The following is a 57,146-nucleotide window of genomic DNA, read 5'->3' as shown; positions in this document are numbered from 1 at the left end:
ACGACGCTCGCGCCGGTGAAACCCCCGGCCGCGGGCACCAAGCCGATCGCCGACGACTTCGATCAGCACGCTGCGGGATACCATGGCGTTTCGGCCGGGTTGTTCGACTCCGGTATCGCCGGGATCGATCCCGTGGTCGCGGTGTTTCCCGTCGATCACCATGGGTATGACTTCGTCATCTGAAATGACGGCGTCTCGCCTTTGCGATACGGCCGGGCACGTGCAACGAGAGTGAGGGACAGTTGTCTGCCGCAGCCGGACTGCAGGCCGCGACGGTGAAGCATCCGGATGTGATGGCTCCGGTCGTGTCGCTGGTCGACGAACTGCGGGAACTGGTCCGCTCGGGCGGCCGTGACGACCTCGACGCCCGCCTCGGCATGGTGCGGGCCCGCCTCAGCGACACCCGGGTACGCCTGGTGGTCGTGGGGGAACCCCAGGCCGGGATGAGCACCCTGGTCAACAGCCTGGTCGGCAGCCCGGTCGCCGCGACCGACGGCAAGCCCAGCGTGCCGGTGATCGTCGAATACGGTCCGACGCCCAGTGCGACGCTGGTCAAGTCGGCCCCGCGCGGCCGGGTCGAACGGGTGCCGGTCGACCCGCAGAACCCGGGTCCCGCGCTGACCACCCTCGGAGTGCTGCGCGCGGAGTTCGCCGAGCCGAGCCGGCTGCTCGCCGACGGCCTGGTGGTGATGGACGCACCCGGTCCGGTCGCCCGCGAAGGGGCGGCCTGGTCGATGATCGCCGCCGCCGACGTGGTGCTCTACGCCGCCGACGCCGCCGCCGAACTCACCGAGTCCCAGCTGGACTACCTGCGCCGGGTCGAACAGGTGTGTCCGTCGGTGGTCTGCGTGCTCACCAAGATCGACCGCAATCCGCACTGGTCGCTGACCCAGCGCCGCAATCGCGCGCTGCTCGACGGTGCCGGGCTGAACTTCGCGGTCGCCCCGGTCTCTGCGCTGCTGCACCAGCGCGCGAGCGACACCGGCAACCAGCAGCTCGACGCCGAGTCCGGCGTGCCCCAGCTCATCGACCACCTGCAGGATCACGTGGTGGCACAGGCGGATTCGGTCGCCGTCGCGGCCGCGGTCCGCGATATCGCACTGGTCACCGAGCAGCTCTCGGTGACCTTGCGCGCCGAAGCCGACGCCCTGCGCGATCCGCGCCGCCGCGCCGAGATCACCCAGCGCCTGACCGCGGCGCGGGCCGAGGCCGACCAGCTGCGCCAGCGCACCGCGACGTGGCAGGTGACCCTCGTCGACGGCAGCTCCGAACTGGCCGTCGACATCGAACACGACCTGCGGCACCGGCTGCGCACCCTGGTCCGCGAGGCCGAGGCCGAGATCTCGCGCACCGACCCGTCCCGCAAATGGGACGAGTTCGGCACCGAGCTCGACGCCCGGATCTGTGAGGCGGTCGAGGAGAACTTCGTGATGGCGCACTACCGCGCCGTCGAACTCGGCGAGCAGGTCGCCGCGAAGTTCCCGCCGGACAACCGCACCCCGCCCATGCCCGAACTGCGCCTGACCGACCCCGGCGAGGTGCTCGATCCGGTGCAGCCGCTGGAATCGCTGGAGAGCGCGAAATCCAGTGTGGGACAGCAGGCGATCACCGCGCTGCGCGGTTCCTACGGCGGCATCCTGATGGTCGGCCTGGCCACCAGCCTGCTCGACATGGGCCTGGTCAACTGGTACTCGGCGGGCGCGGGCCTGCTGCTGGGCGTGCACGCGCTGTGGGACGACCGCGGAAACCGCAAGCAGCGCAGGCAGGCCGAGGCCAAGGTCGCCGTCGCCCGGCTCGCCGACGACGTGATCTTCCAGGTGGGCAAGGAATCCCGCACCCGGCTGCGCACCCTGCAGCGGGTGCTGCGCGACCACTACACCGAGATCGCCGCCGAGGTGGCGCGCACCGCCGACGAAGCCCTGCGCGCGGCCGAGGAAGCCGGCCAGCGCTACGGCAACCAGCGCGAACTGCGCATCACCGAGATCGACGCGGGCCTGCGCACGCTGGCCGGTCTGCGCGAGCGCGCGCAGCGGCTCACCTACTGAGGGTCACGACCGCATCGGCGGGGTGTGCGCGGGCTGGAACTGGCCGGCGTTGCGCGAATCCTCGGCCCGGATCACATGGGTCACCGCGTTGATCAGGGCCAGGTGGGTGAACGCCTGCGGGAAGTTGCCCAGGTGCCTGCCGGTGCGGGAATCGATCTCCTCGGCGTAGAGCCGCAGCGGGCTGGACAGCCCGAGCAGCCGCTCGCACAGATGCGTGGCGCGCTCGAGCTCGCCGATCTCCACCAGCGCCGACACCAGCCAGAACGAGCAGATGGTGAAGGTGCCCTCCTCGCCGGTCAGCCCGTCGTCGGTGGTGTCGGTGCGGTAGCGAAGCACCAGCCCGTTGACGGTGAGCCGGGTCGCGATGGCCAGCACGGTGGCGCGGATGCGGTGGTCCTCCGGCGGCAGGAAGCGGGTGAGCACCGCCAGCAGCAGCGAGGCGTCGAGGGTGTCGCCGCCGTAGGTCTGGGTGAACACGCCCTCGTCGTTCACGCCGTGGGCGAGCACGTCCTCGCGGATCTGCTCGGCGATGTCGAACCATTCCGCGGCCCGCGCGTGCTGCCCGTGCAGCAGGGCCAGCCGGGCGCCGCGGTCCAGCGCCACCCAGCACATGATCTTCGAGGAGGTGAAGTGCTGCGGTTCGCCACGCACCTCCCAGATGCCGCGATCGGGTTCGCGCCAGTTGGCGATCGCGGCGTGCACGGTGCGTTCCAGCAGCGGCCACAGGTTCTCCGGCACCTGGCCGCGTGATTTCACGTGCAGGTACACCGCGTCGAGCATGGTGCCCCAGATGTCGTGCTGGTCCTGGTCGTAGGCGGCGTTGCCGACACGCACCGGCACCGCGCCGTCGTAGCCGGACATGCTGGGCACCTCGTACTCGGTGATGCGGCGCTCACCGCCGATGCCGTAGAGCACCTGCAGCGGGAGCGCGTCACCGTTCTCGCCGGTCGTCACGTCGTCGAGGAAGGCGAAGAAATCGTTGGCCTCGCGGTCCAGACCCAGGGTGTACAGGCCCCACAGCGCGAAGCTCGCGTCGCGCACCCAGGTGTAGCGGTAGTCCCAGTTGCGCGCGCCGCCAGGGGTTTCCGGCAGCGAGGTGGTGGCGGCGGCCAGCAGCGCGCCGGTGGGCGCGTAGGTCAGGCCCTTGAGGGTGAGCGCGCTGCGCTGTAGATAGTTGCGCCACGGATGATCGGGGAAATCACCCTGGGTGATCCAGCGGCGCCAGCTCTCGGTGGTGGCCCACATCTTGTTCGCGGCCTCCTCGAAGGTGGCCGGGGCGGGCAGTTCCGACCAGGTGAGCGCGACGAACACCTGATCGCCGTCGGCCATCCGGGTGCGCGCCCGCGCCTCCCTGCCCTCCAGGCCCAGCCGCAGATCGGTCGTGAGCACCAGTGTGGGGCTCGACTCCGGCGTCCCGGTCGCCCGCGCGGTGGCCTGCTCGTAGACCTTGCCGGTGTACTCCCACTCGGTGCCGCCCTGGTGGTAGTCGAAGGAGGGCTGGCAGCTCATCTCCAGCTCGACCGTCCCGCTGACGCACTTCACCGTGCGCAACAGGATGTGTTCGGCGTCCCAGTCCATCGGTGTCCGGCGATAGGTGCGTGAGCGCTGGTCGTTGTTGTGCCACGGCCCGAGCACCAGCGCGTCGCGCACGATCAGCCAGCCCGTCTCGGTCTGCCAGGTGGTCTCCAGGATCATCCCGCCCGGCAGATACCGGCGCGCGGCGGGCACGTTCTTGCCGTACGGGCCGATCCGGAAGTGCCCGGCGCTGCGGTCCAGGATCGCGCCGAACACGCTGGGGGAGTCCGGGCGCGGGACACACATCCACTCCACCGAGCCGCTGCTGGCGATCAGGCAGTTGGTCTCGCAGTCGGACAGGAAGGCGTAGTCGTCGATCGGGGGGAACGCGCCACGGCGGCCACTGCTGGACACCGGGCTCAGGATGGGCAGCAGATCGGCCGGGGCCGGATCGTCGGTGGACGCCATCACCCCATCATCACGGCAGGCGCACGCCCCGTCCACCGGGACAACCGGCCGGTTGTCGTTCCGTGACCAGCACGATCAGGGTCCACGCGGGCGCGGCGGCTAGGCTGGCGGCGTGCACAGCATCGCAGGTTGGTGGGACGGTTTCGAGCTCTGGGTGGCCGGACTGCCGTTCATTCCGCAGTTCCTGGTCGTCCTGGTGGGCATGGTCCCGATCAGCTTCGCCATCGCCTTCCTGCTCGACCGGACCCTGCGCGCGATCTTCCGCGTGCTGCGCCGCGACGACAGCGTCGAGCCGCCCGCGGTCGGCCCGATGCCCGCGCCCGCCCGCCCGACCGTCGGAAGCGGGGCCCGCTGATGCCCCGCTCCCGCGTTCAGCTCGCGCTCGTCGGCCTCCTGGTCCTGGTGATCATCGCCTGGTTCTTCACGCGGTGACGCCGGCGCGCCTGCGCTAGTTCTTGCGCCAGTCGTCGAAGCGTTTGCCCAGGTCGGCGACTGTGCGGCCGACTTCCTGGCCGACGGTGTTCACCGCCGAGCCGACATCGCGGCCCAGGTCGCGCACGGTGCGCACCAGCAGGTCCTCGGACTGGTCGAAGCTCTCCCGGTAGCTGCGCGCGGCGTTCTTCACCTCGTCGCTGATGCGGGCGTTCTTGTCGTGCTCGCGGCGCGGGTAGGCACCGCCGATGACCCGGTCGTATTCGCCGGACTGGATCCAGCGGCGCAGTTCGGCGGCGCGCAGCACCGAGAACGGATGCGACTGCAGTTCCAGGTTGAGCAGCTTGAGCACGCCGTCGCGCAGGTCACCCGAACGCAGGTAGTCGTCGGCCTGGTCGAGGAAGGCGCCGTGGTTCATCTCGTGCAGCCACGCGCCACCGGCGGTCTTCATGTGCACCCGCACCGACGCCTCCACGTCCTGGCAGCACAGCAGCCCCGCCCGGTCGCCCGACAGTTCGGACTTGCGGCTCCACTCCATCAGCGCCGCCACGATCGCCCGCAGCGCCCAGCCGCCGACGGGCATCCAGCCCACCGAGGCCGACAGTCGCATCAGGTGCATGAGCATCGTGCGGTACACCGCGTGCCCGGACAGCGCGTGGCCCAGCTCGTGGCCGATGACGAAGCGCAGTTCCTCGGTGTCCATCAGCTCGAGCAGGCCGGTGGTGACGACGATGAACGGCTTGTCCATCCCGATGGTGAAGGCGTTCACCGACGGGTCCTGCAGCACGAACATCTCCGGCGTGCTCGCCGCGTCGAGGACATCGACGCAGTCCGCGCGCAGCTCGTGCAGCGTGCGGAACTGCCGCTCGTCCACGCGCACCGCCGTCGCCAGGTACAGCAGCCGGTGCTGACGTTCACGCAGCAGCCCCGACAGCGCCCGCAGCACGGTGTCGAAGCCGCTGAGCGAGCGCAGCGCCACCAGTGCGGTGCGGTCGGCCGGGTGTTCCCAAGCCCGCGTGCTGATTTCCGGCAAACGCACGCGTATCCGGTCAGGTGCCATGGTCATGGTTCGAAATCCCCCCTCGGTGTGGAACTCTCGTCGATTCGAATCATCATGTCGCAATCTGCTACAGTCTGCCTGTGTCGTCGAGTGTCGCCCCGCAGATCCGCCATGAACTGGCGTTGATCGCTGTCGGCAACCTCGCGGTCGCGGACATCCTCTGTCGATGATCGGCCACCGGACACGTCTGCGCGTTCCTGCCCAGTAGACTGGCGCGCGCTTTTCCTTTCGCAGTCGTAGTCCGAACTCCGGGGGCCAGCAGGCCCGAGTCGCGCCAACTGCCGCGTATCCACCGCGCGGCAGGTCTACCGATCGACATGTGCAAGTCCTCCCCGCAACGAACGACGTTGCCGGGCAGGTCCTTTCCGAAAGGTTCACCCCGATGTCTCGCAACACCTGGATCGGTTCGCGCCGTCGCGCGGCCGCTGTCGCTCTCACTGCTGTCGCCGCGGTCGCCCTGACCGCCTGCGGCGGCGGCGCCAGCGATTCGGTCGACGGCGAGTCGACCGCCGACGGCAGCGGAGGAACCATCAACCTCTACGCCTACGCCGTGCCCAAGCCGGGCTTCGACAAGGTCGTGCCCGAGTTCAACAAGACCGAGGCGGGCAAGGGCGTGCAGGTGCAGGCCTCCTACGGTGCCTCCGGCGACCAGTCGCGCAAGGTCAAGGACGGCGCCGAGGCCGACGTCGTGAACTTCTCGGTCGAGCCCGACATCACCCGCCTGGTCGACGCGGGCCTGGTCGAGTCGACCTGGAACGCCGACGCGAGCAAGGGCATCCCGTTCGGCTCGGTCGTCACCCTGGTGGTGCGCAAGGGCAACCCCAAGGGCATCAAGGACTGGGACGACCTGATCAAGCCCGGTGTCGAGGTCGTCACCCCGAACCCGTTCAGCTCGGGCTCGGCCAAGTGGAACCTGCTCGCGCCGTACGCGGCCAAGAGCGAGGGCGGCAAGAACCCGCAGGCCGGTCTGGACTACCTGTCGCAGCTGATCTCGCCCGAGCACGTCAAGGTGCAGCCGAAGTCGGGCCGCGAGGCCACCGAGACCTTCCTGCAGGGCACCGGTGACGTGCTGCTGAGCTACGAGAACGAGGCCATCTTCTCCGAGCGCAACGGCGACCCGATCGAGCACATCAACCCGCCGATCACCTTCAAGATCGAGAACCCGGTCGCGGTGCTCAAGAACGCCAAGAACCCGGCCAAGGCCACCGCGTTCCGCGACTTCCTGTTCACCCCCGAGGGCCAGAAGGCCTGGGCCCAGGCCGGCTTCCGCCCGGTCGACCCGAAGGTCGCCGCCGAGTTCGCCGCCGACTTCCCCCAGCCGACCAAGCTGTGGACCATCGACGACCTGGGTGGCTGGAAGTCCGTGGACAAGGAACTGTTCACCCAGGGCACCGGCAAGGTCGCGGTGATCTACGACCAGGCCACCAAGTAGGTCGTGACCCAGCGCACACGCGATACTGGACAACTGTGACTGACAGCAGTGGGCACGCCGGGACCGGGGACACCCCCGATCCCGGCGGTGCCGTCGAACCCGAAAAACCGACGCCCCCCACCCCGGCGGGCCGTCGCTGGGCGTGGCTGCGGGTCAGCGGCTCGGTGGGCCCGATCGGCATCGGCGTCGCCGTGCTGTGGCTCAGCGTCATCGTGCTGCTGCCGCTGGCGGCGCTGACCGTCAGCTCCTTCGAGGACGGCTGGTCCGGCTTCTGGGACGCGGTCACCGCGCCCGCGGCGCTGGACTCGCTGCGCATCACCATCACCGTCTCGGTGGTGGTCGCGATCGTCAACGTGCTGATGGGCACGCTCATCGCATGGGTGCTGGTGCGTGACGAATTCCCCGGCAAGGGCATCGTCAACGCGCTGATCGACCTGCCCTTCGCGCTGCCGACCATCGTCGCCTCGATCGTGCTGCTCTCGCTCTACGGCCCGAACAGCCCGATCGACATCCACCTCAACGCCTCCCAGCCCGGCCTGATCGTCGCGCTGGCCTTCGTCACGCTGCCGTTCGTGGTGCGCTCGGTGCAGCCGGTGCTCATCGAGGTCGACCGGGAAGTGGAGCAGGCGGCGCTGTCGCTGGGCGCGAGCAACTGGGTCACCTTCCGCCGCATCGTGCTGCCCACGCTGACCCCGGCGATCATCTCCGGCGGCGGCCTGGCCTTCGCCCGCGCGATCGGCGAGTACGGCTCGGTGGTGCTCATCGGTGGCAACATCCCGCGCGAGACCCAGATGACCTCGCAGTACATCCAGCAGCAGATCGAGGTCGACCGGCCGATCAACGCCGCGGCGGTCTCGGTGGCGCTGCTGGTGATCTCCTTCGCCAGCCTGCTCGTGCTGCGGCTGCTGGCCGAGCGCACCGCGCGCAAGGAAGAGGCCGCCCGATGAAGCTGTCACTGCTCACCCGGCTCTCGTTGCGCACGGTCGCGCTGGGGTATCTGCTGGTCCTGCTGGTGCTGCCGCTGGTGATCATTCTGGTGCGCACCTTCGAGCGCGGCATCGGCGCGTTCATCGACTCGATCACCACGCCCGCGGCGATCTCGGCGTTCCAGCTGTCGATGATCATCGTGGCCATCGTGGTGCCGTTGAACGTGGTGTTCGGCGTGGTCACCGCGCTGGCGCTGGTGCGGAGCAAGTTCCCCGGGCGCAGCCTGGTGCAGGGCATCGTCGACCTGCCGTTCGCGGTGTCGCCGGTGGTCGTGGGTGTCTCGCTGATCCTGCTGTGGGGCGCCGGTGGCTGGTTCGGTGGGCTGGAGAACCTCGGGTTCAAGGTGATCTTCAGCCTGCCCGGCATGGTCATCGCGACCATCTTCGTCACGCTGCCGTTCGTGGTGCGTGAGGTGGAACCGGTGCTGCACGAGATCGGCGACGACCAGGAACAGGCCGCGGCCACCCTGGGCGCCTCCGGCTGGCAGACCTTCTGGCGCATCACTCTGCCCGCGATCCGCTGGGGCCTGACCTACGGCGTGGTGCTCACCGTGGCCCGCGCGCTCGGCGAGTTCGGCGCGGTGATCATGGTCTCGACCGCCATGCCGGGCAAGTCGCAGACGCTGACGCTGCTGGTGCACGGGCGCTACATCGACGACCACAACACCTTCGGCGCCTACAGCGCGGCCACCCTGCTCATGGGCATGGCCCTGGTCGTACTCCTCCTGATGACTCTCCTCGAACGCAAGCGGGGCACCGAATGATCACCGTGACCAACGCGCGCAAGAACTACGGTTCCTTCGCCGCTCTCGACGATGTCAGCATCGACATCACCTCCGGCGAACTCACCGCCCTACTCGGCCCGTCCGGTTCCGGCAAGTCCACGCTGCTGCGCTCGATCGCGGGCCTGGAGTCGCTGGACTCGGGCATCGTGCGGATCGCGGGCAACGACGTCACCCACGTGGCGCCGCAGAAGCGCGACATCGGCTTCGTGTTCCAGCACTACGCGGCGTTCAAGCACATGACCGTGCGCGACAACGTCGCCTTCGGCCTGACCATCCGCAAGCGGCCGAAGAAGGAGATCGACAAGCGCGTCGACGAACTGCTCGGCATCGTCGGGCTCGACGGCTTCCAGCACCGCTACCCGGCGCAGCTGTCCGGCGGTCAGCGTCAGCGCATGGCGCTGGCCCGCGCGCTGGCGGTGGACCCGCAGGTGCTGCTGCTCGACGAGCCGTTCGGCGCGCTCGACGCCAAGGTGCGCACCGATCTGCGGACCTGGCTGCGCAGGCTGCACGAGGAGGTCCACGTGACCACCGTGCTGGTCACCCACGACCAGGAGGAGGCCCTCGACGTCGCCGACCGGATCGCGGTGATGAACAAGGGCCGCATCGAGCAGGTGGGCACCCCGGAGGACGTCTACGACCGGCCTGCCAACGAGTTCGTGATGTCGTTCCTCGGCGCGGTGGCCCGGCTCAACGGCCACCTGGTGCGTCCGCACGACATCCGCATCGGGCGTGACCCGAGCATGGCGATGGCCGAGCACGAGGGCACCGCGGAATCGGCCGGGGTCACCCGGGCCACCGTGGAGCGCATCGTGCGCCTGGGCTTCGAGGTGCGCCTGGAGCTGCGCAACGCGGCCACCGGTGACCAGTTCGCCGCCCAGGTGACCCGCGGCGATGCTGCGGCGTTGCGGCTGACCGAGGGCGAGACGGTCTACGCCCGCGCCACCCGGATCCCGGATCTGCCGCAGAGCTGATCCACCCGACCGCCGCCCAGAGGCCCCGCCGACATCGCGTCGCGGGGCCTCTGTCGTGTCCGCGACCCGGTCGGCGCGGAATCGGCGCAGGTTAACCGGTACCGGCGGTCCATTTCCCGGTGCGACGCGCTCGGCCGGAAGCAATTTTCGCCGTCTCGCCCCGCATTGCGCACGACTGTGCATGACGCAGTGTCACAGGTAGAAGCATTTTTACTGGTGAGTAGCTTTTTCGGGGGCGGTTTCGACGCGCCGAAGGCGCCGATTCGAGACGTCGGCAGAGTTGACGTGACTCCTCGTAGGTGTAACTATTGGAAACAGTAAACGTCCCTTGAGGAGAGGCAGTGACGACGATGTCTGCGCCCACCACCCCTGACGTCGATCCCGTAGTCGCGGAGGCTCAGGCGTACGCCGAGAAGTTGCTGATGCTGTCCGAGGCATCGGTCGACCGCCACTTCGACCCGTTCGAGGACATCGACTGGGACAACCCCGAGTTCGACCCGGACTACAAGCCCGAGCGCTGGATCCTGGTCACCTCGGCCGATCCCATCGGCCGCCACCCGTGGTACCAGTCGCTGCCGCAGGACGTGAAGATCGAGATCGGCAAGGTCCGCCAGGCCAATGTGGCCAAGGTCGGCCTGCAGTTCGAGGCGATCCTGATCGTCGGCATGATGCAGCACATCTTCAACCTGAAGAACAACGATCCCGAGTTCCGGTACTGCTCGCACGAGATGATCGAAGAGCACAACCACACCCTGATGTTCCAGGAGATGGTCAACCGGGTCGCCGATGTTCCGGGTATGAACACCCTCGTGCGTCAGCTGCGCCACCTGGCCTCCCCGGCCGGTGCCCTGATGCCGAACCTGTTCTTCATGGCCGTGCTCGCCGGCGAGGAGCCGATCGACCACATCCAGAAGGACATCCTGCGCTCGGGCGACGACATCCACCCGATCATGCGCGGCGTGATGGCGATCCACGTGGCCGAGGAAGCTCGCCACATCTCCTTCGCCCACGAGTTCCTGAAGAAGAACGTGCCCGCCCAGCGGCCGTTCAACAAGTTCGTGCTCTCGATCGCCATGCCGACGATCATGTTCATCCTCGGCCGCGCCATCGCGACCCCGCCGAAGTCGTTCTTCAAGCAGTTCGACATGCCCGCCGAAGTCCGCAAGGAGCTGTTCTACGGCTCCAAGGAGGCCAAGCAGGTCTTCGCCGACTACTTCATCGACGTGCGTGCGCTCGCTGACGAGATCGGCCTGATGAACCCGGTCGCCAAGCGGGTCTGGAAGCTGCTCGGTATCGACGGCCCGTCCAGCCGCTACCGCTCGGAGCCCAAGCGCTCCGTGAAGCACGCAGTGGCCTGAGGCTCGGTCACCCATGCCTTATGTCGTCACGCAGTCGTGCTGTAGCGACGCCTCGTGCGTCTACGCCTGCCCGGTCAACTGCATCCACCCGACGCCGGACGAGCCCGACTTCCTGACCGCGGAGATGCTCTACGTCGATCCGTCGGCGTGTGTGGACTGTGGCGCCTGCGCCACGGCCTGCCCCGTCGACGCGATCACCTCGTCGAAGAAGCTGACCCACGAGCAGAAGCCGTTCATCGAGATCAACGCGGATTTCTACCGCGTGCAGCGGGACCGGCCGACGCTGGCCCGCCCGGTGATGCCGCCCGCCATCGACACCCGGCGCGCGGCGCTGCGGGTCGCGGTGGTCGGCTCCGGCCCGTCGGCGATGTACGCCGCCGACGAGCTGCTCACCCAGGCCGGCGTCTCGGTCACCATGTTCGACCGGTTGCCGCAGGCCTACGGCCTGGCCCGGCTCGGGGTCGCGCCGGATCACAAGCGCACCCGCAAGGTCGCCGACCTGTTCGACATCATGTCCGGGCAGGACGATTTCTCGACCTATCTCGACGTGGAGATCGGTAAGCACATCACCCACGCCGAGCTGCTCGAGCACTTCCACGGCGTGATCTACGCGGTGGGCGCGTCCGCGGACCGCAAGCTGGGCATCCCGGGTGAGGGCCTGCCGGGCAATGTGTCGGCCACCGACTTCGTGGCCTGGTACAACGGCCATCCCGACCACGCCGAGGACCAGTTCGATCTGGACCAGAAGCGGGTGGTGATCGTCGGCAACGGCAACGTCGCCCTCGACGTGGCCCGCATCCTCACCGTCGATCCGGCCACCCTGGCCAACACCGACATCGCGCCCTACGCGCTGAAGGCGTTGCGCGAGAGCAAGGTCGAGGAGGTCGTGATCCTGGGCCGTCGTGGCCCGGCCGAGTCGGCGTTCACGGTGCCCGAGTTCGTCGGCCTGCTGGCCGCCGACATCGACATCGCGATCGACGGCGAGCTGCCCGAGGTCACCGCGGATCTGCCGTACAAGGTCGAGCAGAAGCTGCGCCTGCTGCACAGCGTCGCGCAGCGGCCGTTCGGGGAGCGTCGGCGCATCGTGTTCCGTTACCTGTCCTCGCCGGTGGAGATCGTCGGCACCGACGCGGTGACCGGTGTGCGGGTCGAGCGCAACGAGCTGGTCGCCGACGAGTCCGGCCGCACCAGCGCGGTGCCGACCGGCGAGATCGATCTGCTCGAGGCGGGTGTCGTGCTCACCTCGGTCGGTTACCGCGGGGTGCCGACCAAGGATCTGCCCTTCGACGACGCGCGCGGTGTCATCCCGAACGCGCAGGGTCGCGTCCTGTCCGCCCCCGGCGGCGAGGTGGTGCCCGGCACGTACGTGACCGGCTGGATCAAGCGTGGTCCGACCGGTTTCATCGGCACCAACAAGTCCTGCGCGCAGGAGACCGTGCAGCAGCTGGCCGCGGACTTCAACGCGGGCACACTGCGCGAGCCGGTCCGCGACGCGCAGGAGTTCGACCGACTGGTACGCGCCCGCCGACCCCAGGCGCGCGCCGGTGGAGCCGCGGTCCCGCGCACGAGTTCGCTCAAGCGCCTGCTCGCCCGCGGCTGACGTTCACGACCGAGGCCCGCCACGTCCACTGGGACGACGTGGCGGGCCTTCGTCGTACACGAGGTCACCGCGCGGTGAACCCACCGTCCACCGCGACCGCCGCGCCACCGACCTGGTCAGCCGACCACGCCGTGCTCGGCAGCCACATACGGCGCCACCGAGGCCATCCCGACGACGCCGTGGTTCGCGGCCGCTCGGACCTCCGTGCTTCGAGTCAACGGGTGTCGGGGGTGGTGTGCTGGCGGGTATCCGTCGTGGCATTGACGTGTCATGGGAAAGCGGCGTGTACTACTCGCCACGGCTTCGCAATTCGGCGGCGATGAAATCCTGTAGCCATCAAATGAATTGATTACCGGTCGGTAAGTGCATACGAATTCGGTTGAAACAAACCCTGGGATTGTATTTCGGCGACGCGTCAGGTGATTACTCGCGAGTAGCTGAATCTCGGAGTCTGTCAGGCGATTCCATCGCGTCGAGGGGGCTGGACGGTCGTCCGCATGCCTGATCACCTGCATTGATCCGCTAACTAGGGTCTAAAGTCCCGTCTTTCGTATCAATCGCGCAGCAATTCGGTCATGGCGCAGCTAATCTGTGCGAGCTGTTTGGAAGACGACCGCGGCCACATGGTGCGCTCGCGTGCTGGACGTGGTCACGGTGCGTTGACGGGATAGCAAATACATGACCAGAGGTCTGGGCTTGAGTATCGGTGCGGTCAATGCGATCTCGGCGGTGGTCGCCGAGGATGCGGCCAAACCCGCGGTGCGAACACGGCGCACCGCACTCACTTTCGACGACGCGGGCAGGCCCCGCATCGGCGCGATCAACGACTTCGCCTCGGCGATCACCGATTTCGCCGACCTGAGCCGTGATCCGGAGCCGATGGTGATCGGCGGACGCTTCTACTCGGCGACCAACCTGATCGCCGCGGTGGTCACCGGGCTCATCGAGCTGGCCGATCCGGCGGCGGGCATCGTGCTCACCTATCCGGCGGTGTACACCGACAAACAGGTGTCGCTGCTCGGCCAGGCGCTGCACCTGGCGGGGGCGGGCCAGGTGCTGCTCGTGCCCGAGCCGGTGGCCGCGGCCGAATGGCTCGAGGTCGAGAACGGGCCGCTGGAACCGGGATTCGTGCTCGTCTACGATCTCGGCGCCACCAGCCTGGACCTCACGGTGCTGCGCGTCGGGCCGGACTGGCCGCATCATCCGATGGTGGGTGCGCCGGTGCGCTCCACCGACTTCGGCGGAAAGCCGCTGGGGGAGATGATCGCTCGCTACGCGGGGGAACCGCGCGGTGGCAGGCACGCCCAGACGCTCACCTCGATGGTGAACATCGACGCGTTGCGCGGTGAGCACATTCGCGACACCTTCCCACTGGTCAGCAAGACCGTCGCGGGCGCGGGACTGCGCCTGGCCGATCTGTCGCGGATCTTGGTTGTCGGTGGTGCCACCCGGGCTCCCGAAGTCGCGGGCACCCTGGCCGAACTCGGGGTACCGCTGGTCACCGTGGCAGACCCCGCTCAGGTGATCGCCTCCGGAGCCGCCGCCCTGGCCGCCCGGACCTTCGCGCCCGAACAGCCGAACACCGGCGCCGGACCGCACGTGGCCGTGTTCTCCAGCGCCGCCGTGGTTTCCGCGCTGGCCATGTCGGCGATGACGGTGTTCGGCAGCCCCTTCGACCCGGGCCTGACTCCGGTACTCGACCGTTTCCCCGCACTCGGTGCCCCCGCCGAGGCGCTGCTCTACGACATGAGCGCCGACCTCGTCGCCGCCCGCACCTCCGGCTTGCTCGGCGCGATCGACCCGGCCACCGGCCGCGTCGGCGTCGCCGGGGCGACAGTGGCCGCCCGCACCGCCTATGAGATGTTCCTCGGCGCGGGCGAAACGCCCGGCAAGACGGTCGCCGGCGGCGAGCGCGGCAACTCCGGCCACCAGGACGCGAGCAACGAATGCCGCTCACCCCTGCTGGCCCGCACCACCTACGGCGACCCCGCGCGCTTCATCAACCCGCTGCCCTTCGCGGATCGCACGACTCCCAAGCCCTCCACCAAGCCCGGCACTCCATCGGAACCCGGCCCGATCTCCGGCCCCGGCCCGATCACCGGACCGGGCACCCCGTCGATCCCCGGCACGCCGACCGGCCCCGGCTCCTCGACTCCCGGTTCCCCCTCGACCGGCACCCCCTCCGACGGCCCGTCGACCCCCGGCAGCGGCCTGCCCGGCGACATCGGCACCTCGCACCCCGGAACCTCCCCGGGTACAGGGCCTTCCGATCCCGGCCAGACTTCTCCCGGTGGAACCGGGGATGGTTCCACCGGGGGAGGCTCGACCGGTGGTGGTACTTCGACGGGTGGCGCGGGCTCGTCCCCGGGCGGTGCGTCCGGTGGCGTGGGTGACGGCGGTGCGTCCGGAGGCTCGACTCCCGGTGGTGGCGCGTCCGATGGTGGATCAGCCGGCGGCGGAGGCGTATCCGGCGGCGACGGCTCCGGCGGTGCGTCGGGCGGTGCCGGCGGTGCTTCGGGTGGTGGTGGCTCCGGTGGCGGGACATCTGGCGGGAGCGGTGGAGGTGGCGCGGCCGGCGGTGGTGGAGGCGGTGATTCCGCTGGCGGTGGCGGTGCCTCGGGTGGTGGCGGCGGTGCCTCCGCGGGCGGTGGCGGTGCCTCGGGCGGCGGCGGAGGGGGCGATTCCTCCGGTGGTGGCGGTGCTTCCGGTGGCGGCGGTGCCTCGGGTGGCGGTGCGTCCGGTGGCGGCGGCTCAGGTGGCAACGGCGCTTCCGGCGGTGGTGCTTCCGGTGGCGGTGGCGCTTCGGGTGGTGGCAACACGTCGGGCGGTGGCGGCGCGTCCGGTGGTGGCGCTTCGGGCGGTGGCGCGTCCAGCGGCGGCTCGGACAGCTCCTCCTCCGGCGGTTCCTCGAAGGGCGGCCCGTCCGCCGGCGGCGGAGCATCATCCAGCGGTTCAAAGGGCGGCGCGTCCTCCGGTGGCTCGATGGGCGGCGGCGCAGGCGGTGGTGGCGGCGCGGGCGGCGGCGGAGGCGGTGGCGGTGGCGGTGGCGGCGGTTCTCGCCGCTGACCCGCTGCGGCCCCACTACGCGATTCGGCCCCGAACTTGGCCTGCCCGCAATCCAGTTGGACGTGCAGCTGAAGTGCCGGGCACAACCGGGTTGGACTTGCGGTCGAAGTGCGGGGCGCGACCGGGTTGGACTTGCGGTCGAAGTGCGGGGCGCGACCGGGTTGGGCCTGCGGTCGAAGTGCGGGGCGCGACCGGGTTGGGCCTGCGGTCGAAGTGCGGGGCGCGACCGGGTTGGGCCTGCGGCCGACGCGCAGGGCATGCCACGGCTGCTGTCCCCGCGCGGGCTCACCGTCGACTCGGGGATGGGCGGCCACCGAGATCGGTCGACGTGATGCCGATGGGACGTCACTGCGTACCACACCCTGCGGTGCGGTCGAAACCGGTTGGGGTGGGGTGGGAGTGGGCTGGTCGAAGGGCTGAAAGGGAAGGTGTGTGTCGGTGGGGGCGGGCACAATGGGGTGGTGGCTGAACGTGGGGGAGCGCCGAAGCTGATCGCGCTCGATGTGGATGGGACTCTGCTGGATTCGGGGTTCGCGGTGCGCGAGCGCGTGATCGCGGCGGTGCGGGCGGCGGTGGCGGCGGGGGCACACGTGGTGGTGACCACCGGACGGACGGTGCTCACCACCCGTCCGGTCCTGCGTGAACTCGGGCTCACCGAGGGACATGCGTTGTGCTCCAACGGGGCCGTGCACGTCGATGTCGCCAGGGGTCATCCGGTGGCGGTGCAATCGTTCGATCCCGCGCCCGCGGTTCTCGCGCTGCTCGCGTTGTTCCCGGAGATGGTCTTCGCGGCCGAGCGGGTCGGGGTGGGCACCTGGGCGACGGGGCAGGGTCCGGGGGAGTTCTCGATCGGTGAGTTCCAGCTCGTCGACCACCGGATGTTGAGCAGCGAACCGACACCCCGGCTCAACGGCTGGTGGCCCGCCGGTTCGGTGGAGGACATGCTGGGCAGGCTCGCGAGCCTGGAGGTGCCCGACGCGTCCTGGGTGCACGGCGAATACGGTCCGTGGCTCACCGTGTCGCGGCGCGGGGTGTCCAAAGGCTGGGCGCTGGAACGGCTCCGGCGCACCCTCGGCGTGGCCGCGGACGCGACGCTCGCGATCGGGGACGGCTTCAACGATCGCGAGATGCTGCGCTGGGCAGCGCATTCGGTGGCGATGGCCGGCTCACCCGATGCCGTGCTCGCCCTGGCCGACGAGGTGACCGGCGGTGTCGCCGAGGACGGTGTCGCCACCGTCCTCGAACGCTGGTTCGGCTAACCGCGCTCGCCGGTCGCGGCGGCCGCCGTCATCGCCACGAAGTGCGGGTTGGTCATGATCCCGAGGACATTGCCGAACGGGTCGACCACCGCCGCGGTCGCGAATCCCGCGCCGTCACCGCGCTGGGTGATCGGCTCGTATTCGGTCGCGCCGAGCGCGAGCAGCCGGGCGAAGGTGGCCGCCAGATCGTCGACGTGCCAGAACACCACGCCGCCGCCACCGGGTGCGTTGTGCGCGCCCGCCGGAGCGTAGGCGCGGTTGATGATGCCCAGCTCGGCCTGGGTCGGGCCCACCCGGAACTCGTAGTAGCCGCCCGGCACCTCGTAGTACGGGGCGAGGCCGAGGAGCTCGGTGTACCAGTCCTTGGCGGCGGCGAGATCGTCGGCGTAGTAGGTGGTGGTGGCCATTCCGCACAGCATCGGGGCTCCTCGGTAGTCGGTGTGATGCGAACCAGATTGCCAGGCAAAGTGCTCACCGAATGATCACTTTTCCGGGCAGAATCTCCGGGTATGCGAGCGGACAGATTGGTGGCCACCCTGCTGTTGATGCAGGCGCGCGGGCGGGTGACGGCAGCCGAGATCGCCACCGAACTGGAGGTGTCGGTCGCCACCGCCCGCCGCGATCTCGAGGCCCTCTCGGCGGCGGGCATCCCGGTGTATCCGCAGGCGGGCCGCGGTGGTGGCTGGTCGCTGATCGGTGGTGCCCGCACCGACCTGTCCGGGCTGTCCGCGGGCGAGACCCGGGCCCTGTTCCTGCTGGCGGGCCCGGCCGCCGAGGCCGCCCCGGAACTGAAATCGGCGCTGCGCAAACTCGTTCGTGCCCTCCCGCAGACCTTCCGTGCCGACGCCGCGGCCGCCGCCGACGCGGTCGTCGTGGACCCCGCCCGCTGGGGTCGCCCGAACGCCGCCCGGCCACCCACGCTGGCCGATCTCCAGCGCGCGGTGGTGGCCCGGCGCCGGGTCCGCATCGACTACGAACGCGCCGGTACCCGCACCACCCGCACCGTCGATCCGTGGGGCCTGGTGGACAAGGACACGCGCTGGTACCTGATCGCCGGTACCGATCGCGGCAGCCGGACCTTCCGTCTCGACCGTATCGGCACCGCCGAAATCCTGGACGAAACCTTCGACCGCCCGGCCGATTTCGACCTCCGCACGGCCTGGTCGGGCATCGTCACCCGCATGGAGCAGCGGCGGTCAGCCGCCACCGCCACCGTGCTCGTCTCCGCCGCGCTGGCCCCGATCCTGGCCGACCAGCAGGGCCGCCACTGCACCCTGCTCGGCCCTGCCGCCGACGGCCGGGTCCGCGCCCACATCACCGCCGACACCCCGAAGATGGTCGCCCGTCAGCTCGCGGGCTGGGGCGCCGATGTCGAGGTGATCGATCCACCGGAGATCAGGGCCGAGCTCGTCGCCCTCGGCCGGGAGCTGATCGAGGGAAACGGCTGAGCCCTCGTGGCCGGGGCAATTGCCGCGAGACGCCGTGCACCCCGGCCACATCCGCTGTGAGAACCGTGCTCAGCCGCGTTCGAGCCGGGCGGCCAGCGCGCGGACGACCTCGCTCGCCACCACCGCGTGACCACTGGTCGTGAAGTGGATGAGATCGGCGCTCATCAGCTCGGGCCGCAGCCGCACCGGATGGTCCCAGAACTCGGTGAGCACGGCATCGAACTGCGCTGCCACCGCGCGGATGACGGCGTTCATCTCGGCCATGCGCGGGCGCATCGCACGCATCGGCGCCATGCGTTCGGTGGTCCACACATCGGCCACCGTGAAGGTCGACAGCTGGGCACCGGTATCGGCCAGGGCCGCGAAGATCGCGGAGAGGTTGTCCCGCAACCGGTTCGGATCGCCGCCGGCCTCGAACAGATCGTTGCCACCGCAGCTGATGTGCACGAGATCCGGCGTGAACTCCAGGATCTCGGGTAGTTGATGCCGCCGCACCTGCGCGCTGGTGGCACCGACGCGTCCGGTATTGCGGTAGACGAGTGCGGGATTCACCGCCGACAAGGTGGCGGCGACCCGGTCGGCCCAGCCGCCGGGCGCATACCCGGGGCTGGAGTCGCCGGTGCCCGCGGCGATGGAGTCGCCCAGCACGGCGAACCGCTGCCAGGGCGCGTCACGGAGTGCGGCGACCGCGCGGTCCGGGGCGAGCAGCAGTGGGTCGTCGGCTTCAGTGAAGGGGCCCGACAGTGGTGTGGTGGAAGACATTTCAGGACTCCTGGGTTCGGCCGCCGGTCAGCGACGGCAGGGCGAGCAGCAGGGCGACGGCGATGCCGATCGCGGCGCACAGGGCGAAGAGACTGTGGAAGGCGCGCAGGGTGTCGTCGGGGATCGCGGTGTAGACCGCGGCGAGCATGGCGATACCGAGGGCGCCGCCCACCTGCCGCGAGGTCACGTTCATCCCGATCCCGACCGCGAACTGGTGCGGGGGCAGCGCGCTCGCCGCCGCGGTGCCGAGCACGGTGACCACGATGCCGATCCCGCCGCCACCGAGCAGCCCGGCGGGCACCCAGGCCGACCACAGTGCCGGATCGGGACCGAACGCGTCGGTGCTCATCCAGACCAGCGCGGCCGTGTACAGCAGTGCGCCCACCACTCCGGACCAGCGCCGTCCCCGGGCGCTGGTGACCCGGCCGACGAGCACCGAGGTCACCATCGACGCCGCCGCGCCCACGGTGAGCGCCGCCGCCGATTCGAGCACCGAGTAGCCCCAGAGCGCGTCGAGGAACATCGGCCCGGCCAGCAGCCAGGCGAACATCGACGCGGTGAACAGGAACGACCCGGCATTGGCGAGCGCGAATTGCCTGCTGCGCCACAGCCCGACGGCCACCGCGGGCTCGGGATGACGCCGTGAGCGCAGCAGCGCGAACGCCACGAGCGCGGTGCCGCCGAGCAGCGCGGCGAGGGTCCCGGGTGCCGTCCACCCCCAGCTCTGCCCCTCGGTGACCGCCGCGACGACGGCACCGAGACCCAGCGCCACCGCGAGTGTGCCCACCGGGTCGGGCAGCGCGCTCGTGCGACGCTCGTCCTCGCCGGGCAGGCGCAGTCCGGGCACGATCAGCGCCAGCGCCACCGGCACATTCACCAGGAACACCGCCCGCCAGCCCAGACTCTCGACCAGCACGCCGCCGACGGCGGGTCCGACCACCGCGGCGAACCCACCCGCGGCCGTCCACACCGCGATGGCGCTGCCGATCTTGTCCCTCGGCGTCGCCGCGAGTACGAGCGCCAGCGCGGCGGGGACCATGAACGCCGCCGTCATGCCCTGCAGCACGCGCCCGGCGATGAGCCAGCCCGCGCCCGGCGCGAGCCCACACAGCAGCGAGGTGAGGGCGAATCCCGCCAGTGCCAGCGCGAACAACCTGCGCCTGCCGAGCACGTCGGCGAGCCTGCCCGCCGGGGTGAGCAGCGCGGCGAAGGCGACGGCGTAACCACTGACGATCCAGGTCAACGTGCTGGTCGCGGTGCCGGGGTAGGACGTGGCGATGGACGGGAACGCGATGTTGACCACCGACAGGTCGAGAAAGGCGATGAACGCGGCACCCGCGGCGACGGCCAGGGTGCGGCTCGCGGCGGTGTCCGGTGGTGGGAGGGGCCGAGCGGAGACGTCGGTCATGGGGAGGTTCCTTCGCGGGAGAAATAAGAACGTACGATCGTTCGTAAATAAAAGTACGACCGATCGTGCACCTAGGCAAGAGGCGGTGGAACAATGGAGTCCATGACCCAGCTGACCGAGCCCGGCGACCAGCGACTGGCCAAGGGTGCGCGCGCCAGGGCGAGCATCGCCCGCCGCGCCGCCGAGCTCGCCTCCGTCGAGGGCCTCGACGGCATCAGCATCGGGATGCTCGCCACCGACCTCGGCATCAGCAAGAGCGGCATCGCGACCCTGTTCGGCACGAAGGAAGCACTCCAGCTCGCCGCCGTACAGACCGCCCGCGACGTGTTCATCGAGCGGGTGATCGCCCCGAGCCTGCGCGAACCCGCCGGCCGCGGCCGCATCCGCACCCTCATCGAGCGCTGGTTCGCCCACATCGAGAACCCGCCCTTCCCCGGCGGCTGCTTCCGCGTCGCCACCCTGGCCGAGTTCAGCAGCAAACAGGGCGCGGTCCGCGACGCCGTGGTCGCCGACCGCGACGAATGGCTGGCCCTGCTGACCACCGAGATCGGCAAGGCTCAGGACCTCGGCGACTTCCCCGGCGCCGACCCCGGACAGTTGGTCTTCGAACTGGACGCGGTGGTGAGCGCCGCCAATATCGCCCGGCAGGTGGGTGATTCGGCCCGCGTCGACGCGGCGCGCGTGATCGCCGGGCGGCTGCTCGCGGGGTGAGGAGATGACGACGGCGCCGCAACCCGTGGGTTACGGCGCCGGTCGGCGTGTCGGCCGCGGCCCGGGGCGCGAGTTGTTCGCTGTCGGCCGCGAGGATCGCGGGTCAGTGATGGTGGGCGTGCTGGTGTGGGTTCGGGGTTTCGGTGGTGAGGGTGAAGGCGGCGGTGTGGACGGTGTCTTCGTGGCGGAAGTCGAGGAACAGGCGGTAGGTGCCGGGACCGGGGACCGCGGTGTGGAAGGTGATTTCGGGTCCGGGCGGGGTGATGCCGTCGCCGGGTTCGCCGGTGGGGTGGACGTGCACGTAGGCGAGGTCGCCGGCGCGCAGGATCACGAGATGGCCGAAGGCGGCCAGGTAGGGCTGTAGATCGGTGACGGGCGCGCCGTCCTTGTGGACGGTCAGGGTGAGCAGCTCGCCCTCGGCGCGCAGCTCCCCGTCGACGGTGACCTCGTAGCCGTCCACCGTGGCCGTCCGGTCCACCGCCGGGACCGGTTGCGGCGCATAGCGTCCCGCGACGGCGAGGTCGGCGCCGAGGGTGAGGGTGCGCCCGAGTGTGCGCGGCGCGATGTCGGTGAACACGCGGTAGGCGCCCGCCTCGGGCAGGTTCAGCCTGATCGCCCAGGTGCCGTCGGCCTCGCGGCGCGGATGGACATGCCAGAACCCGGTCAGCTCCCGTCGCGCCACGATCAGATGCAGCTCGCGGTCGTGGAGCTGGTCGAACTCGGTCACCGGCGCCCCGTCCGGCCCCAGAATCCGGAACCGGAAGTCGATCTCACCGGGCTCGGCGATCACGGTGTCGAGATCGAGCGTGTACCCGTCCTGGGTGATCTGCAGGCCACCCGGAACCCCGGCACCGTGCCCGGCGTGGGCATCGTGCCCGGCGGTGTGCTCGTGGTGGTGGCCGGTGTGGATGGTCATCGTCTTCGCCTCTCTGTGCCGTTTGCGTTGTCACGAACATATACCCCCTGGGGGTATCTAGTAAAGAGATGAGGGCTTGTGAGGTGGGTCACCGGTGTCGGTGTCGCCGGGGCTCGGGTCAGGTCGGCGAGGAGGGCGGCCAGTTCTTCGGCACGGAGTGCGACGTCGACGTGCCCCGCGGGCAGGGTTTGGACATCGAAGGTGTTGTCAGGGGTGAGTTTGTCGGCGTCAGCGATCATCTTCGTGACCAAGGGGGGAGGACGTTGTCGTGGGTGAGGCGAACGAAGCTGCGGGGAACGCGGCCCCAGGTCGCGACGTCGACGCGAGTGTCGGCGAACTGGATACAAGCGCCGTCCTCGGGCTGCATCGCGTAGTTGATCAGGGTGAGCGCCTGCTCGGCCCGTGCCGCCGCACCTTACGCGCCACGTCGATCACCCGGACCGCATTGCCCGGGAGTGAATCGAGTCGATGCTCCGGGCATTACCCAGGGCGCCCCGCGTCAACACCGCGAGGCCGTGTCGAACGTCGACTGAGGGCAAGTCCTGCTCGGAAGCCGGGGTGAACGGTTGCCGGAATCAGGCCGAGAGTTCGAGGTCCGCGGCGACGGCGGTGTCGAATCGCGCCCAGATCACCTCGGTCAGGCCGGCGTGGGCGCCGATGACCTCCGCGTGGGTGATCCCGGGCGCGGCGGCGAGCAGCCGGTCGGTGAGCAATCCGGGTGCCAGGAACCATGGCGCGACCACGATCCGCGCGGAACCACGGGCACGCAAACGTTCGACGGCGAGGCCGATGCTGGGTTCGACTGTCGCGAAGCAGATCTCGGTGCGCAGACCGGTCAGCGCGGCCAGCCGGCGCGCTACCGCGGCGGTCCGCCGGTTGGCCGCCGCGTCACTCGAGCCCACCGCGGCCACGGCGACGCCGGGCCGCATACCGAGCGCGGGCGCAGCGTGTTCCCGGGGGTATCCGGGATGACCGGCGGCGGCGACACGATCACCCAGCGCCGCCACGAGCAGCGGATCGGGGCCGAGGACATCGGCCTGGGTCAGCCGCAGCCGGGGATGGCGCCGCGTCACCTCGGCCAGCAGCGCGGGCAGATCGACCCGCGCGTGAAAAGCGTTGCCCAGCAACAGCGGAACCACGATCACCTCGCGGTGACCCTGGGCGGCGAGATCGTCGGCGACCTGCTCCACCGAGGGGGCGCTGAGATCGAGGAAGGCCAGCCGGACCGTGAGCTCGGGCCGCGCGGCCGCGACATCGGCGACCACTGCCGCCATCGTCGCCGCCGACCGCGGATCACGGCTGCCGTGCGCGACCGCCAGCAACGCGGGCCCGCCACCGCCGCGCGGCACCCCGACGGGGCCGCGCAGCGGGGCGAGCGTGTGCGTCATCGGACCGCGGTACCGACCTCGACGGAGGTCAGCACATCGCCGACCAGGCCCGCGGCCAGAGTGTTGCCGCCCGCGGGGTCGATCAGCAGGAACGACCCGGTGTGCCGGTTGGTGCGGTAGTCGTCGGCCGGGATCGGCTCGGCCAGGCGCAGCGAGACCCGGCCGATGTCGTTGAGCTCCAGCGACTCCGGGCTCTCCTGCGCGGTCAGGGTCTGCTCGTCGAAGCGCTCCACGAGAGCGCCGACGATCGCCTGGGTGGTCTTGGTGCCGTGCTTGAGCAGCAGACGCGCGCCGGGGCGCAGCGCCTTGTCACCGAGCCAGCAGACCGTCGCGTCGAAGGTGTCGATCGGCTCCGGCGCGTCGGCGGGCGAGGCGATGATGTCGCCGCGCGAGATGTCGACCTCGTCGGCCAGCAGCAGCGTCACGCTGCGGCCCACCTGGGCGACCGCCAGCTCACCGTCGGGAGTGTCGACCCGCTCGACGGTGGTGCGCTTGCCCGAGGGCAGCACCACGATCTCGTCACCGGGGGAGACCGAGCCCGCCGCGATCTGGCCGGCGTACCCGCGATAGTCGGGGTACTCGGCGGTGCGCGGACGGATCACGTACTGCACCGGGAAACGCAGGCCGATCGCGTGCGCGCCGGTCGAATCCGCGTCCACCGGCACCGACTCCAGGTGCTCGATCAGCGAGGGACCGTCGTAGTACGGGGTGTTCGCCGAACGGCTGGCGATATTGTCGCCGTGCAGCGCCGAGACCGGGATCTCGAGCACGTCGGACTCGGCCCAGCCCAGCTTCGCGGTGAGGGTGCCGAACTCGGCCGAGATCTCAGCGAACACCTCGGCCGGATTGTCGACCAGGTCGATCTTGTTCACGGCCAGCACCAGGCGCGGCACGCCCAGCAGCGCCAGCACGGCAGCATGGCGACGGGTCTGCTCGATGACACCCTTGCGCGCGTCCACCAGCAGGATCACCAGCTGCGCGGTGGACGCGCCGGAGACCGTGTTGCGGGTGTACTGCACGTGGCCGGGGGTGTCGGCCAGCACGAACGAACGCTTCGGCGTGGCGAAGTAGCGGTAGGCCACGTCGATGGTGATGCCCTGCTCACGCTCGGCGCGCAGGCCGTCGACGAGCAGCGACAGGTCCGGGGTGGACAGACCCTTGTCGACCGAAGCGCGGGTGACCGCGTCGATCTGATCGGCCAGCACGGACTTCGTGTCGTAGAGCAGGCGTCCGACCAAGGTGGACTTGCCGTCGTCGACAGAACCGGCGGTGGCCAGCCTCAATAGGTCGGACATCAGAAATAACCCTCTCGCTTGCGGTCTTCCATGGCGGCCTCGGACACGCGGTCGTCGCCACGGGTCGCACCACGTTCGGTCAGTCGGGACGCGGCGACCTCGGCCAGGATGGCCTCGTTGTCGGCGGCGTCGGAGATGATGGCGCCGGTGGTGGAACCGTCGCCGACGGTGCGGTAACGCACCGAACGGGTCTCGAGGACCTCGGTCTCGTTCGGGCCGCCCCACACGCCGGGGGTCATCCACATGCCGTCGCGCTGGTACACCGGACGCTCGTGGGCGTAGTAGATGCTGGCCAGGTCGATGTCCTCGCGGGCGATGTAGCGCCAGATGTCGAGCTCGGTCCAGTTGCTCAGCGGGAACACGCGCACGTGCTCACCCGGGGCGTGCTTGCCGTTGTAGAGGTTCCACAGCTCGGGACGCTGACGCTTGGGGTCCCACTGGCCGAAGGCGTTGCGCAGCGAGAAGATCCGCTCCTTGGCGCGCGAACGCTCCTCGTCGCGCCGGCCGCCGCCGAAGACCGCGTCGAAGCGGTGCTCGGTGATGGCGTCGAGCAGCGGGACGGTCTGCAGCGGGTTGCGGATGCCGTCGGGACGCTCGGTGAGACGACCGTCGGCCAGGTACTCCTCCACCGAGGCCACGTGCAGGCGCAGGCCGTACTTCTCGACCACCTTGTCGCGGAACTCGAGCACCTCGTCGAGGTTGTGCCCGGTGTCCACGTGCAGCAGCGCGAACGGCAGCGGCGCGGGCCAGAAGGCCTTGAGCGCCAGGTGCAACAGGACCGTGGAGTCCTTGCCGCCGGAGAACAGGATCACCGGCCGCTCGAACTCGCCGGCGACCTCACGGAAGATGTGGATCGCCTCGGACTCCAGCGCCGCGAGGGTGTCGAACTCGGTCAGGCCGAGCTCGCGTTCGGTGGTGTGGGTACTCACAGGCTCACTCCCAGAGGTGGTGATGGTCATGATTGGTGCAATCCGCACTCGGTCTTGGCGAGGCCGGCCCAGCGGCCACTGCGCGGATCGGACCCCGGCTCGGGCTTGCGCGTGCACGGCGCGCAGCCGATGGACGGGTAACCCTCCTCCACCAGGGGATTGACGAGAATGCCGTTGGCCTCGATGTAGGCCTGCATCTCGTCGTCGGACCACGGTGCGATCGGGTTGATCTTCACCAGTCCGAAAGCTTCGTCGAAGGTGATCAGCGGCGCGTTGGCGCGGGTCGGTGCCTCCACCCGGCGGATACCGGTGATCCAGGCGTTGTAGCCCGCCAGCGACTTCGTCAGCGGCACCACCTTGCGCAACCGGCAGCATTCGCCCGCGTCGCGCGCGAACAGATCCTTGCCCAGCAGCTCGTCCTGCTCGGCGACGCTGTGCTCGGGCCGCACATTGACCACGTTCACCCCGTACACGGCCTCCACCGCGTCCCGGGTGCCCATGGTCTCGGCGAAGTGGTAACCGGTGTCGAGGAACAGCACGTCCACGCCGGGCCGGGCCTGCGCGGCCAGATGCACCAGCACGCCGTCCTGCATGTTCGACGCGACGATGTAGCCGGTGCCGAAGGTGCGGTCGGTCCAGGCGATCAGCTCGGCGGCCGAGGCGTCGGGGCCGAGTTCGGCCGCGCCCTGCTCGGCGAGCGCGCGCAGCTCGTCTTCGGACAGTTTCGTCGCGAGATTCGTTGTCACTGGGGGGATCTCCTCATCGCCTATCGGAGGTCGGCCTCATCGGCACGCACGGCCCACACCGCGAAGCGTTCGCCGGCTTCCCGGTTCTTCACGAAATTGCGCACGACGCGTTCGATGTAGTCGCCGAGCTCCACGCTGGTGACCTTGTGCTGACGCAGCTTGCGGCCGAATCCGGAATCCAGGCCGAGGCTGCCACCCAGGTGAACCTGGAAGCCCTCGACCTGATTCCCGCTGCCGTCGTCGACGAGCTGACCCTTGAAGCCGATGTCGGCGATCTGGGAGCGGCCGCACGAGTTCGGGCAGCCGTTGATGTTGATGGTGATCGGCACGTCGAGCTGGGCGTTGATGTCGGCCAGGCGCTGCTCGAGCTCCGGCGCCAGCACCTGCGAGCGCTTGCGGGTCTCGACGAAGGAGAGCTTGCAGAACTCGATGCCACTGCACGCGAGCAGGTTTCGCCGCCAGATCGACGGACGGGCCTGCAGGCCCAGCGGTTCCAGCTCGTCGATCAGCGCGTCGACCTGGTCGTCGGCGATGTCGAGGATGATCAGCTTCTGGTAGGGGGTGAAGCGGATGCGATCCGAACCGTACTTCTCGGCGGCGTCGGCGACCTTGCTCAGGATGGTGCCCGAGACGCGGCCCGCGATGGGGGAGAAGCCCACGGCGTTGAGGCCGTTGCGCAGCTTCTGCACGCCGACGTGATCGATCGGCTTGTCCGGCTGCTCGGGCGCGGGGCCGTCGATCAGCTTGCGCTTCAGGTACTCGTCCTCGAGCACCTGGCGGAACTTCTCGATGCCCCAGTCCTTGATCAGGAACTTCAGGCGGGCCTTGGTGCGCAGCCGGCGGTAGCCGTAGTCCCGGAACACCGAGACCACGCCCTCCCACACATCGGGCACCTCGTCGAGCGGAATCCACGCGCCGACCCGCTGGGCCAGCATCGGATTGGTGGACAGGCCGCCACCGACCCAGAGGTCGAGGCCCGGCCCGTGCTCGGGGTGGTTCACGCCGATGAAGGCGACGTCGTTGATCTCGTGCACCACGTCCTGCTGGCCCGAGATGGCGGTCTTGAACTTGCGGGGAAGGTTGGAGTACTCCTTCTTCCCGATGTAGCGCTTGACGATCTCGTCCACGGCCGGGGTCGGGTCGATGATCTCGTCGAGCGACTCGCCCGCCAGCGGCGAGCCGAGGATGACACGCGGGCAGTCGCCGCACGCCTCGGTGGTGTGCAGGCCGACCGACTCGAGTCGCCGCCAGATTTCCGGGACGTTCTCGACCTCGATCCAGTGGTACTGGACGTTCTCGCGGTCGGACAGGTCGGCGGTGTCGCGGCCGAACTCGGTGGAGATGCCGCCGACGGTGCGCAGCTGGGCCACATTGAGCGCGCCGCCGTCGCAGCGCACCCGCATCATGAAGTACTTGGCCTCGAGCAGGTCGATGTTGTCGTCGTCGGTCCAGGTGCCGTCGTAGCCCTCTTCGCGCTGGGTGTAGAGACCCCACCAGCGGAAGCGGCCACGCAGGTCGGCCTTGTCGATCGAATCGAAGCCGCCCTTGGCGTAGATGTTCTCGATGCGCGCGCGGACGTTGAGCGGGTTGTCGTCCTTCTTGGACTGCTCGTTCGGGTTGAGCGGCTCGCGGTAGCCGAGGGCCCACTGGCCTTCGGAGCGGCGGCGCACGGGCTTGCCGGTACGGGCGCGCGGCGCCACCGGGGCGTCACCGTTGGACCGGTCGGGGCGGACGCGGCGCTCGCGCTCGGGACGGGCCTGCGTCGGCTGCTCGGTCGCAGCGGCGTCGGTGCTCGACGTCATGTGGGGTCGCTCCTGCGGGGTGGGTGGTACATCCGTGCTGAAGGCGCGAGGGGCTGGCTCGCGTCAGGTGGTCAGCGGGCCGATGAAAGTCGAAGGCACCGGGGGATACCCGGGCGTGGACGCCGCTGCGCTACCGGGGGAAACCGGGCCGACAACAGGCGCTGCAGACGCGCTGGAAGTCGACGTGGCGACGGGCCACGAGTCGTACTCCAGATGCGTGCATGTGCCTATTGTGCCATGTCAGCCGGGTCGTTCCGACCGCAAGGAGATATTTCCCGCACTTTCGAGGGAAATTCCCTGGACGGCCGTCCTGTTCTGTGATGGGGGTCATAGTTCGCCCTTCGGAAGCGACCTCTGATTCGCCCGAGCCCCCTCCTGTGCGCCAGGGCACAGCGCCACGGTGCCCGGGTGCGGCGCGGTGACGACGCTCGCAACGGCCGAGGGCCCGTGCGGGAACGGCCGTCGGGGCCGGGCAGACTGGAGTGGTGACTTCCAGCGCTGCCACCGGGGTATCCGGCGTGACACCGGCCGATACCGATCGGCCGGTGCTGCGCGACTTCGGCGGCGGCGCGTTCGGTGTCTACGTGCACGTGCCGTTCTGCGCGACGCGCTGCGGATACTGCGACTTCAACACCTATACGGCGGGGGAGCTGGGGACCTCGGCCTCGCCGCAGTCCTGGCTCGAGGCCCTGCGCGGTGAGCTCGCGACCGCCGCGACCGAGTTCGCCGGGCTGCCGAGCGCGACGCCGGAGGTGTCGACGATCTTCGTCGGCGGCGGGACGCCCTCGCTGCTCGGCGGCGACGGGCTGGCCGCGGTTCTCGACGCGGTCCGCGCGAACTTCACCCTGGCCGCCGATGCCGAGGTGACCACCGAATCCAATCCGGAGTCCACGTCGCCGGAATTCTTCGCCCGTCTGCGCGAGGCCGGCTACACCCGGATATCGCTGGGCATGCAGTCCGCGGCGCAGCACGTGCTGAAGATCCTGGACCGGACCCACACGCCCGGCCGCGCGGTCGCCGCCGCGAAGGAGGCCAGGGCGGCCGGGTTCGAGCACGTCAACATCGACCTCATCTACGGCACGCCGGGGGAGTCCGACGCCGACCTCGACGCGAGCCTCGATGCCGTGCTCGCCGCCGGTGTCGACCATGTCTCGGCCTACTCGCTGATCGTCGAGGACGGCACCGCCCTGGCGCGCAAGGTCCGTCGCGGCGAGTTGCCCGCGCCGGACGAGGACGTCCTCGCCGCCCGCTACGAGCGCATCGACGCCCGCCTGGCCGCGGCCGGACTGTCCTGGTACGAGGTCTCCAACTGGGCGGCGAACGACGCCGCCCGGTGCCGTCACAACCTCGGCTACTGGGATGGCGGCGACTGGCTCGGTGCGGGGCCCGGTGCCCACAGCCATGTCGGCGGGGTCCGCTGGTGGAACGTCAAGCATCCCGCCCGCTACGCCGACCGGGTCGGCCTCGGTGGACTGCCCGCCGCGGGCTGGGAGGCGCTCACCGACGACGAGCGCTACACCGAACACCTCATGCTCACCGTCCGTCTCCGCACCGGCCTGCCGCTGGCCGGCCTCGCGCCGACGGCCCACCGCGCGCTCGACCGCATCCTCGCCGACGGCCTCGCCGAGATCGCCGACGACCACCTGGTCCTCACCGATCGCGGCCGGCTGCTCGCCGACGGTGTGGTCCGTGACCTGCTGGTCTGATCGGCGACGAACCGGTATTCCGGTCGCGGATGACTCCTGCCCGCCGGCGCCGGGTCGACGATCGTTCATCGGGTTCTCCTTTCGCCGTTGCCGAATCGTTGGAGAAGGTGGCCGGGATCGGTCGTCACGACCGCCGCCGGGGCCCCGGACACAGGACGCTTGACACCGATTCGTGACCGGAATTCCGGGATCTTTCAGTGACGCGGGCGACATCGATGATCGCCCGGTCAGCGCTATGAGCGCAGGTGATGCACACCTCACCGGTGGGATCGCGCACCGGGGTCGCCGAGTGCGCGGATCGATGGGTTCGGGGCCGAAGATAACGATTGGGGGCGTAGGCTTCGGGTCGATCCTAGGGAGCTAAATGTCCACCGAACGGCACATCACCCTCGTCCACGAGCAGAGCGAATTCGCGGAAGCGCGCTCTGCCGAGAAGGCGGAGAACGCTCGTCAATGCGCGGTCGCCGCGCGGACGGTCGCCTCGCATTCGAACGACGCCGAAGACTGCGTGTCACTCTTGGCGATGCTCGGCCTGGATGCCCTCGCGGGCAAGCAGGTGGGCGCTGCCTCGTCGGCCGCCCGCAGCTGACTCCACCGCGGCCACCCGCACCGGGTGGCCGCCGCTCGACCCGTCGACTCACCGGCACGACAGCCGGTCCCGAGTCGCGGCCTGCTGCTGCTCGTCCGGCGCCGCGTCGCCTCCGATCACCCCACCGGCGATCGCGGGCCGCGGCGTCCCCAGCAGCGCCTCGGTATTCCCCCGGGTGACCAGATACTCCGGCACCCGGCGCTCACCGTCGTCCCCCGGCGCCACCGCCGCGCCCGCACCGAGCGGGCAGTGGACATGCCGATCACCCGCCCGCGGCCCCGCGGACCCCGACGGAGTTTCTCCGCCGATCACCGTGCCCGCCACACTCTGCCCGGCCCCGAGCCGAACCGGTGCGGGCTGCCCCGGCGCAGGCTGCCCCGGCAGCTCCACCCGGGGACTCACCCCCGGCCGCCCACCCGCCCCCGATGCCGTGGCCGTCGCCTCGCCGCCGTCCCCACCCTGACGGACGCCGTAGCCCAGGTACGCCGGACGTCCCTCGACAGCCGCGCCCCGCGCAATCGAGGTACCCACGTCACCGGGCGCCGGCGCCGCCGCGGACCAACCGCTCACCGACCCCGCACCCGTCGCCCAGCCGCCGGAACCCGCTGGCAGCCCGCCTGTGAACGGACCGGAAGTCAGAGCGCCCGAGGCGCTGTACCCGGTGGAGGCGACGGCCGGATTCCCGGCCACCCCGCCGGTGGCGGCTGCCGACGCGGGCGCGGCCACCGCGTTCCTGTCCGGCGGCGCTCCGCTGGTGGCCGCTCCGCTGGTGGCCGCGCCGGTGTTGGCCGCTCCGCTGGTGGCGGCGCTGGCGTTGGTCGGGGAGCCGGTGGTCGGGCCGTCGGTGGCCGTGGAGCCGGTCGAACCTTCGGTTGTTGTGGCAGCGGTGGTCGGGTCGTCGGTGGTCGCGCCAGCCGTGACCGTGGCGGCGGATTCCTCCGGTGCGTTTGGCTCCGGAGACGACATCGCCGATATGTCCGGTCTGGAATCGGCATCGGTTGTTCCGGATCGCGCGACATCGGCAACGCCTCCAGCGGAGGAGTCCGTCGAGGCAACATCGCCGGGTTTCGAATCCGCCTTCGTCTTCGACTCGGTGTCTGCGGACGTATCCCGGTAGAGCTCGGCGTCACGCGGTCGTCCGTTCGCGAAAAGGTGGTCGTTCGAACGCGGAACGGCGGGCTCGCCGGGGTTCGGCCGAGTCGGTGTGGGCAGCACGGGAATCCGGCCCGACAGCTCGCCGAAGGGCACCACGTAGCGGTCGTGCATGGCCGTTCGTGCCTCGTCCTGGGCCGCCGACGCCGCACGGTTGGGTTCGGGGCGCCCTGCCGCCCATGCCGGTTCCCCGGCATCGGACACGACCGCCGGAATCGCGTACTTGGTCGACACGACCGCCTCCGCGGCGGCGCGCACGACCGCGGGGAGTTCGTCCAGTGCCGCAACGAGTTCACTGGCCTGCCGTATATACGCCGTGACCGCTTGTGCGGCGGCGGAGGCACCCGCACCGGACCAGGCCGATTCCGCGGCCACGCCGATGGCACGTTCGAAGGCCAGGAGTCCGTCGGCGAAACACAGTGCCAGCAGCGCGAACCTGTCGGCCTGCGCGTGCGCGGCCGTCACGTCCAGTCCGGCGAAGGCCGTGGCGATCTCGTCGTGGCGCCAGGCCTGGGCGTTCTCCCCACCGCCTGGAATACCGGGTGGCTCATGGTTTTTCATCGGACGGACCCGGCAGGAGTTGCCACGGCACGCAGCTGGTCGCCCCATTCGCTGTCCGCCTCGACCAGCCGGTCGTGGGCGGTCCGATGCGACTGGCGGATGCCTTCGACGATCCGGGCATGCTCGGCGAGCACGGCACCGGCGCTGTTGCCCGGACCGGCGGCCTTGGCCCGCAATCGCGCCACCAGGGCGGGGCCGGAGCGGAGCCGGGCCTCGGTCTCGCCCAGGCCCCAGCTCGTCTGTTCGCCGATCTCCGTGGCGAGCGTGGCTGCCTGGGCGAGCACCCGCAGGAATTCCGTACACGCATGGTCGATTCCGGCGAACTCCGCGGGCTGTACCCGCACCGATTCCTGAACCGCACGCGCCTCGATCTGCCTCATCACAGTCCCTCCCCGTCTGTCGCAGAGCATGAAAACCGCTGGTAGAACACCCGATCGAGGTCGAAAGTACGGCTGATCCGGCGCTGTCGGCAAGGCCCTGACCCGCGCCTGTGGACAACTCGGCCCTGTGGAGAACTCGAAGAGTGGAATCGGCCGCCGCGTGGGAGGCGGCCCGTGGTCGGCACGGCCGCGCCCGGCGTGCTCTCTCGATTCGCGCGGAGACAATTAGACTGGACAACGAGACGCTCCGAGCGTCGGCGTGCGAGTCTGTGCGGCGAACACAGCACGCATGTGGACGCATGACGTACCCGGCACGAGCGAGGAGGTGGGGTCGATGGCGTCGAGCACCGAAGATCGGCGTTTCGAGGTCCTGCGAGCGATCGTCGCGGATTACGTCGCCACCAAGGAACCGATCGGCTCCAAGTCGCTCGTGGAACGGCATCACCTGGGCGTATCCAGCGCCACCATCCGCAACGACATGGCGGTCCTCGAGGCCGAGGGCTACATCACCCAGCCGCACACCAGCTCCGGCCGCATCCCCACCGACAAGGGATACCGCGAGTTCGTGGACCGGATCGCCGAGGTCAAGCCGCTCTCGGGCGCCGAACGCCGGGCGATCATGGAGTTCCTGGAATCCGGCGTCGACCTCGACGACGTCCTGCGTCGCGGCGTGCGCCTGCTGGCCCAGCTGACCAGGCAGGTCGCTGTCGTGCAGTACCCCACGGTCTCGGCCTCGACGGTGCGCCACATCGAGGTCGTCGCGCTGAACCCGGCCCGGCTGCTGCTGGTGGTGATCACCGACACGGGCCGCGTCGACCAGCGCATCGTCGATCTCGGCGCCGTCATCTCCGACGACGACCTGGCCGCGGTGCGCGGCCTGCTCGGCGGTGCCATGGACGGCAAGCTGCTCTCGGTGGCCAGCGCCTCGGTGGCCGGGCTGCCCGAACGCGCACCGGCCAAGATCCGCGACGTGCTGGTCCGTGTCTCCACGGTGCTGGTGGAGACCCTGGTGGAGCATCCGGAGGAGCGGCTGGTGCTCGGCGGTACCGCCAACCTCACCCGCAATGTGGCCGATTTCGGTTTCCCCGGCTCGCTGCGCACCGTGCTCGAGGCGCTCGAGGAGCAGGTCATCGTGCTCAAACTGCTCGCCGCCGCACAGCAGCCCGGCCAGGTGATGGTGCAGATCGGCGAGGAGACCAAGGTCGAGGAGATGCGGGGCACCTCGGTGGTCTCCACCGGCTACGGCGCGGCGGGCGCGGTGCTCGGCGGCATGGGCGTGCTGGGCCCGACCAGGATGGACTATCCGGGCACCATGGCCTCGGTGGCGACGGTGGCCCGCTACATCGGCGAGGTGCTCGCCGAAAGGTGACCGCGGGACGGCGAGCGCGTCACCCGCACTGTTAAGGTCGATACTTCGGCCGGTAAAGTTGAGTGGATTCGACTAAAGGAGCGCGCCGCGCTCGGCTGGACCACAGCGACCAAGGACTAGAGAACTCAAGTGGCACGGGATTACTACGGACTGCTCGGCGTCGGCAAGAACGCCACCGACCAGGAGCTCAAGCGCGCCTACCGCAAGCTGGCCCGCGAACTGCACCCCGACGTGAACCCGGACGAGGCCGCCCAGGCCAAGTTCAAGGAAGTCTCCACCGCGTACGAGGTGCTCACCGACCCGGAGAAGCGCCGGATCGTCGATCTGGGCGGTGACCCGCTCGAAAACGGCGGCGGCGGTGCGGGATTCAGCGGCGCCGGGTTCGGCGGCCTCGGTGACGTCTTCGAGGCGTTCTTCGGCGGCATGAGCGGCCAGGGCGGTGGCGCGCGCAAGCCGCGCGGCCGCGTGCAGCCGGGCGCCGACTCGCTCATCCGCACCCGGCTGAGCCTGGCCGAGTGCGCCGTCGGCGTGACCAAGCACCTGACCGTCGACACCGCCATCCTCTGCGACATCTGCCAGGGCGCGGGCACCAACGGCAACTCCAAGCCGGTGCGCTGCGAGACCTGCGACGGCGCCGGTGAGGTGCAGTCGGTGCAGCGCTCGTTCCTGGGCCAGGTGCTCACCTCGCGCCCCTGCCCCACCTGCCGCGGCGCCGGCGAGACCATCCCCGACCCGTGCCACAAGTGCGGTGGCGACGGCCGCGTGCGTGCCCGCCGCGAGATCGCCGCGCCGATCCCGGCCGGTGTGGCCAACGGCATGCGGGTGCGCCTGGCCGCGCAGGGCGAGGTGGGTCCCGGTGGCGGCCACGCCGGTGACCTCTACGTCGAGGTCGTCGAGCAGCCGCACGACACCTTCGTCCGCGACGGCGACGACCTGCACTGCACCGTCCGGGTGCCGATGGTCGACGCCATCCTGGGCACCACCGTGGTGGTCGACACCATCCTCGACGGCCCCACCGAGCTGTCCATCGCCCCGGGTACCCAGCCCGGCGAGGTCATCCAGCTGCGCGCGCACGGCATGCCCCGGCTGCGCTCCGGCGCCCGCGGTGACCTGCTGGCCCACCTCGACATCGTGGTGCCGAGCAAGCTCGACGGCAAGCAGACCGAGCTGCTGCGCAAGTTCAAGGGCCTGCGCGAGAAGGACCGCGCCGAGGTGATGTCCTCGCAGTCCGAGCACAACAGCGGCCTGTTCGCCCGGCTGCGCGCCTCCTTCAGCGGACGCTGAGCCGGTGGCCGCGACGGTCTTCTACCTCGACGAGGTGCCCGAACCGGGGTCCGTCGCGGTCCTGGACGGGCCGGAGGGCAGGCATGCGGCCACTGTGCGCCGCATCGGCGTCGGCGAGCCGATCACCCTGTCCGACGGACGCGGTGTGCTCGCCGAATCCGAGGTCGTCGCGGCCCAGAAGGGCAGGCTCGAGCTGGCGGTGCGCACGCGCCGGATCGCCGAGCCGGTGACGCCGTCGGTGACCGTGGTGCAGGCACTGCCCAAATCCGATCGCTCGGAGCTGGCCGTCGAGCTGATGACCGAGGCGGGCGTGGACCTGATCGTGCCGTGGCAGGCCGCGCGCTGTGTCGCCAACTGGGAAGCCAAGGCCGCCAAGGGCATCGAGAAGTGGCGCGCCGCGGCCAGGTCGGCGGCGCGGCAGTCGCGCCGGGCCTACATTCCCGACGTCGCCGAGCTGCACCGCACCCGCGACCTGGTCGAGCTGGTGCGCAAGGTGAAGGCCGACGGCGCGGTCGTGGCCGCGCTGCACGAATCGGGCGCGGGCAAGTTCACCGAACTGCCCCTGGCCGACGCGCGGGACGTGGTGCTGATCGTCGGTCCCGAGGGCGGCCTCGACGACACCGAACTCACCGCACTGGCCGACGCGGGCGCCGACATCGTGCTGCTCGGTCCCACCGTGCTGCGCACCTCGACCGCCGCCGCGGTCGCTCTCGGCGCACTCGGCGCCCTCACCTCCCGCTGGTAGTCCCCGCTGTGACCTGCGATCACCGGTCGATCGCGGTTGAGCCGATGCCGCCGTTATATCGCTGGGCGGTGTCGGTGGTGCGCGTTAAACTGAGTTCATCGAACACACAGTCGAGACCGGAAGCAGGCTATAGCCACTTTTGAAGAACACAGGCGAGATCGGCGACCCCACCAACCCCGTATCAGGCATCGGCGCAGGCGGAAACAACGCGGGTCCCGCGGCGCGAACAGTGCGTTCCAGCATCGAACTCGCCCCGGAGTCTGTTTTCCCCTTCCTCGGCTCGGCCGACCAGAATCTGCGTCAGCTGGAGAAGCTCCTTCCGGCCGACATCCACGTCCGCGGCAACACCGTCACCATCACCGGTAGAGCCGGTGACGTGGCGCTGGCCGAACGCGTCATCGAGCAGCTCGTGGCGCTGACCGGCCGCAACCGGGTGATCACCCCCGAGGCGGTCCGGCACACCGTGTCCATGCTCACCGAAGGCGTGTCCGAGTCACCCGCCGAGGTGCTGAGCCTGGACATCCTGTCGCGGCGCGGCAAGACCATCCGGCCCAAGACGCTCAACCAGAAGCGCTACGTCGACGCGATCGACGCCAACACCATCGTGTTCGGCATCGGTCCCGCCGGTACCGGCAAGACCTACCTGGCCATGGCCAAGGCGGTGCAGGCCCTGCAGTCCAAGCAGGTCACTCGCATCATCCTGACCAGGCCAGCGGTCGAGGCCGGTGAGCGGCTCGGCTTCCTGCCCGGCACCCTCAACGACAAGATCGACCCGTATCTGCGGCCGCTCTACGACGCCCTGCACGACATGATGGACCCGGAAGCCATCCCCAAGCTGCTGGCCTCCGGTGTCATCGAGGTCGCGCCGCTGGCGTACATGCGCGGGCGCAGCCTCAACGACTCGTTCATCATTCTCGACGAGGCGCAGAACACCACCGCCGAGCAGATGAAGATGTTCCTGACCCGTCTGGGCTTCGGTTCCAAGATGGTCGTCACCGGTGACATCTCGCAGGTCGACCTGCCCCACGGGCAGCGGTCGGGTCTGCGCGCGGCCGCAGAGATCCTCACCGACATCGACGACATCCACTTCTCGGAGCTCACCAGCGCCGACGTGGTGCGTCACCGGCTGGTCTCCGACATCGTCGACGCCTACGACCGGTTCGAATCCGAGACCCGCGCGGTGCCGGGCCCGCACTACCCGGGCAACCGGGCGCAGCGGCGCGCGGCCGGGCGCGCCAACCGGGGCTGACTCGCGGCACGCTGGACCGGATGCCGCTCCCGGCGGCATCCGGTCCAGACCGTACCCTGAACAGGTGAGCATCGAGATCGCCAACGAGTCGGGCATGGAAATCCCCGAAGAAGACCTGGTCAGCGTCGCCCGGTTCGTGATCGGCCGGATGGACGTGCATCCCGCCGCGGAACTGTCGATGGTGCTGGTCGATCTCGACACCATGGCCGACCTGCACGTGCGCTGGATGGACCTGCCCGGTCCCACCGACGTGATGTCGTTCCCGATGGACGAGCTGGAGCCGGGCGGTCGTCCCGACAGCCCCGAACCCGGCCCGTCCATGCTCGGTGACATCGTGCTGTGCCCCGAGTTCGCCATGGGCCAGGCCCAGAAGGCCGGCCATTCGCTCGACCACGAGCTGGCACTGCTCACCGTGCACGGCGTCCTCCACCTGCTCGGCTACGACCACGCCGAGCCGGAGGAGGAGAAGGAGATGTTCGCGCTGCAGGCCCAGCTGCTCGAGGAGTGGTACGTGAGCCTGCGCGAGGAACAGCGCCGCGCCGAACTGGCCGAGCGCGACGCGCGGCTGCTCGGCAAGGCGGGCTTCACCGCGCCGGGTGACGCGCTGGGCCCCGCGTGACCTCGTTGTGGCTGATCGTCCTGGCGATCCTGCTGATCGGGCTCGGGGGCGTCTTCGCCGGGGTCGACTCGGCGCTGAACACGGTGTCGCGGGCCCGGCTCGACGATATGGTCCGCGAGGACCGGCCCGGTGCCGCGCGGCTGCGCAAGATCGTCGACGACCGCCCGCGCTACGTCAATCTCATGGTGCTGCTGCGCATCCTGTGCGAGATCACCGCCACCGTGCTGCTGGTCGCGGCCACCCTGGACATCTGGTCGGAGAGCCTGGCGCTGCTGATCACCGCCGCGGTGATGGTGGTGGTGTCGTATGTGGTGATCGGGGTCGGGCCACGCACACTGGGTCGTCAGCACGCGTATTCGATCGCGCTGGCCGCGGCGGTGCCGGTGCAGCTGATCGGCGCGGTGCTCGGGCCGGTGAGCAGGCTGCTGATCCTGCTCGGCAATGCGATCACGCCCGGTAAGGGCTTCCGCAACGGGCCGTTCGCCTCCGAGATCGAGCTGCGCGAAGTCGTCGACATGGCCCGCGAGCGCGGTGTGGTGGCCGACGACGAACGCCGGATGATCCAGTCGGTCTTCGAACTCGGCGACACCGCCGCGCGCGCGGTGATGGTGCCGCGCACCGAGATGGTGTGGATCGAGGACGACAAGACCGCCGCCCAGGCGATGTCGCTGGCGGTGCGGTCCGGGCACTCCCGTATCCCGGTGATCGGCGAGAACGTCGACGACGTGCTCGGCGTGGTCTACCTCAAGGACCTGGTTCCCTACGCCGACCGCAGCCGCAAGGTGACGGTGCGCGAGGTGATGCGCCCGGCGGTGTTCGTGCCCGATTCCAAGCCGCTCGACGAACTGCTCGACGAGATGCAGCGCCGCCGCAACCACATGGCCGTGCTGGTCGACGAGTACGGCGGCATCGCGGGCCTGGTCACCATCGAGGACGTGCTCGAGGAGATCGTCGGGGAGATCGCCGACGAGTACGACACCGACGAGACCCCGCCCGTGGAGGACCTGGGGGAGGGGCGCTATCGCGTCTCGGCCCGGCTGTCGGTGGAGGATCTCGGCGAGCTCTACGGGCTAGAGATCGAGGACGAGGACGTCGACACCGTCGGCGGGCTGCTCGCCCACGAGCTGGGCCGCGTGCCGCTGCCGGGATCGAAAGTGGCTGTGCACGGGCTGGTGCTGCGCGGCGAGGGCGGCGCCGACGCGCGCGGCCGGATGCGGGTGAACACGGTGCTGGTGCGCCGCGCGTCCGATCCGGCCAAGAAGAACGACAAGTCCCGCAAGGGCACCACCGACGAGGCGAGCGCCGACACCGATCCGGTGCGCGTGGCCGCGTCCGACGACAACGGAGAAAACCATGAGTGAACTCGACGCCGAGGACAACAAACTGCTGGTACTGGCGCGGGGCGCGCTGGGCCGCACCGGCGGCGCGAGCGGTGCCGCGGTGCGCGACACCGACGGCCGCACCTACGCCGCGGGCGAGGTCGCGCTGTCCGCGCTGACGCTGACCGCCCTGCAGGCCGCCGTGGCCGCCGCGATCTCGAGCGGCGCGGAAGGCTTCGAGGCGGCCGTGGTGGTCGGCGGCGCCGCCGACGACGCGGGCATCGAGGCAGTACGCGAGGTCTCGCCCGCGGCCTCGGTCATCCGGACCGATCGCACCGGTGCGGTGCTGAGCGAGGTGCACGGTGGCTGACAAGGAATTCCGTTCCGGCTTCGTCTGTTTCGTCGGCCGCCCGAACACCGGCAAGTCGACGCTGACCAACGCCCTGGTCGGCACCAAGATCGCGATCACCTCCTCGCGCCCGCAGACCACCCGCCACACCATCCGTGGCATCGTGCACCGCGAGCACGCCCAGTTGATCCTGGTCGACACCCCCGGCCTGCACCGCCCGCGCACGCTGCTCGGCCAGCGCCTCAACGACCTGGTGCGCGACACCTACTCCGAGGTCGACGTGATCGCGCTGTGCATCCCGGCCGACGAGAAGATCGGCCCCGGCGACCGCTGGATCGTCGAGCAGATCAAGATGATGGCGCCCAAGACCACCGTGCTCGGCGTGGTCACCAAGATCGACAAGGTGGGCCGCGACCAGGTGGCCCATCAGCTGATGGCGGTCTCGCAGCTGCTCGGTCCCGAGGCCGAGGTGGTGCCGGTGTCGGCGGTCAAGGGTGAGCAGGTCGAGGTGCTCGTCGACGTGATCGCCGCGCAGATGCCCGAGGGCCCGGCGTTCTACCCGGACGGCGAGATCACCGACGAGCCCGAGGAAACCCTCATGGCCGAGCTGATCCGCGAGGCCGCGCTGGAAGGTGTGCGCGACGAGCTGCCGCACTCGCTGGCCGTGGTCATCGAGGAGATCCAGCCGTATGAGGCCAACGAGGACATGCTCGAGGTGCATGCCCTGCTGTATGTCGAACGGCCCAGCCAGAAGGCGATCATCATCGGCAAGAACGGTGCGCGCCTGAAAGAGGTGGGCACCAACGCCCGCAAGCAGATCGAGCACATTCTCGGCACGCGGATCTACCTGAACCTGCACGTGAAGGTGGCCAAGGACTGGCAGCGCGACCCGAAACAGCTGGGGAAGCTGGGCTTTTGACCGTTTGACGGCCGGTCGTTCGGGGTATCGTTCGGCGAACACGCCGGTTCGCTGGGCGTGCTCGCTGATCGTCCGGGGAGGCCGTCGAAGTGCCCGAAGCCAATGATGTCGGCAAGCTGCTGGAGTTGCTGCGGGCGCTCGAGATCCCCGACACCCGGCCGCGGGTGCTGCGGACCCTGTGGCGCGGGCGGCGCACGGTGCCGCGTCCGATCGTCGAACTGGTCGGCGTGCACGGTCATCCGGCGCTCGTCGCCGAGCTCTACACCTGGCTCAGCGAATCCGGCGGCCGACGGGCCACCCCGCGCGCCAAGGTCGATCTGCGCGCCCCCGATCTGGCACCGACCGCGCTCACCCCGGACCCGCAGGCCCTGGCCAACGGGCCACAGGCCGAGCAGGAGATCCCCGGCCACTGCCTGCCGATCATCCAGCAGCTGGTCGCGGGTTTCGCCGCCGACGACACCGCCATGGGCGCGATCAAGTTCCCGCGCTACCGCACCGCCGACTGGCTGACCCGCCAGCGCGTCACCAGCGACGAGGCCGAGGCACCCGACGAGCTGCGTCGCAGGCTGCCCAAGCTGCTGCGCAGTGGCTCACCGACCAGCCGCTCCGACACCGCCGAAGGCGTTGCCGGGGACACGATCTCGCGGGTCGTGTTCGGTGTGCTCGCGCTGTGGCCGGTGCTGCGGTTGTGGCTGTGGGTCTCCGGGCGGATACCGGGGATGTCGAAGGTGACGCGCTGGTTCCTGCACCAGCGTTACCTGGCACCCGAATTGTCCGGCAGCTTCCTGGGTTTCGCGTCCCGGCTCACCGCCTCGCACCGCGTCGACGAGAACGAGGAGCAGGTCGCCAAGCTGCTCATCCACGCCTTCCTCGAGGATCTGCGCGATGCCTATCGCCGCCGGATCTGGCGGCCCTCTAGCTGGCGGCGCACGGCCTATCCGGTGGCGTTGCTCGGCGGGCTGTCCGAGGGCGGTGACGGGGCGCGCATCCTCACCTGGATCAACGAGATCCGCAACGAGACCGGCATCTTCGATCCGCTGGTGGTGCTCGCGCTGCGCGAGGAGGGACCGCCGCGCGAGGTCGCCGAGCTGTCCGACATCTCCGATCTGCGCCCGCTGCGGACCCTGGAGAGCCTGGCCGAGCAGCCCACACCGCAGCCGCCGGACCCACTGCAGACCTGGCTGCGCGAGATCGACAACCGGCGCACCCATCGTCAGGCCGACGCCTGGTTCCTGCCGTTGCGTGCGCTGCTGCCTGCCGACACCCCACCGCGGGTGAGTGATTCGCGGTTCCGCGGCATGGCCCTGCCGCCCGCGCCGCCACTGGCCGCACGCAGCTGGTTCGTCGGATTGTGCGTGCTCATCCCGGTCGTGCTCGCCGTGGCCGCCGCCCTGACCTACTTTCCGCCGCTGCGCGGTGCGCCGTGTTCGCACTGGCCGTGGACCGACGGTGTCTCGGTGAGCCTGCGTGACGGCGAGTGCGTCGGTTACAGCGACAATGCCGCTCAGACCTTCGCCGACGACCCGGAGCTCTCGGCCATGCAGCGGGAAGTGTTCCGGCTCAATGCCGCCGCCGAGGACGCGCGCCGCAGCAACCCGAACCGGCCGCTGATCTCGCTGGTGTACTTCGCCGGACTCAGCTATGTCGACACGAATGTGAAGTATCCGCACGCGCAGGTCGAGGAACTGGCGGGGCTGGCCGTGCAGCAGCGGCGCGCGCTGCTGGCCGCCGACGAGTCGGAGCCCCTGCTACGCATCGTGATCGCCAACGGCGGCTCGGATATGCGCCACGCGCGCTGGGTCGTCGACAATCCGCTGCGCGCGCTGATCGCCGACGACCCCAGTGTCCTCGGCGTCGTAGGCATCGATCGCAGCACCGACGAGACCCGCACGGCCATCACCCGGCTCGGCGAACTCGGGGTGCCCGCCGTGGCGACGACGCTGTCGGCCGACGGTCTCGACCAGGCCTCGCCGCTGTATTTCCAGGCGGCGCCGAGCAATACCGTGCAGGCGAAGCTGGTGGCCGACTACGCGCAGGGCGCCCGCGACACCACCGGCGGGCCCGCCTACGACAAGGTCGCCATCTATCACCCCGAAGGTGACGAGGACCTGTATGTGACGACGCTGGTCGAGGACGTGCGCGCCGAGCTGGCCGAGCGCGGGGTGGCCCAGGAGAGCCTGAGCTGGCGGGAACAGCAGCAGCTCTACCGTTTTCCCGCGCCGTGCGAGTCGGCCGGGTTCGACCGGCGCACGCTGCTGTTCTTCGCCGGGCGCAACGACGATTTCGCGACCTTCGCCAAGTCGGTGAGCCGGGGCTGTCTCAGCGGCGGCGGCCCGGCGATCCTCGGCAACGACGCGGTGACCCGGCTGATCACCGACCAGAAGGCCACCGCCGCACTGCCGTCGAACCTGACGGTGCGCTACGTCGCCAAGGCGTCACCGGTGATGCTCGGTGGCGCCGACTGTGTGCGCGGGGTCGGCAAACTCGGCAACCAGCCGGTGCCCTTCGAACACGAACAGCTCTGCGCCGAACTGGCCGGGCTGATCGAGGACCTGCGCGTCTACCCCGGGCTGGCGAACTACCAGCCCACCTGGGCGGGCGACCGGACCGGCCTGGCCTTCGACGTGAGCGGGCTGTTCGTGCAGGCCGTGCGCAGCAGCCGCGGCGTCCTCGGCGACCAGCCGCCGAACCGCACCGCCATCGCGGTCCAGTTGCGCGAGAGCGACTATCGCGGCGTCACCGGCACGCTCGCCTTCGCCACCAAACGCGTGGCCGACACCTCCTCGATCGCGGTGCTGGTCACCACGGCGGTCGGCGCGGGCGGGCCGCAGCGCTGCCTGCTGATGATGCCGCGCAAGCCCGGACAGGACGGTTGCCCGGCCGGAACCAAGAGCGATCTCGAAGGCTGGACAGAGCCGGGGCGATAGTGCGCCCCGGCCCGACTCACCACCACGGGGTGGGTCGCGTGCGCTCCCAGTGCAGTTCGGATTCCAGTTGCGCCGCGAGCGCGATGAGCCTCGGTTCGGTGTTCGCCGTGCCCATCAGCTGGGCGCCGATCGGCAGGCCCGTGTCGGTGAATCCGGCGGGCACGTTCACACTCGGCCAGCCCAGTACGTTCCACGGCCAGGTGTAGGGGCAGGCGGCGGTGATCAGGCTGTTGGTCGCGCCGACGCCGATACCGTCGATCTCCTCGGCGACCGGGGCAGGGGTGGCGGTGGTGGGCGCGAGCACCACGTCGAAGTCGTCGAAGAACCCGCCGATGCGCTTGCGGAGCAGCGGTTCGGCGAACCGCGCGGCGGCCAGGACCGGACCGCCGAGGACCCGGCCGAGCCGGGCGTTGGCGGTGGTGCGCGGGTCGACCACCGCCTCGGGCATGGCGCGGCGCACCGCGCTGATGCCCGCCATCGAGCGCGGCAGGAACGAGGCGCCGATCATCAGGCCGTAGTGCAGGTCGGCCACGGTGACCGTGTGGCCGAGCCCGCGCAAGGTCGTCGCCAGCGCGTGTACCGCGGCCGCGATCTGCGGGTCCAGCGCGGTCCTGGTGGCGGTGAACGGAATACGCAGCGACAGCGCGATTCTGAGCCTGCCGGGATCACGGCCGACGGCGGCACTCGCGTCGATCGGTGCCGGGGTGTGCAGGTCGCCGTCGTGCGCACCGGCGGCGACGTCGAGCAGCAGCGCCGCGTCGCGCACGGTCCGGGCCAGCGGGCCGTTGACGGTGAGACCGTAGAACGCCTCGGGATGCGGCCAGGTGGAGATGCGCCCGCGCTGCGGTTTGATCCCGACCAGGTTGTTCCACGCCGCCGGGATACGCACCGAGCCCGCGCCGTCGGAACCCAGTGCCGCCGGTACCAATCCGGCCGCGACCGCCGCCGCCGAACCGCCCGAGGAACCGCCGGGTGTGCGGGTGCGGTCCCAGGGATTGCGGGAGTGACCGAAGGCGTCACCGCTGGTGAACGGTAGCTGGCCCAGCTCACAGGTGTTGGCCTTGCCCACGATCACCGCACCCGCGGCGCGCAGCCTGCGTACCGATTCGGCGTCCTCGGTCTTCGGGCGGAACTCCCCGCCGCAACCGAACGCGGTGATCTCACCGGCGACATCGGTGTCGTCCTTGACCGCGATCGGCACGCCGAGCAGGGGCAGTCGCGCGCCGGCGGCGAGCCGGGCGTCGGCCTCGGCGGCCTCGCGCAGGGCGGCCTCGCGGCGCAGGACACGGAAGGCGTTGAGCGTCGGCTGGGACGCTTCGATGCGGTCGAGCGCGTCGGTGACGGCCGCGACCGAGCAGAGGTGCCCGTCGGCCAGGGCTGCGGACAGTTCGGTGAGGCCGAGGTCGGCCTGGGGCGCGGTGCGGTCGGGCGCGGACATGTGAGCTCCGTCTCGTGTGGTGCGTGGCTCGACCGTAGCGCGAGAACTGGTCACCCGTCCACAACCCCTGGGGTGGGTATTCGTTCTAGACATACATACGGAATGTATGTAACAGTGGACGGGTACCGACTTCGACCAGGGGAGGACCCCATGGGAATCAGTCCAGCACTCGGCCCGGCCCGCGAAATCGCCCTGTCCACGGGCCGGATCCGCTATCACGACATCGGCACCGGGGCACCGGTGGTCTTCGTGCACGGCCTGCTCGTCAACGCTGATCTCTGGCGGAAGGTGGTGCCCGGCCTGGTCGCCGCGGGCCACCGCTGCCTGGCCCCCGACTGGCCGCTGGGCTCGCACTCGATCCCGGTGCCCGAGGCCGACCTCACGCCCACCGGCCTCGCGGATCTGATCGCCGAGTTCCTCGACGCGCTCGACCTCACCGATGTCACCGTCGTCGCCAACGACACCGGCGGCGCGCTCACCCAGCTGCTGATGACCCGCAGGCCGGAGCGGATCGGCCGGGTCGTGCTGGCGGCCGTCGACTGCTACGAGACCTTCCCGCCGTTCCCCTTCGGTGCCCTGCTGAAGGTCGCGAAACTGCCGGGCACGATCGCGCCGCTGCTGGCGCCGATGCGCTGGAAGCCCGTGCAGCGTCTGCCGCTGGGGTTCGGCTGGGTCACCAAGCACGCACTGCCCGGCGAGATCGCGCAGTCCTACCTCGGGCCCGCCCGCCGCGACGCCGCCATCCGGGCCGACCTGCGCCGCTTCGCCGCCGGGGTGAGCAACCGGCACACCCTCGCCGCGGCCGAACGCTTCGCCGAGGTGGATCTGCCGGTCCAGGTCATCTGGTCCACCGAGGACAAGCTGTTCCCGATGGCCCTGGCCGAACGCCTGGTCACCGATCTGCCCCGGGCGAGCCTGCGCACCGTCGCCGACTCCTACACCTTCCTGCCCGAGGACCAGCCGGAGTTGCTCACCGAACTGATCGTGGAGTTCACTCGGCTGCATGCAGCGCCGTAGTCAGGAGGATCGCTCCCGCACCACCCGGGCCGCGCTCGAGCGGGCAGGTCGTGACCTGTTCGCCGAGCGCGGCTTCGCGGGCACCTCCGCCGAGCAATTGGTGGCCGCCGCGGGGGTCACCCGTGGCGCCCTGCACCACCACTACGGCGACAAGCGCGGCCTGTTCCTGGCCGTACTCGAAGAACTCGAAGGCGAGATCACCGCCGAGGTCCGCCGCGCGGTCGACGCCGCCGACCCCGCCGACACCCTGGCCGGGATGACCGCGGGCCTGGCCTGCTTCCTGGAGATCTGCGCCCGCCCCGACGTGCTGCGCATCGCCCTGACCGACGCTCCCACCGTGCTGGGCTGGCGGGCCTGGCGCGAGCTCGAGGCGCGGCACGGACTGGGCCTGATCACCGAGCAGCTCGACCGCGCCACCAGCGCGGGCCTGGTCACCGCCGCACCGGTGCCCGTGCTGGCGCAACTGCTGCTCAGCGCCATCGCCGAAGCCTCGCTCATCGTCGCCCACGCCGAGGACCCCGACCGCGCGCGCACCGAGACCCAGCAGTCGCTGCTGGTACTGATCGCCGGGTTGTTGCGCCGGGACTGACCGCCGGGGTGTGGCGTGTGCGCGGTGTCGGGCACCCGTGGAAGACTGGGCCCGTGCGGTTGTATCGGGACGAGGCGGTGGTGCTGCGCCAGCACAAGCTGGGCGAGGCCGATCGCATCGTCACGCTGCTGACCAGGCAGCACGGGCTGGTGCGCGCGGTGGCCAAGGGCGTGCGGCGCACCAAGTCGAAATTCGGGGCACGGCTCGAGCCGTTCGCCTACATCGATGTGCAACTGCATCCCGGCCGCACCCTTGACGTCGTCACCCAGGTGAGCACGCTCGAGGCGTTCGCCACCGACATCATCGACGACTACGGCCGCTACACCACCGCCTGCGCCGTCCTAGAGACCGCCGAACGGCTGGCCGGTGAGGAACGCGCGCCCGCGCCGAAACTGCACTCGCTCACCGCGAGCGCCCTGCGCGCCATCGCCGCCCAGCAGCGGCCCCACGAACTGATCCTCGACGCGTACCTGTTGCGCGCCATGGGTTTCGCGGGCTGGGCACCGGCACTGGACGAATGCGCCCGCTGCGCCACCCCCGGCCCGCACCGCGCCTTCCATGTCGCCGCGGGCGGCGCGGTCTGCGTGCACTGCAGGCCGCCGGGGGCCAGCACGCCGGTCGCGGGGGTGCTGGATCTGCTCGTCGCCCTGCTGAAGGGGGAGTGGGACTACATCGCCGGGGTCCCCGACAATGTCCGCCGCCAGGCCAGCGGCCTGGTCGCCGCGCATCTGCAATGGCACCTGGAACGTCAGCTGCGCACCCTGCCGCTGATCGAACGCTCGCCCGCCGGAACCGCCACCGCGGGCTGACCAGCGGTTCGCGGTGCCGGCGGGCCGCGAACCGGGCCCATGCGGGGCGCGCCCGGCGATCAGGCAGGATGGATGCCGTGATCCTGCGTCGTGACACCGCCACCGCGAGCAAGCCGGGCCGCACCGTGCGCCCGCCGTCCCCGCACCCCTCCGGCGCGCGTCCGCCCGCGATCCCGGCCGAGCTGGTGCCCGAGCACGTCGCGCTGGTGATGGACGGCAACGGCCGCTGGGCCCAGGAGCGCGGGCTGCCCCGCACCGCCGGGCACGAGCGCGGCGAGGCCGTGCTCATGGACGCGGTCGAAGGGTGTATCGAGATCGGCGTGAAGTGGCTGTCGGCCTACGCCTTCTCCACCGAGAACTGGCGGCGCAGCCCCGACGAGGTGCGCTTCCTGATGGGCTTCAACCGCGATGTCATCCGCCGCCGCCGCGACGAGATGCACGAGATGGGCGTGCGGGTGCGCTGGGCGGGCCGCCGCCCGCGCCTGTGGCGCAGCGTGATCAAGGAGCTCGAGGTCGCCGAGGAGCTCACCAAGGACAACGACGTGATGACGCTGACCATGTGCGTCAACTACGGCGGCCGCGCCGAGATCGCCGACGCCGCCCGCGAGATCGCGCGCCGGGTCGCGGCGGGCGAGATCGACCCGGAGAAGGTCGACGAGGCCACCGTCGCGCGCTACCTCGACGAACCCGATATGCCCGACGTCGACCTGTTCCTGCGCCCCTCCGGCGAGTTCCGCAGCTCGAACTTCCTCATCTGGCAGGCCGCCTACGCCGAATTCGTCTACCAGGACACCCTTTTCCCCGACTTCGACCGGCGTAACCTGTGGGACGCGTGCCTGGAATACGCCAAGCGCGATCGTCGCTTCGGCGGCACCAAATGAGCGACGGAGCCGACATGGACGCGGTGGTCACCCCCGAACTGGACCTGCAGGCGCGCACCGGCGCCTGCCTGCAGATGCAGGACATCGACATCCGCGTCGACGCCGACGGCTCGCTCGGTTTCGAATACGACGGCGCGCTGTGCTCGATCCGCGCGGTCACCCTCGCGCCCGGTCTCACGGTGCTCTCGCTGACCAGCGTGCTGGCCTGGGATCGCGCGCTCAAGCCGCAGCTGCACAAGCGGGTCGCCGAGCGCAACAACGAGATCCAGTTCGGCTCGGTCACCCTGATCGCGCGCGGCAAGCTCGGCGATGTGATCCTGCGCTACACCTTCCCGGCCGAGGGCCTCGACGACCAGGCGCTGACCACCATGCTGCTGCTGGCGCTCACCGGCGCGAGCAGGGCCCGCCAGGGACTGCTCGCGCCGTAGCCGTCAGCTCTCGGGCTTCCAGGTGAGCTTGCCGCCCTGGAAGTCCTGGGCCTTGCCGCCCTGGTAGTCGTACTCGTCGCTGGTCGGGTAGCCGTAGCGGCCGGTCTCGGCGCCCGCGCGGATCCAGTCGGCCTGGATGCTGCCCCACACCGCGTGCGCGCCGGTGGTCGCGGTCCAGTAGATGGCACCGGTCGGGAACATCGAGAACTGACCGCCCTTGCCCGCCGCGGACACGTCGCTGAGCGGGAAGCCCAGCGGGCTCGACTCCCAGCCCAGCGCCGCCCACTTGTCCCGGATCGGGCCGCTGATCTGATGCGCGCCGGTGCCGACGGACCAGTAGATCGAGCCCTGCTGGAAGTGGTTGTAGCGACCGGCGCCGCCGGGCGTGGACTCCTCGCGGGTGACCGGGTAGCCCAGCTTGCCCCCCTCGTTGCCCAGCTCGGCGTACTTGTCGCGGATCTGGCCCGCGACGGTGCGGGCGTCGGTGTCGGGGTGCCAGTAGATGGCGGCGTTGTTCGCGAAGGTCTGGTACTTGCCACCGGCGGCCGCGTCGGCCTCGGGGGAGGTGGGGTCACCGAGCAGGCCGCCGCCCACCAGGTCGTATTCGGCCTCGATCGCCCCGCCGACCTCGAATTCGCCGATCTTCCTGGCCTGCGCGCTGCCGGCGACGGCCGCGGGGATCAGGACCGCCACGGTCGCGGCGGCGAGGGCGGCCAGGCCGCGTGCGCGAAGGGTTCGTCGGTGTAGTGCCACAGGAAACTCCCTGGTCGGATCGATGTGTCGATGGCTTGGTGGCCCACGACCCCACCGATGCCGCACCCGAACCTACCCGTTCGCCGCCCGCCGTAACAGTGAGCTGTCTTACCTCCCGCCGGACCGGGTGGGCGATTGTGTGGTGTGTCAGGTCCGGGGGAGCGGCAGCATCAGCTCGAGCCCGCGGCCGACGTCGTCGGGGGTGATGTCCTCGAGCAGCAGGTGCTGGAGGATGAAGCCGGGCAGCACGCCAATGATCGTCTTGGCGAAGGCGTCGAGGTCGGCGTCGGCGGGCAGCAGGTCCCGCTCGCGCAGCCGCAGCCCGTATTCGACCCATAGCTCCCGCATCGCCGCGATCGTCTCGCGCACCGGTACGCCCGAATCGGGCTGCACCATCGCCAGCGCCCACGCCTGCGGGGCCAGCCGCAGGGGGCCGTCGGGGCCACTGCGTTTCACGATCTCGGCGGTCAGCAGCCGGATGACCTCCCCGGGCATCGGCAGCTCGTCGCCGCGGATGATCTCGGCGAGCCGGGCACGCAGCGGGCCCATCGTGTTCGACACCAGCGCGCGGATGATCTCGTTCTTGCTGGTGAAGTACCGGTAGACCGCCCCGGCCGAGAGCCCCGACTCGGTGAACACGTCCTGCATCGAGGTCTCGTGGAAGCCCTTGCGGGTGAAGCACACCTGGGCGGCGTCGAGGATCTGCTGCCTGCGGCGTTCGAGATGTTCTTCGCTGACTCGGGGCATGCCCAAAAATAAAACGAATATCCGTTCTTGACAAGCGCTCGGCCGCGGTGTCACCGTGGAACCACCAAAAAGAACGAACATTCGCTTTAAGGGAGAATGTCATGACGATCACCCGCCGAGCAGTGGCTCTCGGTCTGGCGGCGACGATGCTGCAGGCCCTGCTCCTGATCGCCTTCGCCTGGCCCGCGGTCAACCTCGCCCCGCGCGACCTGCCCATCGCCGTCACCGGCCCACAGTCCGCACAGGTCGCCCAGCGGCTGCAACAGCAGAGCCCCGACGCCTTCGCCATCACGACGCTGGCCGACGCGGGCGCCGCGCGGAACGCGCTGGCCGACAACGAGATCTACGGCGCGATCGTCACCGGCGAGGGCGCGCCCCAGCTCCTGGTCGCCTCGGCCGCCTCACCCGCGGTCGCCCAGCAGCTCACCGCCCTCGCCCAGCAACTCGGTGGCGCCGCCCCCGCACCGGTCCAGGACGTGGTCGCCACCGATCCCGACGACCCGCGCGGCGCCGGCTTCGGCTCGATGGTGCTGCCGCTGGTCATGTCCGGCATCGCCGCGGGCGTCCTGCTGACCCTGCTGGTGCCCGCCTTCGGCGCCCGCCTCGCGGGCCTGGCCACCTTCGGCCTGGCCGGCGGGCTGCTCAGCACGCTGATCTTCCACACCTGGCTCTCGATCGTCCCCGGTGCCTACCTCGAACTGGCCGCGATCGCCGGGCTGGCCATGTTCGCCGTGGCCGTGACCGTCGTCGGTCTCGCCGCCGCCCTCGGCCGCCCCGGCATCGGCCTCGGCGCGCTGACCATGCTGCTCATCGGCAACCCGTTCTCCGCCGCCACCTCGGCACCGGAACTGCTGCCCCAGCCGTGGGGCACCCTCGGCCAGCTCTTCCCACCCGGCGCCGCCGCCTCCCTCCTGCGCTCGATCGCCTACTTCGGCGGCGCGGGCGCGGCCGGTCCGCTCGCGGTGCTGCTGGGCTGGTCGGCGGCGGGTCTGGCGCTGCTCGGGTTCGGGGCGTTGCGCGCACGCACGACGGTGGAGCCCGTCGCCGGCGAACCGGTCCCGGTCGCCGCGTAGTCCTGTCCTGGAGCTCGAAGGCTCCGGGCTAGGTCCGCGCCCCGGCACCACCGAGTCGACCCCGATGCGCCGCACAGATCGTGCGGCGCATCGGGTCGTTATTCGGCGGCGCAGGGGGAGGACGACCGCAGCACGAAACGTGTCGGTGCCGAGCCGTAGCGCAGGGTGGCGACCGAGAATCCCCGGGAGTCGCGGTAGACGCGGTTGACGGGATCGTCGCCGGGGACCGGGTTCTCCGCGAGGACGAACCCGTGCGCGGTCATCGCCGCCAGCTTCGCCAGCGCGCGGTCGACGAATTCCGCTGGGGGATCGGCGATTTCCCGCTCGTAGGACGGCGCCCACGGCGGCCCGGTGCTCCGCAGGGAACCCCGATCGGTTCGGCAGCCGTTCCCCAGTTGGACCGCGCTGTCCTCGACGGTGACCGGCTCCGGCCAGACGCGCTCGAAATTATCGGCCACGAGTGGAACCGCCTCGGCCACGGTCAGTCCGGTGGTGTCGGCGATGTCCTGATTCGACGGTCCCTCCGGGACGAGCCCGCCGCAGGCCGTGGTCGCCAGCCCGGCCGCCACCACGACCCATCCCGCGCGCCTCACGCGACGTCGAGTTTCGGTCCGAGACCGGGGTTGTCGGTGATGCGTGGATCCGCGTACGGATCCACGCCGAAGAGCTGTCCGGCGGTCGCCGCCTTGCCCGCGTCGAAGCCTTCCTTGACGCCGTCGCCGTTGTCGCCCAGCCCGATATCGATCCACTCGGTCTCGATCCCGCGCTCGACATACCCGGTGACCTCGCCGCCCCTGATCACCCCGACGATGTTCTGGAAGGCCGTCGAAGACGGGTCGTCCCAGTACTTTCCGTGCCCGTCGGGCCCGAAGACGACCTCGCCGCGCTCGTGCCCGTCGAAATCCCGGCCGTAGAAGCCGGTGTCGAGGCGGGTGACACCGGGCACCTCGTCGGGATCGCCGCCGACATCGGCGGCGTGCGGGTTCCCCGGCAGCCCACCGATGCCCGGCAGCCGCAAGCCCTCGTCCGGATAGGACTGGACCACGCCGATCAGATCGCCCGGCGCCGTCATCGAATAGCGCTGGACCTGCGGATTCGGGTTGTTCCATCCGCCGTCGAACACCCCGGTGCCCGCCGAGGACGCGTGCAGCACCCGGTCGGCGCGCAGGCCGAGCTGTTCGGCGGAACCGACGATCGACCCGCCGTAGGAATGGCCCACATACGACACCGGCGTCCCGGGCGCGTGCGCGCTCACCTCGCGGTCGACCTCGCGACCGAAATCGACCAGCCGGGGCGCCATGTCGGCCGCGAAACGCGGACTCGGCGCCCCGTCGGACAGGCTGGTCAGGCTCTGCGGGAAATCGCCCTCCATGTACAGGAACACCGGGCCGCCGGTCTGGTCGGCGAGGTTCCACGCGGCCACATGATTGGATCCGGACCCGTTCAGGTTGGTGCTGGTGCCCGGCACATACACCCCGACCCCGGGTACTCCGGACCGCATCGTGCCGACCATCTCGATCATCCGCCCGTTGCCCTCGGTGCTGAACATGACGAACTGGCGGTCGACCAGGTCGAGGCGCGGTGTCGCGCCCGCACCGGTCGCCGCGGGGGTGGTGCCGAGGGTGCCCGCGCCGTCGGGGTTCGGGATCGGGGAGAGCATCGCCTCGAGCTGCCGGACCCGTGCCTCGTCGCGCTCGGGTTTGCGCTTCTCGGCGGTGAGGGCATTGCGGATATTGATCTCGTTGGCCTCGATCCGCAGGGCGAAGGGCACCCCGTTCAGATTTCCCAGCTTCTCCGGCGCGGCGATCAGCAGTTGACGCAGCGCCTCCGGGCTCAGGCCCGCGAGCAGGCTCGCCCGCTCGTCGGCCGACATCGCCGCCAGGCGCACCGCCACGGCATCGGGGTCGGCCAGGGTCCCGTCGGCCAGGGCGATATCGGGCTGGCCGACGCGCAGGGCGCCGAGATCGGCCAGCGATTCCCGCAGCCGGGTGCCGAACTGCCCGTCGATGCGCTCGATCTCGTCGAGCCCGCCGAACAGGTTCAGCTGGAAGACCCCGGCGTCACCCTCCCTGGCCGGGTCCGGATGACTCACCCGCCCGTCCGGCTCCACCAGGAACCCCTGCGTGAGCGCGACCCCGCGCTGATCGAGGACATAGGCGCGGGCGTGCTGCAAACCCTGCCAGGCGTCCGCCGCGTCGTCGGCGATGCGCAGCAGCACCGTGCGCACCTCGTAGCCGTGGTCGACTTCGGCGTCGATGCGGCGGGTGGCCGCGTCCTTGGTGCGCCCGTGCCAGCCGCCCGCCGCCGACGCGGCCCGCGAACAGTCCTCGACCGAGGCGGACAGCAGGTCGGCATTGGCGCGCGCGGCGGTCGCGGCCCGCTGCAAGCCGTCTAGGTTCCAGCCGTCGAGCTGGGGGAGGGTCGGGCGCATCAGCGGTCCGGGAGGGTGTCGATCGCCGCGGCGATCTCGGCGTCCTTGGCCTGGATATCGGCGGAGAAGAGGTCCACCAGATCCGCCAGGGCCGCATAGCGATCCGCGATCGAGGTCATGGCCTGCCGGGCGGGGTCGACCAGGCCGCGCACCGTGGCCAGCACCTCGCTGCCGTCTCCGGTGGCCTCGTTCAGGGCCGTCCAGGCGAGCCCGCCGACCTCACCGCCCTCGCCGCGCCACGTCGTGGCCATGGTCTTCAGCTGATCGGGCTCCACGCCCAGGGTGCCGCTCACGAGTTCCCCTCCTTCGACGCCGAACGGGCCTGCGGCCGTCGGTACCCACCGTGCGGATCGGTCTGTTCGTGAAGGTTGGACGGGGCGCGCGAATCGAGGGTTCCATCATGTGACGTGTGTCACACGGAAGCGGCTTCTTCCGTCGTGCTCCTGGCGCGCACGCAGTCGCGGCAGGTGCCGAAGATCTCGAGGGTGTGGCTCACCTCGGTGAAGCCGTGATCGGCGGCGATGGCCTCGGCCCAGGCCTCGACGGTGGGGCCCTCGACCTCGACGGTGCGCCCGCAGTGGCGGCAGACCAGGTGGTGGTGATGCCCGCTCGAGCACTGCCGGTAGACCGACTCGCCGGAGTCGGTGCGCAGCACGTCGACCATGCCCGCGTCGGCCAGCGACTGCAGCGTGCGGTAGACGGTGGTCAGGCCGATGCCCTCACCGCGTTTGCGCAGCTCGTCGTGCAGTTCCTGGGCGGAACGGAACTCGTCGATATCGCCGAGCAGGGCCGAGATCGCGCTGCGCTGACGCGTGCTGCGCACCCCGACCTGCTTTCCCGGATTGTTGTCCGCCAACGGTGTCATCCTTCCTCGGCATGGGCGACGGCATCGACGACGATATGCGCCAGATGATCGTCGACGAGTTCGTAGAGCACCTCGCGGCCCGAGCGTTCCCCGTGGACGACGCCCGCCGACTTGAGAATGCGCAGATGCTGGCTGACCAGCGGCTGGGTGACCCCGAGCGCGTCCACCAGCTCGTGTACGCAGCGCGGCGACTCGCGTAGCTGCAATACGATGGCGATCCGTACCGGCGCGGCGAGGGCTCGCAGCAGTTCGCCCGCGTCCTCGAGGATCGCCCGAGCGGGCACCGCCGCGGGGGCGGCGGAGTGATACGGGGTGTGCGAGTGCGCGGCGGCGGCATCGGTGGTCATCAACCAACTCCTTAATGGAAACCGATGCCATTTTGACATGCAGACGTGCGCATGTCGAATGGGGCACGCCGGTCGGTGCAAAACCGCTTGGCAGGTGCCGATACGCTGGACGGCATCACTTGTCCGATTCCCTAAGGGATGGAGAAATCTCGCGTGGCACCCAAGTCGAAGGTGGACACCGTTGCCAACCTCGCCAAGCGCCGGGGTCTGGTCTACCCGTGCGGTGAGATCTACGGAGGCACCAAGTCGGCGTGGGACTACGGTCCGCTGGGCGTCGAGCTGAAGGACAACATCAAGCGGCAGTGGTGGCGCACCATGGTGACCAGCCGCGACGACGTCGTCGGCCTCGACTCCTCGGTGATCCTGCCGCGCCAGGTCTGGGAGGCCTCCGGCCACGTCGAGACCTTCTCCGATCCGCTGGTCGAGTCGCTGCACACACACAAGCGCTACCGCGCCGACCACCTCCTGGAAGCCTACGAGGAGAAGCACGGCCACCCGCCCGCCAACGGCCTGGCCGACATCAACGACCCCGAGACCGGCCAGCCCGGCAAGTGGACCGAGCCCAAGAACTTCTCCGGTCTGCTCAAGACCTTCCTCGGCCCGGTCGACGACGAAGAGGGCCTGCACTACCTGCGTCCCGAGACCGCGCAGGGCATCTTCGTCAACTACAAGAACGTCGAGACCACCGCGCGCAAGAAGCCGCCGTTCGGCATCGCCCAGATCGGCAAGAGCTTCCGCAACGAGATCACGCCGGGCAACTTCATCTTCCGCACCCGCGAGTTCGAGCAGATGGAGATGGAGTTCTTCGTCAAGCCCGGCGAAGACGCCGAGTGGCACAAGTACTGGATCGACACCCGCCTGGCCTGGTACACCGACCTGGGCATCGATCCGGAGAACCTGCGCCTCTACGAGCACCCCAAGGAAAAGCTGTCGCACTACTCGGCGGGCACCACCGACATCGAGTACCGCTTCCGCTTCCAGGGCAGCGAGTGGGGCGAGCTCGAGGGCATCGCCAACCGCACCGACTACGACCTCAAGACGCACTCGGAGCACTCCGGCACCGACCTGAGCTTCTTCGATCAGGCTTCCGGTGAGCGCTACATCCCGTACGTCATCGAGCCCGCCGCCGGCCTGACCCGTTCGCTGATGGCCTTCCTGGTCGACGCCTACGCCGAGGACGAGGCCCCCAACGCCAAGGGCGGCGTCGACGTGCGCACGGTGCTGCGCCTGGACCGCCGTCTGTCGCCGGTCAAGGCCGCGGTGCTGCCGCTCTCGCGCAACGCCGACCTGACCCCGAAGGCCAAGGACCTCGCCGCCCAGCTGCGCCGCAACTGGAACGTCGACTTCGACGACGCGGGCGCCATCGGCCGCCGCTACCGCCGCCAAGACGAGATCGGCACCCCGTTCTGCATCACGGTCGACTTCGACACCCTCGACGACCAGGCCGTGACGATCCGCGAACGCGACTCGATGGCCCAGGAACGCATCGCCCTGGACAAGGTCGAGTCCTACCTGGCAGCCCACCTGATCGGCGCTTGAGTTTTCGGAGCGCTGGCGCGCTCGAGTTCGCGGCCCCTTGGGTCCCGTCGATCAGGCACCGTTGCTTGCTCCTTCGTCGCCTACGCAACGGCACCTGATCGACGGGACGGCCGCGAACCGCCGCTGCGCGGCGATCCCTCCTCGAGGTCGGGATGTGCGGGGCTGAGAGTGTGGGGAGGCGCCGGGATCTCGGGGTGCGTCAGCGGGTGAGCGTGCTTGGTCACAGACCGGGCGACCGGTTTGCGTTCGCCGGGGTGTTGCCTCACTCTTTCCGTTGTGCTGTGGGAACCGGAAGATGTGGTGCGGGTGCTCGACCCGTCGGAGCAGCGATTCGTGCGGCACGCGACGTTCACCGGGCGGTCGGTGACGGTGCGTGGCGAACTCGATCCGGTGGCGTTGGGCGCGGCGTTCGCGGCCTTGCAGCGCGCGTTCCCGATTCTGGTGTGCCGCATCGTCGAGGACGCCGAGGAGAACGGAATCCTGCTGCGCCCCGGGCACATCGAGCCGGTCGGCGCGTGGGTGAGTTTCGGTGATCCGGACGAGGTGCGGATTCCGGCCGAATCGCTGAGCCCGCGCGCGCAGCTCGGGTACCTGGATGTGGTGCTGGCCGAGGAGGATCGGGCCAGGGTCACCCTGTTCGTGCACCACAGTGTCGCCGACGCCGGGCACTGCGTCGAGC

Annotated in this window: 54 protein-coding genes (2 of these 54 running past the window's edge); 33 read left to right on the top strand and 21 right to left on the bottom strand. The window is 70.2% G+C overall.

What is annotated here, in order from left to right:
* Window positions 1–183, top strand: partial view of a hypothetical protein gene (locus tag ACFC06_RS24895; protein ID WP_375936360.1) — the final stretch only. 1,836 nt of this gene lie to the left of the window's left edge; the window shows 183 of its 2,019 coding nt (coding positions 1,837–2,019); its start codon lies off the left edge, out of view; it ends in the stop codon at window positions 181–183.
* Between the two features lie 59 nt (window positions 184–242).
* Window positions 243–2,045, top strand: coding sequence for a hypothetical protein (locus tag ACFC06_RS24890; RefSeq protein WP_375936357.1), 1,803 nt, complete (start codon window positions 243–245; stop codon window positions 2,043–2,045).
* 3 nt (window positions 2,046–2,048) lie between these two features.
* On the opposite strand, the gene ACFC06_RS24885 is transcribed toward ACFC06_RS24890, so the two are convergent.
* Window positions 2,049–4,028, bottom strand: a complete 1,980-nt coding sequence (locus ACFC06_RS24885) for a glycoside hydrolase family 15 protein (RefSeq protein WP_375936354.1) — start codon at window positions 4,026–4,028, stop codon at window positions 2,049–2,051.
* 112 nt (window positions 4,029–4,140) lie between these two features.
* Here ACFC06_RS24885 and ACFC06_RS24880 point away from each other — a divergent pair, with 112 nt between their 5' ends.
* Window positions 4,141–4,383, top strand: a complete 243-nt coding sequence (locus ACFC06_RS24880; protein WP_375936351.1) for a hypothetical protein — start codon at window positions 4,141–4,143, stop codon at window positions 4,381–4,383.
* A gap of 93 nt (window positions 4,384–4,476) precedes the next feature.
* Here the strand turns inward: ACFC06_RS24880 and ACFC06_RS24875 are convergent, their stop codons facing one another.
* On the bottom strand, window positions 4,477–5,526 hold the full coding sequence (locus tag ACFC06_RS24875; protein WP_375936348.1) for a M48 family metallopeptidase: 1,050 nt from the start codon (window positions 5,524–5,526) through the stop codon (window positions 4,477–4,479).
* A gap of 74 nt (window positions 5,527–5,600) precedes the next feature.
* Here ACFC06_RS24875 and ACFC06_RS24870 point away from each other — a divergent pair, with 74 nt between their 5' ends.
* From ACFC06_RS24870 to ACFC06_RS24830, 9 genes are all read left to right on the top strand, one after another.
* Window positions 5,601–5,690 (top strand): Ms4533A family Cys-rich leader peptide, encoded by a 90-nt coding sequence (locus ACFC06_RS24870; RefSeq protein ID WP_019045829.1) that lies wholly within the window; start codon window positions 5,601–5,603, stop codon window positions 5,688–5,690.
* Window positions 5,691–5,902: 212 nt separating this feature from the next.
* Window positions 5,903–6,952 (top strand): sulfate ABC transporter substrate-binding protein, encoded by a 1,050-nt coding sequence (locus ACFC06_RS24865; protein ID WP_375936344.1) that lies wholly within the window; start codon window positions 5,903–5,905, stop codon window positions 6,950–6,952.
* A 146-nt stretch (window positions 6,953–7,098) separates the two neighbouring features.
* A complete protein-coding gene (gene cysT / locus ACFC06_RS24860; RefSeq protein WP_375937311.1) occupies window positions 7,099–7,899 on the top strand; it encodes a sulfate ABC transporter permease subunit CysT in 801 nt (266 codons plus the stop codon).
* Window positions 7,896–8,702, top strand: coding sequence for a sulfate ABC transporter permease subunit CysW (cysW, locus tag ACFC06_RS24855; protein ID WP_375936341.1), 807 nt, complete (start codon window positions 7,896–7,898; stop codon window positions 8,700–8,702). The genes cysT and cysW overlap by 4 nt, the downstream gene beginning before the upstream one ends.
* Window positions 8,699–9,694, top strand: coding sequence for a sulfate/molybdate ABC transporter ATP-binding protein (locus ACFC06_RS24850; protein WP_375936338.1), 996 nt, complete (start codon window positions 8,699–8,701; stop codon window positions 9,692–9,694). Before cysW ends, ACFC06_RS24850 begins: the two co-directional genes overlap by 4 nt.
* A gap of 341 nt (window positions 9,695–10,035) precedes the next feature.
* Window positions 10,036–11,052 carry a diiron oxygenase gene (locus ACFC06_RS24845; RefSeq protein WP_375936335.1) on the top strand — a complete coding sequence of 339 codons (1,017 nt, stop codon included), beginning with the start codon at window positions 10,036–10,038 and terminating at the stop codon, window positions 11,050–11,052.
* 13 nt (window positions 11,053–11,065) lie between these two features.
* Entirely contained in the window at window positions 11,066–12,652 is a 1,587-nt protein-coding gene (locus ACFC06_RS24840) for an FAD-dependent oxidoreductase (RefSeq protein WP_375936332.1), read from the top strand.
* A 678-nt stretch (window positions 12,653–13,330) separates the two neighbouring features.
* Window positions 13,331–15,718: an Hsp70 family protein gene (locus ACFC06_RS24835; protein WP_375936329.1), complete on the top strand. Its 2,388-nt coding sequence runs from the start codon at window positions 13,331–13,333 to the stop codon at window positions 15,716–15,718.
* Window positions 15,719–16,179: 461 nt separating this feature from the next.
* Window positions 16,180–16,977, top strand: a complete 798-nt coding sequence (locus ACFC06_RS24830) for an HAD family hydrolase (RefSeq protein WP_375936326.1) — start codon at window positions 16,180–16,182, stop codon at window positions 16,975–16,977.
* Here the strand turns inward: ACFC06_RS24830 and ACFC06_RS24825 are convergent.
* Complete coding sequence (locus ACFC06_RS24825) at window positions 16,974–17,396, bottom strand: VOC family protein (protein ID WP_375936323.1); 423 nt, start codon at window positions 17,394–17,396, stop codon at window positions 16,974–16,976. The genes ACFC06_RS24830 and ACFC06_RS24825 overlap by 4 nt on opposite strands.
* A 90-nt stretch (window positions 17,397–17,486) precedes the next feature.
* Between ACFC06_RS24825 and ACFC06_RS24820 the strand changes: the two genes are divergently transcribed.
* Window positions 17,487–18,425 (top strand): helix-turn-helix transcriptional regulator, encoded by a 939-nt coding sequence (locus ACFC06_RS24820; protein ID WP_375936320.1) that lies wholly within the window; start codon window positions 17,487–17,489, stop codon window positions 18,423–18,425.
* A 69-nt stretch (window positions 18,426–18,494) separates the two neighbouring features.
* Here ACFC06_RS24820 and ACFC06_RS24815 read toward each other — a convergent pair whose 3' ends face one another.
* The gene (locus ACFC06_RS24815; protein ID WP_375936317.1) at window positions 18,495–19,187 is read right to left on the bottom strand and encodes an SGNH/GDSL hydrolase family protein; all 693 of its coding nucleotides are present in this window, start codon (window positions 19,185–19,187) and stop codon (window positions 18,495–18,497) included.
* Window position 19,188: 1 nt separating this feature from the next.
* Complete coding sequence (locus ACFC06_RS24810) at window positions 19,189–20,595, bottom strand: MFS transporter (protein ID WP_375936314.1); 1,407 nt, start codon at window positions 20,593–20,595, stop codon at window positions 19,189–19,191.
* Window positions 20,596–20,697: 102 nt separating this feature from the next.
* Here ACFC06_RS24810 and ACFC06_RS24805 point away from each other — a divergent pair, with 102 nt between their 5' ends.
* The gene (locus ACFC06_RS24805) at window positions 20,698–21,306 is read left to right on the top strand and encodes a TetR/AcrR family transcriptional regulator (RefSeq protein WP_375936311.1); all 609 of its coding nucleotides are present in this window, start codon (window positions 20,698–20,700) and stop codon (window positions 21,304–21,306) included.
* Window positions 21,307–21,409: 103 nt separating this feature from the next.
* On the opposite strand, the gene ACFC06_RS24800 is transcribed toward ACFC06_RS24805, so the two are convergent.
* The 6 genes from ACFC06_RS24800 to ACFC06_RS24775 form a co-directional block, all read right to left on the bottom strand.
* Entirely contained in the window at window positions 21,410–22,222 is an 813-nt protein-coding gene (locus ACFC06_RS24800) for a hypothetical protein (RefSeq protein ID WP_375936308.1), read from the bottom strand.
* A 575-nt stretch (window positions 22,223–22,797) separates the two neighbouring features.
* On the bottom strand, window positions 22,798–23,610 hold the full coding sequence (locus ACFC06_RS24795; protein ID WP_375936305.1) for a sirohydrochlorin chelatase: 813 nt from the start codon (window positions 23,608–23,610) through the stop codon (window positions 22,798–22,800).
* A complete protein-coding gene (locus ACFC06_RS24790; RefSeq protein WP_375936302.1) occupies window positions 23,607–24,905 on the bottom strand; it encodes a sulfate adenylyltransferase subunit 1 in 1,299 nt (432 codons plus the stop codon). The genes ACFC06_RS24795 and ACFC06_RS24790 overlap by 4 nt, the downstream gene beginning before the upstream one ends.
* Complete coding sequence (gene cysD, locus ACFC06_RS24785) at window positions 24,905–25,864, bottom strand: sulfate adenylyltransferase subunit CysD (protein WP_375936299.1); 960 nt, start codon at window positions 25,862–25,864, stop codon at window positions 24,905–24,907. Before cysD ends, ACFC06_RS24790 begins: the two co-directional genes overlap by 1 nt.
* Complete coding sequence (locus tag ACFC06_RS24780) at window positions 25,861–26,580, bottom strand: phosphoadenylyl-sulfate reductase (RefSeq protein WP_375936296.1); 720 nt, start codon at window positions 26,578–26,580, stop codon at window positions 25,861–25,863. The genes cysD and ACFC06_RS24780 overlap by 4 nt, the downstream gene beginning before the upstream one ends.
* A gap of 20 nt (window positions 26,581–26,600) precedes the next feature.
* Window positions 26,601–28,382, bottom strand: a complete 1,782-nt coding sequence (locus ACFC06_RS24775; RefSeq protein WP_375936293.1) for a nitrite/sulfite reductase — start codon at window positions 28,380–28,382, stop codon at window positions 26,601–26,603.
* Window positions 28,383–28,867: 485 nt separating this feature from the next.
* Between ACFC06_RS24775 and hemW the strand changes: the two genes are divergently transcribed.
* Together hemW and ACFC06_RS24765 are read left to right on the top strand one after the other, a co-directional pair.
* Entirely contained in the window at window positions 28,868–30,088 is a 1,221-nt protein-coding gene (gene hemW, locus ACFC06_RS24770; RefSeq protein ID WP_375936290.1) for a radical SAM family heme chaperone HemW, read from the top strand.
* A 364-nt stretch (window positions 30,089–30,452) separates the two neighbouring features.
* Complete coding sequence (locus ACFC06_RS24765; protein WP_189033064.1) at window positions 30,453–30,677, top strand: hypothetical protein; 225 nt, start codon at window positions 30,453–30,455, stop codon at window positions 30,675–30,677.
* Between the two features lie 48 nt (window positions 30,678–30,725).
* Here ACFC06_RS24765 and ACFC06_RS24760 read toward each other — a convergent pair whose 3' ends face one another.
* Both ACFC06_RS24760 and ACFC06_RS24755 read right to left on the bottom strand, forming a co-directional pair.
* A complete protein-coding gene (locus ACFC06_RS24760; RefSeq protein WP_375936287.1) occupies window positions 30,726–32,390 on the bottom strand; it encodes a hypothetical protein in 1,665 nt (554 codons plus the stop codon).
* Window positions 32,387–32,770, bottom strand: a complete 384-nt coding sequence (locus tag ACFC06_RS24755; protein ID WP_375936284.1) for a hypothetical protein — start codon at window positions 32,768–32,770, stop codon at window positions 32,387–32,389. Before ACFC06_RS24755 ends, ACFC06_RS24760 begins: the two co-directional genes overlap by 4 nt.
* 334 nt (window positions 32,771–33,104) lie before the next feature.
* Here ACFC06_RS24755 and hrcA point away from each other — a divergent pair, with 334 nt between their 5' ends.
* From hrcA to ACFC06_RS24710, 9 genes are all read left to right on the top strand, one after another.
* Window positions 33,105–34,139, top strand: coding sequence for a heat-inducible transcriptional repressor HrcA (gene hrcA / locus ACFC06_RS24750; RefSeq protein WP_278262769.1), 1,035 nt, complete (start codon window positions 33,105–33,107; stop codon window positions 34,137–34,139).
* Between the two features lie 129 nt (window positions 34,140–34,268).
* Window positions 34,269–35,423 (top strand): molecular chaperone DnaJ, encoded by a 1,155-nt coding sequence (dnaJ, locus tag ACFC06_RS24745; RefSeq protein ID WP_278262768.1) that lies wholly within the window; start codon window positions 34,269–34,271, stop codon window positions 35,421–35,423.
* A gap of 4 nt (window positions 35,424–35,427) precedes the next feature.
* On the top strand, window positions 35,428–36,168 hold the full coding sequence (locus ACFC06_RS24740; RefSeq protein WP_375936280.1) for a 16S rRNA (uracil(1498)-N(3))-methyltransferase: 741 nt from the start codon (window positions 35,428–35,430) through the stop codon (window positions 36,166–36,168).
* Between the two features lie 187 nt (window positions 36,169–36,355).
* The gene (locus ACFC06_RS24735) at window positions 36,356–37,417 is read left to right on the top strand and encodes a PhoH family protein (protein ID WP_375937308.1); all 1,062 of its coding nucleotides are present in this window, start codon (window positions 36,356–36,358) and stop codon (window positions 37,415–37,417) included.
* Between the two features lie 64 nt (window positions 37,418–37,481).
* Window positions 37,482–38,036 carry an rRNA maturation RNase YbeY gene (gene ybeY / locus ACFC06_RS24730; RefSeq protein WP_375936277.1) on the top strand — a complete coding sequence of 185 codons (555 nt, stop codon included), beginning with the start codon at window positions 37,482–37,484 and terminating at the stop codon, window positions 38,034–38,036.
* A complete protein-coding gene (locus ACFC06_RS24725) occupies window positions 38,033–39,397 on the top strand; it encodes a hemolysin family protein (protein WP_375936274.1) in 1,365 nt (454 codons plus the stop codon). The genes ybeY and ACFC06_RS24725 overlap by 4 nt, the downstream gene beginning before the upstream one ends.
* Window positions 39,390–39,725, top strand: a complete 336-nt coding sequence (locus ACFC06_RS24720; RefSeq protein WP_375936271.1) for a cytidine deaminase — start codon at window positions 39,390–39,392, stop codon at window positions 39,723–39,725. Before ACFC06_RS24725 ends, ACFC06_RS24720 begins: the two co-directional genes overlap by 8 nt.
* A complete protein-coding gene (era, locus tag ACFC06_RS24715) occupies window positions 39,718–40,623 on the top strand; it encodes a GTPase Era (RefSeq protein WP_375936268.1) in 906 nt (301 codons plus the stop codon). The genes ACFC06_RS24720 and era overlap by 8 nt, the downstream gene beginning before the upstream one ends.
* An 89-nt stretch (window positions 40,624–40,712) precedes the next feature.
* The gene (locus ACFC06_RS24710) at window positions 40,713–43,550 is read left to right on the top strand and encodes an ABC transporter substrate-binding protein (RefSeq protein WP_375936265.1); all 2,838 of its coding nucleotides are present in this window, start codon (window positions 40,713–40,715) and stop codon (window positions 43,548–43,550) included.
* A 16-nt stretch (window positions 43,551–43,566) separates the two neighbouring features.
* On the opposite strand, the gene ACFC06_RS24705 is transcribed toward ACFC06_RS24710, so the two are convergent.
* Entirely contained in the window at window positions 43,567–44,988 is a 1,422-nt protein-coding gene (locus ACFC06_RS24705; RefSeq protein ID WP_375936263.1) for an amidase, read from the bottom strand.
* A 150-nt stretch (window positions 44,989–45,138) separates the two neighbouring features.
* Here ACFC06_RS24705 and ACFC06_RS24700 point away from each other — a divergent pair, with 150 nt between their 5' ends.
* The 5 genes from ACFC06_RS24700 (at window position 45,139) to ACFC06_RS24680 (ending at window position 48,712) form a co-directional block, all read left to right on the top strand.
* A complete protein-coding gene (locus ACFC06_RS24700; protein WP_375936260.1) occupies window positions 45,139–46,005 on the top strand; it encodes an alpha/beta fold hydrolase in 867 nt (288 codons plus the stop codon).
* A complete protein-coding gene (locus tag ACFC06_RS24695; protein ID WP_375936257.1) occupies window positions 45,992–46,594 on the top strand; it encodes a TetR/AcrR family transcriptional regulator in 603 nt (200 codons plus the stop codon). Before ACFC06_RS24700 ends, ACFC06_RS24695 begins: the two co-directional genes overlap by 14 nt.
* A 53-nt stretch (window positions 46,595–46,647) precedes the next feature.
* Entirely contained in the window at window positions 46,648–47,403 is a 756-nt protein-coding gene (recO, locus tag ACFC06_RS24690) for a DNA repair protein RecO (RefSeq protein WP_375936254.1), read from the top strand.
* Window positions 47,404–47,471: 68 nt separating this feature from the next.
* Window positions 47,472–48,284: an isoprenyl transferase gene (locus tag ACFC06_RS24685; RefSeq protein WP_375936251.1), complete on the top strand. Its 813-nt coding sequence runs from the start codon at window positions 47,472–47,474 to the stop codon at window positions 48,282–48,284.
* Window positions 48,281–48,712, top strand: a complete 432-nt coding sequence (locus ACFC06_RS24680) for a YbjN domain-containing protein (RefSeq protein WP_375936248.1) — start codon at window positions 48,281–48,283, stop codon at window positions 48,710–48,712. The genes ACFC06_RS24685 and ACFC06_RS24680 overlap by 4 nt, the downstream gene beginning before the upstream one ends.
* 3 nt (window positions 48,713–48,715) lie before the next feature.
* On the opposite strand, the gene ACFC06_RS24675 is transcribed toward ACFC06_RS24680, so the two are convergent.
* Together ACFC06_RS24675 and ACFC06_RS24670 are read right to left on the bottom strand one after the other, a co-directional pair.
* Window positions 48,716–49,465 (bottom strand): LGFP repeat-containing protein, encoded by a 750-nt coding sequence (locus tag ACFC06_RS24675; RefSeq protein ID WP_375936245.1) that lies wholly within the window; start codon window positions 49,463–49,465, stop codon window positions 48,716–48,718.
* A 147-nt stretch (window positions 49,466–49,612) separates the two neighbouring features.
* Window positions 49,613–50,212 carry a TetR/AcrR family transcriptional regulator gene (locus tag ACFC06_RS24670; RefSeq protein ID WP_375936243.1) on the bottom strand — a complete coding sequence of 200 codons (600 nt, stop codon included), beginning with the start codon at window positions 50,210–50,212 and terminating at the stop codon, window positions 49,613–49,615.
* Window positions 50,213–50,313: 101 nt separating this feature from the next.
* Here ACFC06_RS24670 and ACFC06_RS24665 point away from each other — a divergent pair, with 101 nt between their 5' ends.
* Entirely contained in the window at window positions 50,314–51,285 is a 972-nt protein-coding gene (locus tag ACFC06_RS24665) for a hypothetical protein (RefSeq protein ID WP_375936240.1), read from the top strand.
* Between the two features lie 98 nt (window positions 51,286–51,383).
* Here the strand turns inward: ACFC06_RS24665 and ACFC06_RS24660 are convergent, their stop codons facing one another.
* From ACFC06_RS24660 to ACFC06_RS24640, 5 genes are all read right to left on the bottom strand, one after another.
* Window positions 51,384–51,878: a hypothetical protein gene (locus tag ACFC06_RS24660; protein ID WP_375936237.1), complete on the bottom strand. Its 495-nt coding sequence runs from the start codon at window positions 51,876–51,878 to the stop codon at window positions 51,384–51,386.
* Complete coding sequence (locus ACFC06_RS24655; RefSeq protein ID WP_375936234.1) at window positions 51,875–53,716, bottom strand: hypothetical protein; 1,842 nt, start codon at window positions 53,714–53,716, stop codon at window positions 51,875–51,877. The genes ACFC06_RS24660 and ACFC06_RS24655 overlap by 4 nt, the downstream gene beginning before the upstream one ends.
* Window positions 53,716–54,009, bottom strand: a complete 294-nt coding sequence (locus tag ACFC06_RS24650) for a hypothetical protein (RefSeq protein WP_375936231.1) — start codon at window positions 54,007–54,009, stop codon at window positions 53,716–53,718. The genes ACFC06_RS24655 and ACFC06_RS24650 overlap by 1 nt, the downstream gene beginning before the upstream one ends.
* A gap of 119 nt (window positions 54,010–54,128) precedes the next feature.
* Window positions 54,129–54,581: a Fur family transcriptional regulator gene (locus tag ACFC06_RS24645; protein ID WP_375936228.1), complete on the bottom strand. Its 453-nt coding sequence runs from the start codon at window positions 54,579–54,581 to the stop codon at window positions 54,129–54,131.
* A complete protein-coding gene (locus ACFC06_RS24640) occupies window positions 54,578–54,928 on the bottom strand; it encodes a metalloregulator ArsR/SmtB family transcription factor (RefSeq protein WP_336083343.1) in 351 nt (116 codons plus the stop codon). Before ACFC06_RS24640 ends, ACFC06_RS24645 begins: the two co-directional genes overlap by 4 nt.
* A 138-nt stretch (window positions 54,929–55,066) precedes the next feature.
* Between ACFC06_RS24640 and ACFC06_RS24635 the strand changes: the two genes are divergently transcribed.
* Window positions 55,067–56,467, top strand: a complete 1,401-nt coding sequence (locus ACFC06_RS24635) for a glycine--tRNA ligase (protein ID WP_375936225.1) — start codon at window positions 55,067–55,069, stop codon at window positions 56,465–56,467.
* 276 nt (window positions 56,468–56,743) lie between these two features.
* Window positions 56,744–57,146: the 5' portion of an acyltransferase gene (locus ACFC06_RS24630; protein WP_375936222.1), read on the top strand. It continues 863 nt past the right edge of the window; the window shows 403 of its 1,266 coding nt (coding positions 1–403); it begins with the start codon at window positions 56,744–56,746; its stop codon lies beyond the right edge, outside the window.

The sequence above is a fragment of the Nocardia sp. NPDC056064 genome (assembly GCF_042266925.1).
GTDB lineage: Bacteria > Actinomycetota > Actinomycetes > Mycobacteriales > Mycobacteriaceae > Nocardia.
The sequence above is the reverse complement of the archived record's forward strand: the minus strand, read 5'-3'. Positions and strand labels throughout refer to the sequence as shown.

Bases quoted from the DNA above. Each gene is read 5' to 3' on its own strand.
- ACFC06_RS24885 (WP_375936354.1), bottom strand. From the start codon at position 4,028: ATGGCGTCCACCGACGATCCGGCCCCGGCCGATCTGCTGCCCATCCTG.
- ACFC06_RS24875 (WP_375936348.1), bottom strand. From the start codon at position 5,526: ATGACCATGGCACCTGACCGGATACGCGTGCGTTTGCCGGAAATCAGC.
- ACFC06_RS24865 (WP_375936344.1), top strand. From the start codon at position 5,903: ATGTCTCGCAACACCTGGATCGGTTCGCGCCGTCGCGCGGCCGCTGTC.
- cysW (WP_375936341.1), top strand. From the start codon at position 7,896: ATGAAGCTGTCACTGCTCACCCGGCTCTCGTTGCGCACGGTCGCGCTG.
- ACFC06_RS24850 (WP_375936338.1), top strand. From the start codon at position 8,699: ATGATCACCGTGACCAACGCGCGCAAGAACTACGGTTCCTTCGCCGCT.
- ACFC06_RS24840 (WP_375936332.1), top strand. From the start codon at position 11,066: ATGCCTTATGTCGTCACGCAGTCGTGCTGTAGCGACGCCTCGTGCGTC.
- ACFC06_RS24835 (WP_375936329.1), top strand. From the start codon at position 13,331: ATGACCAGAGGTCTGGGCTTGAGTATCGGTGCGGTCAATGCGATCTCG.
- ACFC06_RS24825 (WP_375936323.1), bottom strand. From the start codon at position 17,396: ATGCTGTGCGGAATGGCCACCACCACCTACTACGCCGACGATCTCGCC.
- ACFC06_RS24820 (WP_375936320.1), top strand. From the start codon at position 17,487: ATGCGAGCGGACAGATTGGTGGCCACCCTGCTGTTGATGCAGGCGCGC.
- ACFC06_RS24815 (WP_375936317.1), bottom strand. From the start codon at position 19,187: ATGTCTTCCACCACACCACTGTCGGGCCCCTTCACTGAAGCCGACGAC.
- ACFC06_RS24810 (WP_375936314.1), bottom strand. From the start codon at position 20,595: ATGACCGACGTCTCCGCTCGGCCCCTCCCACCACCGGACACCGCCGCG.
- ACFC06_RS24805 (WP_375936311.1), top strand. From the start codon at position 20,698: ATGACCCAGCTGACCGAGCCCGGCGACCAGCGACTGGCCAAGGGTGCG.
- ACFC06_RS24800 (WP_375936308.1), bottom strand. From the start codon at position 22,222: ATGACCATCCACACCGGCCACCACCACGAGCACACCGCCGGGCACGAT.
- ACFC06_RS24795 (WP_375936305.1), bottom strand. From the start codon at position 23,610: ATGACGCACACGCTCGCCCCGCTGCGCGGCCCCGTCGGGGTGCCGCGC.
- ACFC06_RS24790 (WP_375936302.1), bottom strand. From the start codon at position 24,905: ATGTCCGACCTATTGAGGCTGGCCACCGCCGGTTCTGTCGACGACGGC.
- cysD (WP_375936299.1), bottom strand. From the start codon at position 25,864: ATGACCATCACCACCTCTGGGAGTGAGCCTGTGAGTACCCACACCACC.
- ACFC06_RS24775 (WP_375936293.1), bottom strand. From the start codon at position 28,382: ATGACGTCGAGCACCGACGCCGCTGCGACCGAGCAGCCGACGCAGGCC.
- ACFC06_RS24765 (WP_189033064.1), top strand. From the start codon at position 30,453: ATGTCCACCGAACGGCACATCACCCTCGTCCACGAGCAGAGCGAATTC.
- ACFC06_RS24760 (WP_375936287.1), bottom strand. From the start codon at position 32,390: ATGAAAAACCATGAGCCACCCGGTATTCCAGGCGGTGGGGAGAACGCC.
- ACFC06_RS24755 (WP_375936284.1), bottom strand. From the start codon at position 32,770: ATGAGGCAGATCGAGGCGCGTGCGGTTCAGGAATCGGTGCGGGTACAG.
- hrcA (WP_278262769.1), top strand. From the start codon at position 33,105: ATGGCGTCGAGCACCGAAGATCGGCGTTTCGAGGTCCTGCGAGCGATC.
- ACFC06_RS24720 (WP_375936271.1), top strand. From the start codon at position 39,390: ATGAGTGAACTCGACGCCGAGGACAACAAACTGCTGGTACTGGCGCGG.
- ACFC06_RS24705 (WP_375936263.1), bottom strand. From the start codon at position 44,988: ATGTCCGCGCCCGACCGCACCGCGCCCCAGGCCGACCTCGGCCTCACC.
- ACFC06_RS24700 (WP_375936260.1), top strand. From the start codon at position 45,139: ATGGGAATCAGTCCAGCACTCGGCCCGGCCCGCGAAATCGCCCTGTCC.
- ACFC06_RS24695 (WP_375936257.1), top strand. From the start codon at position 45,992: ATGCAGCGCCGTAGTCAGGAGGATCGCTCCCGCACCACCCGGGCCGCG.
- ACFC06_RS24685 (WP_375936251.1), top strand. From the start codon at position 47,472: ATGGATGCCGTGATCCTGCGTCGTGACACCGCCACCGCGAGCAAGCCG.
- ACFC06_RS24680 (WP_375936248.1), top strand. From the start codon at position 48,281: ATGAGCGACGGAGCCGACATGGACGCGGTGGTCACCCCCGAACTGGAC.
- ACFC06_RS24670 (WP_375936243.1), bottom strand. From the start codon at position 50,212: ATGCCCCGAGTCAGCGAAGAACATCTCGAACGCCGCAGGCAGCAGATC.
- ACFC06_RS24665 (WP_375936240.1), top strand. From the start codon at position 50,314: ATGACGATCACCCGCCGAGCAGTGGCTCTCGGTCTGGCGGCGACGATG.
- ACFC06_RS24655 (WP_375936234.1), bottom strand. From the start codon at position 53,716: ATGCGCCCGACCCTCCCCCAGCTCGACGGCTGGAACCTAGACGGCTTG.
- ACFC06_RS24645 (WP_375936228.1), bottom strand. From the start codon at position 54,581: ATGACACCGTTGGCGGACAACAATCCGGGAAAGCAGGTCGGGGTGCGC.
- ACFC06_RS24640 (WP_336083343.1), bottom strand. From the start codon at position 54,928: ATGACCACCGATGCCGCCGCCGCGCACTCGCACACCCCGTATCACTCC.
- ACFC06_RS24635 (WP_375936225.1), top strand. From the start codon at position 55,067: ATGGAGAAATCTCGCGTGGCACCCAAGTCGAAGGTGGACACCGTTGCC.